The organism is Curtobacterium sp. PvP017 (assembly GCF_054060195.1).
Genome location: NZ_JBSSCY010000006.1, coordinates 115343 through 173013 on the forward strand (window position 1 = coordinate 115343; position 57671 = coordinate 173013).

Below are 57671 nucleotides of genomic sequence, written 5' to 3' on the forward strand. Positions count from 1 at the left end.
CTCCGAAGTTGTCGACCCGGCCGCCGCCATCGGCACCGGGGTTCCATCGGACGACCCGGACGCCGTGGACGTCCTCCGCGTAGTCGTTCTCCACGACAGACAAGCCTATTGGTTCACCGACGCGGCGAGAGCCAGCGCCGGCGGCGGCCGTCCGGAACGCCCTGATCGGCTTCCGGAGGGTTCGGGATCGATTCGGCGCCGATCGTCCGAACGAGCCGCGCGGGCACACCGGCGACCACCGTGTTCGGCTGCACGTCCCGGTTGACCAGGGAACCGGACGCCACCACCGAACCGGCGCCGATCGTCACACCACCGAGCACCGTGACGTCCCCGCCGATCCACGCGCCGTCGTCCACCCTGATCGGCTTCGAGCTCTTCTTGCCAGCTCGCGACGCCCGGACCCCGATCTCGTGGCCCTCGGTGAGGAACCGAGTGAAGGGGCCGACCGCGACCCGCACGCCGAAGGTGACACCCGGTTTCACGTACACGTCGCGGTTGAGGAAGGTGCCGCGACCGATCGTGAGCGGCCCGAAGAGTTCCGCCCCACGGTAGATGTTCACGTCGTCCGCGAGCTCGATGGGAGCCTCGTCCGAACTGTGCATCCGGACGCGCTCGTCCACGCGGACACGTTCGCCGCGCCGGACGGACGAAGCGAACGTCGACGAAGGGAACAACTCGTTCCGGAGGCTCGCGACCTCGCGCTCGAGCCGGGCCACCGTGTCTCGGAGCTCAGCGGAGGTCGGCGGGGCATCACTGCACTCAGGGACAGCGGAACCCTCGTCTCCTGCCCTGCTGGATGTCGATCCCTCGGCGGCACTCATCCTGCGTACTGCCCGTAGTTCGCGAGCACAGCCGCCGACGACGCGCGCGCGGTGCAGTTGGCGATGGATCCGGTGTACGAGAACGGCGTCTTCGTGTTGTTCCTGGCGGTGAACAGGTGCGCGCTCACTCCGTAGTCCTCCGACACCGGCCTCGCGTAGCCCGACAAGAGCGAGTCCGTCGCCGCGTTCTTCCCCGGGGCCGCGAGCTGGTAGGTCTTCACCGCACCGTCGTACGGACCGGACCCGGATGGCAGCGCGATCACGTTGCGCTGGGCGACGACGGCCTGGGCCTTGAGTCCGATCGTGACGCCGGAGGCTGCCGCCAGCATCGTGTTGTAGCGGATCGACACGTTGCGCGGGCTTCCGTTGGCGGTGCTCGGTGTGCTCCCGGCCGCCTTGATGTTCGACCCACGCGGCGCTCCCGCGATGAGGTTCCTCTCGATGACGCCGCCGGTCGAGTAGATGCTCGACATGAGGTAGATGTTGTGATCGGTGCCCTGGGTGCCGGTCGCTCGATTGTCGTGGATGCAGTTCCCAGCGATCCGGAAGTCACGTGGCGCCGCCGCGCGGAGCGCACTGGCCGTCCCGGACGCAGTGGTCGCGTTGACGAGGAGGTTCGCGACTCCGGTCGATCCGGTCACTTCGTTGTTCCGGAAGGTCCAACCGACTCCGCCGGACATGAGCACGACTGCCTGCCCGCTCTTCTGGACAGCGGAGTTGTACAGGAACCGGATTCCCTGCACCGTCCAGTAGTCGGGCGAGGTCATGATGAGTGTGCCGCTGATCTGGACCCGCTCGCCCGGAGCCGCCTGCAGCACGATCGGTCGAGTACTGGTACCTCGCTCGATCCCCCAGCCGATCGCCTCCGCGTACGTTCCGGATCGAACCACGATCACGTCACCGGCGTGAGCCGAGCGCACGGCCGCCTGCACCGTCCGCAGCGGAGCGGTCGCACTCGGCTCAGGGCACGCGTCCTGGTACGGGGGCCGCGAAGCCGGGTCCTTCAGGCAAGGAACACGGGAGTACTGCTTGTACGAGTCGGTGCCGGTGGTCGACACGTAGAGGTACCGTCCGCCCGCCGACGGGCTGGCCAGCGACGTCGATCCCACGCCGTACTGAACAGTGCTGGCCGCGCGCGCCGGCGCGATGTCGATCGCAGTCACCGCGCTCACCACGAGTGCCGTGACGAGCGCGAGGATCATCGAGGGCCTTTTCACAACGAGCCTGCCATCTCCTGGACGAGGTACGGGACGAGCGTTCGGACGAAGGTTGCCGACATGTGGTGCCGGTCACGGTAGGCCATCACGTGACCGATGACCACGGGGCATCGAGCCGCGTCGCACATGCGGCCGGTCTGGTCGATGAGCACTGCACCCGGCGTCGATGCCGCAGCCGCGCGCAAGGGGTCCTGCACCGCGAAGGCCGAAGACTTCGTGGTCGCACACTTCGTTGCGGTCGAAGCGGTCTTCGAACCCACTGCGCAGGAGATGGCGGCCTCGGACTGCATCGGGTCGTCAGCCACGGCGATGACCTTCGTCCCCTTCGCGATGAGCGGCTTCCACGCGGCGGAGAATGACGCCGGGTCCACCGAGTCACTTCGCAGGGCAGTGACGACCACGACGTCGTACCCGCCTGCCGCAAGCCGCTTCGCGAGGTCGGTCCGCCGCTTCTGGCACGGATCCCCTGCACTCGTCGAAGCGAGCACGCAGCCCCGGCCGACGAAGGAGTCCACCCGCCAGTTCAGCGTCGATGCAGTCGCTTTCAGACCCGACAAGAGCATCGCGCCGTGCGAGTCCCCGGTGACCGCTACCCGGAGTGCGTCCGCACGGGACGAACCGTACCGGCACGACGGCACGGGCACCGAGACGTCCGAGGTGTAGCAGGAGAAAGCTCCCTGCGTGTCCTTCTCGGATTCGGCGGGCTTGGGCGAAATGGTGTCGCCCCATCGGGAACCGTCGCACGTCGGAGTCGCCCCTGCGTCGGCACCCCAGCACTGCTTGCCGTCGTCGAGCTTCGCGGTCGCGGCCCCGTAGGCACCAGCTCGCAGCACGCCGCTCGCCTTGACGATGAGTCCGTCACCGGACGGGACGACCATGCGGTAGGCGCCGGCACCCCAACGAGTGACCTTGACCGGGATGGAGACACCTCCGCCCGTCTTCGCGTAGGACTGCCCGGCGAACGTCCAACCCGTCGGGGTCCACTGCTCGACCTTCACCCGTTTGCCTGCCAGACCGCCGTGGAGCCGACCGGTGAACTCGCGCACAGCACCGACTGCGACGTCCGCCGTTCCCGCCGCCGCCGCATCGTAGAGCTGTGGCTGGACCTGGACCCGCACCACCGCACTCGCGACCGTCGACGAGCCGACGGCGGCCCGTGCCCGGAACTGGCCGCCCTTGAGTGCCTGCAGCGAAGTCGACCAGGTGCCGGTCGCCGTGGACTTGACCGCAGCGACTGCTCGCCACGAGCCCGTGCTGGCGAGGTCACGCGACTCGACCGTGACCGCTGCAGCGACGGGTGCGCTGGCGCTGCGCACCGTGCCGGACAAGGTGATGCCCTGTCCGTAAGCGGCACCTGTCGTCGACGACCGGAGCGACACCGCCGAAGTGCTCGCTGCGGTCGCGGGCGAAGCGAGCCCGAGGCCCGCCAACGCCACGGCCGCAGCCGTCAACAGGACCGTGGAACGTCCTCGAGCACGGTTCATCATGGTCAGGCCCCTCGTCTGATCTGGTCGAGTGCGTTCAGCACGTACGGTCCGAGTGTGGCACTCCACGTTCCCGAGATGTGATGGCGATCTCGGAAGACGATGACGCCGCCGATGACGAGCGGGCAGGCGTCAGCCGTGCAGTAGTGCGATGTCAGGTCGACCAGCGACGCGCCGGGCGAGGCCCGCACGGCGGCCGCGAGCGGATCGATCCCCCCGAGCGCGAACGTGCGCGACGTCGAGCACTGCTGCGCTGCGAACGCTCCCCCGGTCGTGGTGCAGGCGACCAACTCGTCGGTGAGGTACGGCTGGTCTGCGATGGCCACGACCTTTGCCCCTGATGCCAGCACGGGCGCCCAGGCCCTCCGGTAGCCCTCCGACGTGGCTGCGGCCCCCGCGCTCCCCGCGGAACTGCGGGGCTGACGGAGCCCTGCGACGACCACCATGTCGTAGTCGCCGGCCAGGAGTCGTCGCTCGATGTCGGCCGACCGTGGCGCGCAGGGGTCACCGGCGGATTGCCCCAACCACCGACAGGTGACGCCGAGGAACGTGTCGAGGTGCCAGTTGCGCGCACTGAGGCGATTTCGGATGCCGGCGACGTAGCCAGCCGCATGCGAGTCACCGACCAGCGCGACCCGGTACGCGGTCTTCTGCGTCGAGCCGTAGCTGCAGCTCGGGACCAGAGCGGTACCGTCCGCCGTCCAGCACCCCTTCGCGAATGCTCCGCCGGTGTCGGCCGAGAGCCCCGCCGCGTCCGTCGTCGGCAGCGCGAGTCCATCGAGTGCGCGGTTGGTGCACGTCGCTGTCGCAGGCGCGCCTGCGGCACCGACGCACGTCGTCTTCGCGGACAGGGCGTCCACGGAAGCGACGGTGGTGAGCTGTTGGACCGGACCGAGCTTCGAGATGAGACCGCCGGAAGCAGGAAGGTAGACGCGCATGGCGGTGTCGCCGGCGGCGACGCGGAACGGCAGGACGAACGTCCCGCCCTTGGCGACGCGTGTGACGGTCGAGTCGACCCATTTCCCGCCTCGCAGGACGACGAGTTTGACGCGTTGACCCGCGAGCTGTGCGTAGACGGCGGCGCTCGCGGACTTCTCTGCTCCGGCAACCGCGTACGAGCGTGCGGCCGGGACCGACGAGTAGATCTGTGCTTGCACGGCCACCGGCAGGTACGCGCTTGCGGCTGCACCGTGGCCGGCGGTCTTGACGACCTCTGCCTTCAGCTTGTAGCTCGTGGTCGGGGTGAAGCCGAACGTCCACTTCCCGGTGCTCGATGAACGCGTCGTCCCGATCAGCACCCAGGTCGTCTTCCCAGACGGCATGCCGACGATGCGCACGTCCTCCGTGACCGGGCGATTGGACACCGACACGGACCCGGTGATGGTGACGTTCTTGCCGAGAGCGACGCCGCTGGCGTTCGCGCTGGCGGTCACCTTGGTGGCTGGGGCTGCGGCGTAGGCGGTGGCACCGCTTCCCCCGACGATCATCGCGACGATCGAGAGCAGAGCGAGCGTCCCGAGGGACCGGAGCATTCGAGGACGAACGGTGGCCGGTTCCCCGGAGAGACGGGTGTTCAGGACAGACTCGTTTCAGAAGGGAACGAACAGTTTCGGCAGAATCATAGGTGATTCTGAGTCAACTAAAGGTCACGATCGCCGACGGGCGCAACCTCGATCAGACCGTGGCGTTGTACGCGTCGATGACCGGCGTCGCGTCGCCCGCGCCACGCAGCTGCCCCGCGTCGAGCCAGGCGACCTGATCGCACATGTCGCGGACCGTGCTCATCGAGTGGGACACGAGGATCACCGTCCGGCCCTCTTCACGCATCTCGCGGAACTTCGTGCGGCAGCGCTTCTGGAAGGTCGCGTCACCGACAGCGAGCACCTCGTCGACCACGAGCACGTCGGGAGTCCCAGCCACGGCCACCGAGAAGCCGAGTCGGACGTACATGCCGGACGAGTAGTTCTTCACGGGTTGGTCGATGAAGTCGCCGACGCCCGCGAACGAGACGATCTCGTCGAACTTGCGAGTCACTTCCTTCTTCGTCATGCCGAGGATGGAGCCGTTGAGGAACACGTTCTCACGACCGGACAGCTCGGGGTGGAAGCCTGATCCGACCTCGAGGAGCGACGCCTGGCGACCATGGACCTGGATGCGCCCCTGGTCCGGGTACAGGATCTTCGCGAGGCACTTGAGCAGCGTCGACTTCCCGCTCCCGTTCCGGCCGATCAAGCCGAACGTACTTCCGCGAGGAACTTCGAACGACACGTCCTTGAGCGCCCAGAAGTCCTCGTGGACCGACTTCCGTCCGCGCATCACCGCACTCTTCAGGGTGTTGTTCTGCTCGTGGAACATGCGGAACCTCTTGGCGAGGTGCTCCACGGAGACAGCGACGTCGTTCACAGCAGTTCCGCCAACTTCTTCTCGTTCCGGGAGAACACCACGTAGCCGATCGCCAGGCTCGCGCATGCCCACACCAGGCAGGCGAGCAGATCGCCCCACTCGGGCAATCGGTTGTCGTACATGAGGTTCCGGAAGACGGTGGAGAACCGCTCGATCGGGTTGAGCCGGTACAGCGTGAGGATCCACGGGTGCCCCGCCTTGTCGGCGGCGTCCTCGACGAGCGAGATCGGGTAGATGATCGGCGACAGGTACATCCACATCTGGAGCGCGATGCCGACGAGGTGCTGCATGTCACGGAAGTGCACGTTGACGATGGCGAGGACGAGTCCGACACCGCAGGAGAACATGGCCAGGAGCAGCATCGTGATGACGATGACCGGCAGGTAGACCCAGAAGTTCGAACCGGCGATCGCGAGGGCGATGAGGAGCACACCCATCTCGACCAGCCAGGTGAACCCGAAGGAACCGACCGCGGCGATCGGGAGGGCCATCCGCGGGAAGTAGACCTTCTTGATCAGCGACCCGTTGGCCACGATCGAGGTCATCCCGGAGTTGATGACGTTGCGCGCGAAGATCCACGGCAGCAAGCCGCACATGAGCCACAGCGGGTAGATGCTCAGTCCGCTGGGGTCGCCGACCTCGAGCCGCGCCCGGAAGATGAACGAGTACACGATCGTGTAGATCAGCATCGTCGCGAGCGGGTTGATCAGGGACCACAGCTGCCCGAAGACCGTGCGGCGGTACTTGCCCTTGACCTCACGGGCGGTGAGGTTCGCCAGCAACTCGCGCGACGACATGAGCTCGTTCAGGTACGTCATGCTTCGGGTGCTGGCTCCTCCGGGGCGCAACGGAGCGCTCCTCACAGGGATTCGGGGACGAGACATTCTCGCACAGTCGTTGTCTTCTGCATGTTCGAACGGACCCGCGCGGCATCGACATGACGAAGACTCGCCCAAACGTTTGTAGGCTGACACGGTGATCGTCAGCTTCGCCAACCACTCGACGGCGCCCGTCAACCTCGGCGGCGCGGAGCGGTCCCTCCTCCGGTTCGTCGAGGACTGGCTGGCGATCGACCCGACGATGACCCCGACCTTCGTCACGAAAGCCCCGAAGGGCAAGTTCATCGAGGCGCTCGACGACCGCGGCTGGTCCTACGACGCCCTGCGGTTCCGCGGGTGGGCGCTGCCGAGCCCGCAGCCGGCTCCGGCCGCGGAACGCGCGGCGTTCGCCACCGTCGACTACGCCGCGGTGAACGCGATCATCCGCCTGTACGAGCGGCAGCGCCCGGACCTCGTGGTCACGAACACCCTCGTCGCACCGTGGGCGTCCTTCGCCGCCGCGGTCCTCGGGATCCCGCAGGCGTGGTTCGTCCGCGAGTACGGCGACCTCGACCACGGGCTGCAGTTCCAGACCGGGCGTGCGGGTGTCCTCGGTGACATCGGCCTGCTGTCCGGTGCCGTCGTGACCAACTCCGAGGCGATGCGCGAGCACCTGGCGCAGTACATCCCCACCGACAAGCTCTCCGTCGCGTACCCGACGGTCGACACCGAGCGCCTCCTGGCCTCGAAGGACGAGACGCCGGCGGTCGCGCCGTTCCCACAGGCCGAGCCCGGCCTCCGGATCACGGTCCTCGGCCGTGTCGAGGAGTCGAAGGGCCAACACCGTGTCGTGGACGCCCTGGGTGCGCTGCACGAGCGCGGGGTCGCCGCGAGCGTCTGCTTCGTCGGCAGTTGGAAACACCCCGGCGAGGACCAGCGCCTGACCGAGCGCGCCCGCGCGCTCGGCGTCGCCGACCGTGTCGTGTTCGCGGGCGAGCAGCACACGCCCGCCCCGTTCATCGAGGCTGCGGACGTCTGCATCACCCCGTCGACGATCGAGGCCTTCGGTCGCACGACGGCCGAGTACATGACCCTGGGCAAGGCGGTCGTCGCGACCCGCCAGGGCGGGAGCGCCGAGCTCGTCGACGACGGCGTCACCGGCGTGCTCGTGGACGCCGACGACGTCACGGCGCTCACGGACGCGCTCGCGACGTACGCGGCGGAGCCGGAGACGGCCAGGAGGCACGGCGCGGCTGCTCCGGACCGGCTCGCGTCGGTCACCGGCGCGGGTCACGACAACGCGGCGGCGATCGCACGTCTGGTCGCGCTGGTCGGCACCGAGGGCTACCGACTCCCCCAGGCTGCGCGGTACTGGTTCGAGCTCCCCGGTGCCTACGCCTCGCTCGGCGCCACGAGTGCGCGCGCCGCGCTCGGCCTGCTCGCGAACCGTGTTCGCGCCCGCTCCGGGACGGTCGGCCGACTCCTCGCCCGACCGGGTGTGGTCGCACGGAAGCTGGTGCGCCGATGAGCCGCGACCGGCGTCCGGTGACGATCGTCGTCCCGATCTACGACGACCTCCCCGGCCTCGAGCGCTGCATCCAGGCGCTCCTCGAGACCGTCGACTTCTCGGTCGACCGGGTCCTGCTGGCCAACGACGTCGGACCCCACGTCGACGCCATCGAGGCCCGCGTCCTCGAACTCGTCGGTGAGCACCCCGGCTTCGAGTACACCCGCAACCCGCGCAACCTCGGGTTCGTCGGCAACTGCAACCGCGCCGTCCTCGAGCTCGACCGGACCGGCAACGACGTCCTGCTGCTGAACAGCGACACGGTGCCGATGCCGGGCTTCCTCGACGAGATGACCGCCGTGCTGGCGTCCGACGACGCGATCGGGGTGGTGTGTGCCCGGAGCGACAACGCGACCATCGCGTCGTTCCCCTACGCCCGGCGCAACCCCCGGGCGACGCTGCCCCCGCGCCGCACGCGCGAGCTGCACGGCCGGACGAAGTACCTGCTCCCCCGGCACACGGTCTCGCCCGTGGCGATGGGCTTCTGCTTCCTCATCCGGCGCGAGGTGATCGACCGGTTCGGCCTGTTCGACGAGGTGTTCTCCCCCGGCTACGGCGAGGAGAACGACTTCTGCCTGCGCATCAACGAGCACGGCTACACGTCGGTGCTGGCGAACCGCGCGCTCGTCCTGCACACCGGCTCGACGAGCTTCAGCGGCGACCGCGGCCCCTCACTCCGCCTGGAGCACGAGCGCATCCTGCTCGAGCGGTACCCGTTCTACGCCGGGGCCGTCGCGCTGTTCCTCGCCCGCTACCGTGACGCCGTCGACGTGTTCGCCGACGCGTTACTGCCCGACGACGACGTCGTGCGCGTGGCCCTGCACCTGCCGACGGAGATCACCCCGGAGGTCGTGGCACGTGTCCGTGACACCCTCGCGGCTGCGGCGGACGACGTGGTCGTCACGGTCATCGTCTCGAAGGCGCAGATCCGGTCGGCACGGCAGGCGTTCCCCGGAGCCCTCATCGCCGTCGGCGGCCGTCCTCGCCAGATCTTCGACGTGGCCGTCGCGCTCGGGGCGTTGACGACCTTCGCGCAGCTGTCCGCGCTCAACGCCAACGCGCCGCGCTGGATCCTCGTCGACCCGGTCTCCCACGACATCCGATGGTCGCACGCGGTCGCGAACCACCGTGCGTCGGCGATCGACCGCATCCTCCGTCGCTTCGAGAACCAGAGCACGTCCTGGCGCGGCGGCGACGGACTCGTCGAGTTGATCCGGATGGCGGCCGACACCGAGATCGACCCCGCATCGCTCCGCGCGCGCTGGCACGCCGTCTCGGACATCGCCGAGGCGACGGGTCTGCTCGTCCACCGGGCGACCGTGTCGCTCCGCCGGCTCACGGCCCTGAGCTTCGGGGCCCGGAACCCACGCATCGTCGCGCGGATCCGCGCGATCACCGGGCGCGGCGCCTGAGACGACGCCCCTGCTGACGGGAGGCCCGTGGCGGCCCCGCCACGGGCCTCCCGTCAGACGACCGCGTCGATGACCGGACGGTGGCGTCCGACGCTCGTCGCGTCCCACGCACCCAACAGGTGCAGCGTCGCGATGCGGAACGCGAGGGCCCGGACCAGCAGCTGCCGCCACTCGGGCTCACCGGCTCCGAGCGTGTCGAGTCGCTCGACCGCGACGCCGTGCCAGCACACCGCGTCGACGGCCGCGATCGCGGTGCCGAACGCCGCCGGACGCCAGTACGGCGGCCAGTCGATGATCGTCGGTGCGGACCCCTCGGCGAACAGCACGTTGCCGAGCAGGTCACCGTGGACCAGCTGCGACGGCGAGTGGACCGGACGGAACGACGCCGCGAGCCGGTCGAGGGTGGGGTCCGTCGGCAGCGGTTCCTCGCCCCACGCCATCCGGTCGGCACGGGCCCACGGGGCCGTGGCGGCTCCGGTGGTGGACGCCGTGCCGAGGAACGCTGGTCGATCGACGCCGGCGACCGCGCGGTGGAAGGCACGGCCTGCCTGGACCACGTCCTCGACGCGGGACTCGTCGGCTCGACCGGCGACGAACTCCCAGGCCTCCCAGTCCCCCGACCGCCAGCTCCCGTCGTGGGTGGCCACGGGTCGGGGTGTGCGGAACCCCGCCGAGTGCTCGAGCTCGGCCAGGAGGTCGGCACGCCAGTCGGTCACCGCCGGGCCGTCGTGCGGACGGAGCACGACGCCGCCCGCGCGCCAGGTCAGTCCGCGCCCGCCCGTGAGCGGCACCGGCGTGGACGCTCCCACACCGAACGCGTGCAGCGCTCCGGCGTCGGGAGCGACCAGCTCGGTGCCGTTCACGCGCTCCGCAGCACCTTCGTCATCGGGCGGCCCCTCGCGACCTCGTCGACGAGCTTGTCGAGGTACCGGATCTGCCGCATGAGCGGGTCGTCGAGTTCCTCGATGCGCACACCGCAGATCACGCCGGTGATCAGCGGCGCGTTCGGGTGCAAGTGCGCGGCGGCGAAGAAGTCCTCGAACGTGGTCTCATCGGCAAGGTGTCGCGCGAGCGCCGCCTCGTCGAAGCCGGTCAGCCACCGGATGACGGTGTCGAGCTCGGCCTTCGTCTGGCCCTTCCGCTCCACCTTCGCGAGGTAGTGCGGGTAGACCGCCGCGAAGGGCGTCCCGAAGATCCGGTGTCCGGCCACGCTCACACCCCTGCTACACCAGGCACCGCGGCCCGAGCAGGCTCTTCAGCTCGCCGAACAGGTCGGGTGTCAGGTTCACCGGGAACGGCAGCTCGAACGTGCGCGCGACGTCGTCCTTGAGCAGCTTCAGCCGGACCTCGGTCTCCCCCTGGTGCCGTCCGAGCACGGCTGCGAGCTCCGTCACGGTGGACGTGGTCGCCTGCCGCTCCGGCAGCGACAACGTGAGCGGGCCGGAGCCCATCGCGTCGCCGATCGCCGGCTGGAACATGCTCACCGCGTGCAGGGCCTTGCCGTCGTCGCGGACGTTCACACGACCGCGCAGGACCACGATCGAGTCGGCCACGAGCGACGGCCCGAACTCCTGGTAGGTCTTGCCGAGGAACATCACGCCGATCTGGCCGCCGAAGTCCTCGATGTCGACGATGCCGTACGGGTTGCCGCTCGTCTTCGCCACCCGGTGCTGCACGCTCGTCAGCAGCCCCGCGACCGTGACGGTCTCACCCTCGATCGAGTCGTCGGCCGCGATGAGGTCGGCGATGGTGATCGACTGGTGCTTCGCGAGCTCGATCTCGAGCCCCGCGAGCGGGTGGTCCGAGACGTAGAGCCCGAGCATGTCGCGCTCGAACGCGAGCTTGTCGCGCTTGGACCACTCCGGACGGTCGGGCACCTGCGACACCGGACCGGTGGCCGGCGACTCCTCGGCGACCTCGGCGAACAGGGAGTCGAAGTCGAAGCCGACGTTGCCGTGGGCCTCGTCGCGCTTGACCTTGACGGCGCCCTCGACCGCGCCCTCGTGGATCTCGACCAGGGCGCGGCGGGAGTCGCCGAACTCGTCGAACGCACCCGCCTTGATGAGCGACTCGACCGTGCGCTTGTTCGCCGACGAGATCGGGATCTTGCGCAGGAAGTCGTGGAACGACTCGAACGCACCCTTCTCGGTACGGGCCTTCACGATGTCGTCGACGACGTTGAACCCGACGTTGCGGATCGCGCCCATGCCGAAGCGGATGTCCTCACCGACGGCCGCGAAGAAACCGATCGACTCGTTGACGTCCGGCGGCATGACCTTGATGCCCATGCGGCGGCACTCGTTCAGGTACAGCGCGAGCTTGTCGCGGGCGTCGCCCACCGAGGTGAGCAGCGCCGCCATGTACTCGGCCGGGTAGTGCGCCTTGAGGTACGCGGTCCAGAACGACACGACGCCGTACGCGGCGGAGTGCGCCTTGTTGAACGCGTAGTCGGAGAACGGCAGCAGGATGTCCCACAGCATCTTGATCGCCGCGGCCGAGTAGCCGTTGTCCTGCATGCCCTTCTCGAAGCCCGCGTACTGCTTGTCGAGCTCGGACTTCTTCTTCTTGCCCATCGCGCGGCGGAGGATGTCCGCCTGGCCGAGGGAGAACCCCGCGACCTTCTGCGCGATGGCCATGACCTGCTCCTGGTAGATGATCAGGCCGTAGGTGCCGCCGAGGATCTCCGACAGCGGCTCTTCGAGCTCCGGGTGGATCGGCGTGATCGCCTGCTCGCCGTTCTTGCGGAGGGCGTAGTTCGTGTGCGAGTTCGCACCCATGGGGCCCGGGCGGTACAGGGCGATGAGCGCGGAGATGTCCTCGAAGTTGTCGGGCTTCATCAGGCGCAGCAGCCCACGCATGGGTCCACCGTCGAGCTGGAAGACACCGAGCGTGTCACCGCGCTGCAGGAGCGCGTACGCCTCGGGGTCCTCGAGTCCCATGGTCTCGAGGTCGAGCTCGATGCCACGGTTGCTCTTGATGTTGTCGAGGGCGTCACTGATGATCGTGAGGTTGCGGAGCCCCAGGAAGTCCATCTTGATCAGGCCGAGCGACTCCGCTGCCGGGTAGTCGAACTGCGTGACGACCTGGCCGTCCTGCTCCCGCTTCATGATCGGGATGATGTCGATGAGCGGGTCGCTCGACATGATGACGCCGGCCGCGTGCACGCCCCACTGGCGCTTCAGCCCCTCGAGTCCGAGAGCGGTGTCGAAGACGGTCTTCGCCTCGGGGTCGGTCTCGACCACGGTGCGGACGTCGACGGCTTCCTTGTAGCGCGGGTGGTCCTTGTCGAAGATCCCGGTGAGCGGGATGTCCTTGCCCATCACGGGCGGCGGCATGGCCTTCGTGAGCTTCTCGCCCATGCCGAACGGGAACCCGAGCACGCGCGAGGAGTCCTTCAGCGCCTGCTTCGCCTTGATCGTGCCGTACGTGACGATCTGCGCGACGCGTTCGGACCCGTACTTCTCGGTGACGTACTTGATCGCCTCACCGCGGCGCCGGTCGTCGAAGTCGACGTCGAAGTCGGGCATCGAGACGCGGTCCGGGTTCAGGAAGCGCTCGAAGATGAGCCCGTGGCGGATCGGGTCGAGGTCGGTGATGCGCATCGCGTAGGCGACCATCGACCCGGCACCGGAACCACGGCCCGGGCCGACGCGGATGCCGTTGTTCTTCGACCAGAGGATGAAGTCGGAGACCACCAGGAAGTACCCGGGGAACCCCATCTGGTTGATGATGCCGACCTCGTAGTCGGCACGCTCCTGGACCTCGGCCGGGATGCCGCCCGGGTACCGGTACTCCAGCCCCTTCGCGACCTCCTTCTCGAACCAGGAGTGCTCGGTCTCCCCCTCGGGCACCGGGAACTTCGGCATGTAGTTGGCCGAGGTGTCGAACTCGACGTTGCACCGCTCGGCGATCAGCAGGGTGTTGTCGCACGCCTCGGGGTTGTCGCGGAAGACGTGCCGCATCTGCTGCGGGGACTTCAGGTAGAACTCGTCGGCGTCGAACTTGAAGCGGTTCGGGTCGTTCAGTGTCGAGCCCGACTGCACGCAGAGCAGGGCGGCGTGCGACTTGGCGTCGTGCGAGTGCGTGTAGTGCAGGTCGTTCGTGCCGACCAGCGGGATGTCGAGGTCCTTCGCCAGCCGGATGAGATCGCTCATGATCCGGCGCTCGATCTCGAGCCCGTGGTCCATGACCTCGGCGAAGTAGTTCTCCTTGCCGAAGATGTCGCGGTAGTCGGCGGCGGCCTTGACGGCTTCGTCGTACTGGCCGAGGCGCAGGCGCGTCTGGACCTCGCCCGAGGGGCAGCCCGTCGTGGCGATGATGCCCTCGTGGTACTCCTGCAGCAGCTCGATGTCCATGCGCGGCTTGAAGTAGTAGCCCTCGAGCGAGGCCTTCGACGACAGCCGGAACAGGTTGTGCATGCCCGTGGTGTTCTCGGCGAACATCGTCATGTGCGTGTACGAGCCGGCGCCGGAGACGTCGTCGCCACCGCCGTCGCCCCAGCGCACACGGGTCTTGTCGGTGCGGTGCGTCCGGGGCGTGATGTACGCCTCTGTCCCGATGATCGGCTTCACGCCGCCGGCCTTGGCGGCCTTCCAGAACTCGAAGGCGCCGAACATGTTGCCGTGGTCGGTCACCGCCACGGCCGGCATGCCCTGCGCAGCGGTCTCCTGCACGAGGTCGCCGAGCCTGGCCGCGCCGTCGAGCATCGAGTACTCGCTGTGCACGTGCAGGTGGACGAAGGAGTCGGAATCCGCCACGGAACCTCCGGTCGAACGAGCTGCTTGCGGGACGCGAACAGCCTAACCGCGACCGAGGACAAACCCGCGCGCGTCGGAGCGGTCTCCCGCCGAGGTCGCACGACACGCCGCACGCAGTCCGGCGAGGGTGCAGGAACCGACGTGTGGCGGGCGCGAGGTGTGCAGATCGTGGCCCCTCGGCGGTGGAGTCCGCGCGTGGCGGGCGGGAGGCACGGGGCGGGGCCGAGACGGGCCTCCCGGCCGGAGCCCGCGCGCGACACGCCCGTGGCGCCCCCGTTGAGGTTCCACGACATGCCGCCCGCGCATCGCCGAGGTTCCACGAACCGGTGCCGAGCGCGCCGACATGCCGAGATTTCGGAACCTCGACGGACCACGCGGCGACACGACACGGACGGACGAAGCGACCGAGCGGGGCCGGCGCGCGCCCGCGTCAGGACGAGGCGGCGCGGATCCGGTCGAGCGCGAGGCGCAGGTCGTCCGGGTACTCCGCCCGGAACGACACCCACTCACCGGTGCGCGGGTGGTCGAACCCGAGGCGCACGGCGTCGAGCCACTGGCGCGTCAGCCCGAGCTCCTGCGCGAGCGCCGGGTCCGCGCCGTACATCGTGTCGCCGACCAGTGGGTGGCGCGTCGCCGCCATGTGCACGCGGATCTGGTGGGTGCGCCCGGTCTCCAGGTGCACCTCGAGCAGGGTTGCCGAGCGGAACGCCTCGAGCGTCTCGTAGTGGGTGACGCTCGGCTTGCCGTCGGCGGTGACCGCGAACTTCCAGTCGCTCGACGGGTGCCGGCCGATGGGGGCGTCGACGGTGCCGGAGGTCGGGTCGGGGTGCCCCTGCGCGAGCGCGTGGTAGACCTTCTCGACCGTGCGCTCCTTGAAGGCACGCTTGAGGTGCGTGTAGGCGAGCTCGGTCTTCGCGACGACCATCAGCCCGGACGTGCCGACGTCGAGGCGGTGCACGATGCCCGCGCGCTCCGCGGCACCCGAGGTCGCGATCGTGAAGCCGGCGGCCGCCAGACCCCCGGGCACGGTCGGACCGTCCCAACCGGGCGAGGGGTGTGCGGCGACGCCGACGGGCTTGTCGACGACGACGATGTCCTCGTCGTCGTGCACGATCGTCATCCCCGGCACGACCGCCGGCACGATGCGTGGCGGCTCCTTCGGGGACCACTCGACCTCGAGCCACGAGTCGGCGTGCAGGCGGTCCGACTTGTCGACGGGGACACCGTCGACCCGGACCCCGCCGGCTGCGACGACGTCGGCCGCGAACGACCGGCTGAACCCGAGGAGCTTCGCGATGGCGGCGTCGACACGCTCGCCGGCGAGCCCGTCGGGGACGGGGAGTGAACGCGACTCGGTCACGTGGCGTCGTGCCCCAGCGTGTCGCGACGGTCCGGACGGGAGGCCCGCTCCGGCTCCGCCACGTCGGCGACGGGCGATCCCACGCCGGCTTCGGGCGATGTCGCGTCCGCTGCGGACGATCCCGCGTCCGCTGCGGGGACCGAGAAAGCGGCCCCGCCGTCGAGCGGCTCCGTCGTGTCCGCCTGCGCCGCGCGCTTCGCCGAGACCGTGCGGGACCCGTCGAGGTTCACCCCGAGGATCACCAGCAGCACGAAGACCACCATGCTGATGCAGATGAACGAGTCGGCGACGTTGTAGATCGCCGGCATCATCCACGGGGTGGAGATGAAGTCCACCACGTGGCCTCGGCCGAAACCGGGTTCACGGAAGAGTCGGTCGATCAGGTTGCCGAGCGCACCGCCCAGCAGCATGCCGAGCACGACGGCCCACCACATCGAGCGGATCCGGCGGGAGTAGATGATGATCGCGACGACGACCGCGGCCGAGATGACCGAGAACACCCACGTCATGTTCACCGCGAAGGAGAACGCCGCTCCGGGGTTCCGCACGTACAGGAACTGGAGCGCCCCGCCCAGGACCGGGACGGGGGTGCCGTAGGGCAGGTTCGCGACGACCAGCGCCTTGGCGACCTGGTCGAACGCCACCACCACGACAGCGGCGAAGGCCAGTGCCGCGATAGCGCGGACACTGACCTTCGCTCGTGTTGCTGGTCGCGACAACGTCAGTTGCCGAAGCCCTGCGCCGATGCCGGCGCCGGGGTGAGACCGGACTGCTCGTTCGAGGAGTCGAGCTCGGAGAGCTGCCCCTGGATGTAGCTCTTGAGCTGGGCGCGGTAGTCGCGCTCGAACGTCCGGAGCTCGTCGATCTTGCCCTCGAGCTGGCGCTGCTCCTGCTCGAGCACCTGGACACGCTGACGGTTCGTGTTCTCGGTGTCGGCGATGATCTGGCGCTGCTTCGCCTCGGCCTCGGAGACCAGACGCGCTGCCTGGGCGGTGCCCTCGGCGATGAGCGCGTCGCGCTTCTCGATGCCTTCGCGGACGTGCTCCTCGTGGAGACGGCGCGCGAGCGTCAGGAGGTTCGTGGTGCCCTCGGTGTCCTCGTCCGCCGGGACCGTGGTCGCCGGGGCGGCCGCTGCGACCGGAGCGGGCTCGGGAGCCGCCTCGACCGGGGCCGGCACGGGCTCCGGCTCGGGCTCGGCCGCCGGAGCGGGCTGCTCGGTCTGCGCCGACTGCGGAGCGGACTCGGCCGCCTGCAGGCGCTGGCGGAGCTCGTCGTTCTCCGCGGTCAGGCGGCGCAGCTCGACCACGACCTCGTCGAGGAAGTCGTCGACCTCGTCCTGGTCGTAGCCCTCGCGGAACTTCGTCGGCTGGAACCGCTTGTTGACTACGTCTTCCGGCGTCAAAGCCATTGCCGTCACCTCAATAGAACTGCTGAACGTGTGGAACCACTTGCGTCGCGACCGAATCTACCAGTCGCGCCCTGTGGTGCGGATGCCGCGCCGGAGGCGAGCATCGATCCCGACCACCGTACACCGACGACGGACCGGAACGATGACCGCGCTGTCGGCGCGGCGCGTGTCGCGGGTCGGGATCGGCCCGGGAAGGACCTGGATCGGGTCAGACCGCGACGGCGATGCCGTTGACGACGACCCGTGCGATGATCACGACGAGCATGACGATCGTCCAGCCGAAGTCGAGTGCGACCGGCCCCATGCGGAGCGGCGGCAGGACCCGCCGGACCGCGCGGATCGGCGGGTCGGTGATCGTGTAGACGAACTCGGAGACCACGAGCAGTCCACCGCGCGGTCGCCAGGACCGGTTGAAGTTCTGCACGAGGTCGAGCGCGAACCGCCCCCACATCACGAAGAAGTACAGCAGGAGGGCGAGGGAGATGATCCCTAGGATCACGGACACGATGGGGCTCGCTCGTCTCGGGCGAGCGGCGTCATGCGACGACGCTCACGGGCGGGTGGCCGCGGGCGGCTCAGGACTGGGCGAAGAAGTTCGCCTCGATGTCGGACTCTACCTCAGCCGGCTCACCGCTCACTGCGACGTGTGCGGGCGACAGGAGGAAGACCTTGTTCGTGACGCGCTCGATCTTGCCGTACAGGCCGAGCGACAGGCCGGACGCGAAGTCGATCATGCGACGGGCGTCGCTCTCGGTCATCTGCGAGAGGTTGATGATGACGGGGATGCCGTCGCGGAAGCTCTCGGCGATGGACTGGGCGTCCTTGTACTCGCGCGGGTGGACGGTGAGGATCTCGTTCATTTCCTGGACCGGGGTCGCCTTCTGTGCGGTCGTGTGCGAGCGGCGGAGCGGAGTGACCTGGGCGCCGCGCTGGTGGGTGTGCGTCTTGGGCGCCGGAGCGGCGGCCGGGGCCGCGGCCGGAGCCGCGGCGGTGGGAGCGTCCGCCGGGGCGGCCGACTCCTGTGGCGCGGCTGCCTTCGCCTCCGGGGCCTGCTGCCGCGCGGGGGCAGCCTGCTGCGGCTGCTCGTCCTCGTAGTCGAGTTCCTCGTCGGCGAGGCCGAGGTAGACCATCGTCTTCTTCAGCGGGTTGGCCATGGTTCCTCCGGAGGTTGGTGCACGTGGATGCCCTGCAACGAGGCTAGGGTGCCGCCGGTCGATTTCCCGTGATTGCGGTGCCGATCCGCAGGTGTGTCGCGCCCTCGAGCACGGCGTCGGCGTAGTCGCCGCTCATGCCGGCCGAGATGTCGGTGGCGCCCGGTGCGAGTGACACGACCCGCTCGGAGATCGTCCGGAGTCGTGCGAAGGCCGCGCGGGGCTCCTCGTCGAGGGGCGCGACCGCCATCACGCCCCGCAGCCGGATCGTGCCGGTCTCGAGCACGCGTGTGGCCATCGCCTCGACGTCGTCCGGTTGCACGCCGCCGCGGCCGGGGTCGTCGGTCAGGTTGACCTGCACGAAGCCGTCGATGACCGGCGGCTCTGGTTCGGCCTCGGTCGGCGCGAAGGCGTCCACCACCGAGGTCCGGTCGAGCGACTGCACGACGTGCGCGTAGCGACGGACCTGCCGCGCCTTCTTCGACTGCAGCTGCCCGACGAAGTGCCAGGTCAGGGCGAGGTCGTCGAGCTCGGCGGCCTTGGCCTGCGCCTCCTGGTGGCGGTTTTCCCCCACGTCGGTGACCCCGAGCGACGCCAGGGCCCGGACGAGGGATGCCGGGTGGTACTTCGTGACGACGATGAGGGTGAGGTCGTCCGCCGAGCGCCCTGCGGCGCGCGCCGCGTCGGCGATGCCGGTCCGGACGGACGCGAGACGCGCCTCCAGTCCGTCGTCTGGTGACGAGGACGGGAGGCGCGGATCACCTGCCATGGAACGGTTACTTCAGGAAGTCGGGGACGTCGAGCTCGTCGTCGTCGTCGAACGCCGGGTCGGCGGCGCGCTGCACCGGCGGCTGGTGCTCCTGCGAGGCCCAGGACGGGCTCGACGTGCTGGAGTCCTCGATCGCACCGGTCGACGCGGCGACGGGGGCCGTCGCGCTCGACTCGGGGTCGACGTAGCTCGAGCGACGCTCCTTCTGCTGCTGCGCCGGCTCGCCGCCGTCGAAGCCCGCGGCGATGACGGTCACGCGGACCTCGTCGCCGAGGGTGTCGTCGATGACCGCACCGAAGATGATGTTCGCCTCGGGGTGCACGGCTTCCTGCACCAGACGGGCGGCGTCGTTGATCTCGAAGATGCCGAGGTTCGAGCCACCCTGGATCGAGAGCAGCACGCCGTGCGCGCCGTCGATCGAGGCCTCGAGCAGCGGCGACGCCACGGCGAGCTCCGCGGCCTTGATGGCGCGGTCGGCGCCCCGCGACGAACCGATGCCCATGAGCGCGGAACCCGCACCCTGCATGACGGACTTGACGTCGGCGAAGTCGAGGTTGATGAGGCCCGGGGTGGTGATGAGGTCGGTGATGCCCTGCACGCCGGCGAGGAGCACCTGGTCGGCGGTGGCGAAGGCCTCGACCATCGAGATGCCGCGGTCGCTGATCTCGAGCAGGCGGTCGTTCGGCACGACGATGAGCGTGTCGACCTCGTCCTTGAGCCCGGCGACGCCGTTCTCGGCCTGCGACTGACGACGCTTGCCCTCGAAGCTGAACGGCTTCGTGACGACACCGATGGTGAGCGCGCCGATGGACTTGGCGATGCGGGCGACGACGGGCGCACCACCCGTGCCGGTCCCACCGCCCTCACCGGCGGTGACGAAGACCATGTCGGCACCCGCGAGGGCCTCTTCGATCTCTTCGGCGTGGTCCTCGGCGGCACGACGGCCGACCTCGGGGTCCGCGCCGGCGCCGAGACCGCGGGTGATCTCGCGGCCGACGTCGAGCTTGACGTCGGCGTCGCTGAGCAGCAGCGCCTGGGCGTCGGTGTTGATCGCGATGAACTCGACGCCACGGAGGCCGAGTTCGATCATCCGGTTGACGGCGTTGACGCCGCCGCCGCCGACACCGACGACCTTGATGACGGCGAGGTAGTTGTGGTTCGTGGTCACGTCAGTCAGGCCTCCGGTTGAACCCTCAACCTCTACTTGAAGTTCAGGGGCAATGCTGGTAGATGTGGTGCTGGCTTCGACGCTACGGGTGGGTTCCGCGCACTGTCGCCCCGCCACGCCGCGTGTCGCCGATCAGGTCGGCAATTCAGTCCTTCGCGCGGATCACGCCGTTGTCCGGTGCCGACACGTCGTACTCGACGACGACGCCCGGGTTCCGCGCCGCGTGGTCCTTCACCAGGGCGGCGAGCAACGCGGCCTTCGTGTCGGAGTCGTCGGGGCTCCCCCACACGACGGTCGAGCCGTCCTTGAGGGTCAGGGTCACGTCGTCGGCGGTTGACCCGGCGACCCGCGTGACCTGCGACCGCACCGTCGAGGGCAGCGCCAGCACGACCTCGGTCATGGTGCGGAAGCTCGAGGATCCGAGGCGCGCGCGGGCGATGTCGGCGAGCGGCATCGTGGCCGGACGCTTCGGCGACGACTGCACGACGATGCCGGCCGGGTCGACGAGGTCGAACGAGCTGCCGGACTTCACGGCCACGACGGGCGTGCGCTCGGTGACCGTCACGACGAGGGTGTGCGGCGGCGCCTCTTCCGTCACGTAGCTCTCGATGAGCGGGAAGCCGGCGATGTCCTGCTTGATCGCGTCGAAGTCGAGTCGTGCGAGCGGCGTGCCGACCTGATCGGACAGCGCCTGTCGCAACGCGGTCTCGTCGACGCGGTTCGTGCCCTTCACCTCGATCGTCTGCAGCGCCATCAGCGGCGAGAAGACCGCCACCAGGATCGAGACGCCGAGCACGAGCACGATGCCGGCCGCGGTGATCCAGGCAGCGCGCCGGTGACGGCTGCGGCGGGTGAAGCGACGGACCTCGGCCCGCTCGAGCAGGCGGCGGCGGCGCTTCGCGACGCGCGCCTCGCGTGCGGTCTCGGCCGCACGGACGCCGGCACCGATCGGTGCGTCGTCGTGGTGGACCGGCCGGGAGGCACTGCCCGCGTCGAGCACGTCCGTCACGGTCGCGTCCTGGTCGCGTGCACTGCCCGCCGCGCCCCCGGACGGTCGTCGCGCCCCGTCTCCTCGGGGCGCGTTGCCCGCGTCGGGGCGCGAATCGCGGTGGTCCTCGTCCGGTGTGTACTCGCGCAGGCGGTCGGCGACGGCCCCGAAGCCGGCGCCGACGCGGCGGCCGGCCGCGCCCGCGAGGGTGCCGACGCGGTCACGCGTCGAGTCGGCGGCATCGGCGGTCGAGGTGGTGGGGGCCGGGGCCTCGTCGACCGCAGCCGACTCGTCGGACGCGGGACGGGCCTCCCGGTCGTCCGCGGGGCGCCCACGGAACGGGAGCCGCGGCATCGAGGGACCACGACGCTGCCGGGGCGCGTCGGCACCCTCGGCGGGGACGTCCCTGCGGACGTCCCCCTCGTCGAACCCCTCTGGTCGCTTCACCGCGTCAGCGCGCCGTCGTCGTGGAGGGCACCGAGCACCTGCGGGATGATCCGGTACACGTCACCGCAGCTGAGCGTCATGATGATGTCGCCGTCACGGGCGACCGCGGCGGCACGGGCGGCGGCCTCGTCCCAGTCGGGCAGGAACTCCACGCGGGACTGGTCGGCGAAGCGCTCCTGCACCAGGGCACCGGTCACGCCGGGCTCCGGGTCCTCGCGCGCACCGTAGACGTCGAGGACGACGGTGTGGTCGGCGAGTTCCTCGTATACCCGGGCGAAGTCGCCGGCCATCAGGCGGGTGCGGGAGTACAGGTGCGGCTGGTGGATGGCGATGATGCGGCCGTCGCCGACGACGTTGCGGGCGGCCTTCAGCGCCGCCGCGACCTCGGTCGGGTGGTGCGCGTAGTCGTCGTAGACGGACACCCCGCGCTCGACGCCGTGCAGTTCGAAGCGCCGCTGGGTGCCGCCGAAGGCCTCGAGCCCGCGGATCGCGTCCGCGGCGCTGACGCCCAGGCCGGTCAGGACCGCGAAGGCGCCGACGGCGTTGATCGCGTTGTGTCGGCCCGGCACGCGCAGTGTCAGGTGGTGCGCTTCGCCGCCGGAACGGAACTCGACCTCGACGCCCGCGGACTCGATGATCCGCTCGATGCGCACGTCGGCGTCGACGGCCTCGCCGAAGGTGACGACCTCGGGGGCGTCGGCGCGCTGTCGGATGCCGGCCGTGACGGTCTTGGCACCGGCGTCGTCGCTCGAGATGACGATGCGCTCGCTCGCCTTCGCGGCGAACTCGACGAACGCCTCGGTGAACGCCTCCTCGCTGCCGTAGTGGTCGAGGTGGTCGGCGTCGACGTTCGTGATGAGGGCCACGGCGACGTCGTAGAGCAGGAACGAGCCGTCGGACTCGTCGGCCTCGACCACGAACAGGTCGCTCGTGCCCGGCGCCGAGCTCGTCCCGAGCGACTGGATGACGCCGCCGTTGACGAAGCTCGGGTCGAGGCCGAGCTCGACCATCGCGGTGACGATCATGCCGGTCGAGGTGGTCTTGCCGTGGGCACCGGCGACCGCCACGAGGCGGTGCTCGGCGATCAGGGCGGCCAGGGCCTGCGACCGGTGCAGCACCGGCAGACCGCGGCGCTGCGCCTCGAGCAGTTCGGGGTTGTCCGGCCACAGCGCGCTCGTGACGACGATGGTGTCCGCGTCGCCGACGTTCGCGGCGTCGTGGCCGATGTGCACCGCGGCACCGAGGTCGCGCATGATGCCCGTCGTCTCGGTCTCACGGGAGTCGCTGCCGGTGACGCGGTGGCCGGCGGCCAGGAACATCCGGGCGATGCCGCTCATGCCGGCGCCGCCGATGCCGACGAAGTGCACGGTGCCGAGGTCGTCCGGGATCGGCTGCGTCAGGTCGGGCTTGATGGTCATGGTTCCTCCGTGGTGCTGGCTGCGCCGGTGCCGTGCTGCGCGTGCCTCGCGGCGTCGAGGACGAGGTCGGTCATCCGGTCGGCGCCGTCGCGGTGCCCGACGCTGCCCGCCCGGACCGTCATGTCCGCGATGCGGGACCGGTCCTGCAGGATCGTCAGGAGTTGGAACGTCACCCAGTCCTGGTCGAATTCCCCGTCCGCCACGAGCACCGCTCCCCCGGCGTCGACGACGTCCTTCGCGTTGTGGCGCTGCTCGCCGTTGCCGACAGGGTACGGCACGAGCACGCTCGGCAGCCCGACCGCGGTGAGCTCGCAGACCATGCCGGCGCCGGAGCGCGACACGACGAAGTCGCTCGCCGCGTACGCCAGGTCCATCCGGTCGCAGTACGCCAGGACGTGGTAGCCGTCGAGGTCGCTCGGACCGATGTCGGACGCCGCACCGACGACGTGCAGGATCTGCCAACCGGCACCCACGATCGTCGCCGCGGACGCGTTGATCGTGCGGTTGATGCTGCGGGCGCCCGACGAGCCTCCCGTGACGAGCAGCACGGGGCGGGACGGGTCGAGCCCGAACTCCGCGAGGGCCGCAGGCCGGCTCGCACGACGGTCGAGCGACTCGATCTCGCGCCGGAGCGGCATGCCCACGACCCGGCCGTGCCGCAGTCGGGTGTTCGAGAAGGTCAGGCCGACGTGGTCGGTGAGGAACGCGGCCAGGCGGTTGGCCAGCCCGGGCTTCGCGTTCTGCTCGTGCACGACGATCGGGGTGCCGGTGCGCCGGGCCGCGATGTACGCCGGTGCCGCCGCGTAGCCGCCGACGCCGAGGACGACCTCGACCTCGCGCTCGCGGATGATCTGCTCGGTCCGCTTGACGGCCGCTGCGAACCGCTGCGGGAAGCGCAGGGCCGCGCCGCCCAGCTTCCGGGGGAACGGGAGACGCGGGATCGTGAGGAGCTCGTAGCCGCGCATCGGCACCAGGCGGGACTCCAGACCCTCGGCGGTGCCCAGGACGAGCACCTCGGCGTCCGGCTCGCGCTCGGTCAGCCGGTCGGCGACCGCGAGCAGCGGGTTGACGTGTCCGGCGGTGCCACCGCCGGCGAAGAGGTACTTGCTCACCGGAGTCGTCCGTTCGTGGTGGTGCTGTCGAGGGGCGGGTTCGTGGTGCGCGGGTCGTTCTTGCCGGGCAGGTCACGGGCGAACGACAGCACGACGCCGATCGCCACCAGGGTCATGATGAGCGCGGACCCGCCGGCCGAGATGAGCGGCAGTGGGACGCCGAGGACCGGGAGCAGGCCGAGGACCACGGCGATGTTCACCAGCGCCTGGCCGATGATCCACGCGAGGATGCCGCCCGTGACGGTCTTCACGAACGGGTCGCGGGACTGCCGGATGATCTTGATCATGCCGACGGCGAGCACGACGAACAGTGCGAGCACGACGACGGCGCCGATCAGCCCGAGCTCCTCGCCGATGATCGCGAAGATGTAGTCGTTGTCCGCCTCCGGCAGCCACGACCACTTCGCCTTGGAGTTGCCGAGCCCGACGCCGAACACGCCACCGGACGCGAGCGCCCACATGCCGTGCACGGGCTGCCAGCACAGGTCGGCGTACTGGTTGGAGTCGGTGCAGCCGGACAGCCACGCGCTGATGCGCACCTGACGGGACGACGAGGCCATCGTCACGAACGGCAGCATGACCGCCATCGCCGCCAGGCCGACCAGCAGGTGCCGGGCCCGGGCGCCGCCGACGTAGAGCGCACCGAGGACCAGGATGAGCATGATCATCGCGGTGCCCTGGTCGCCACCGAGGATCACGAGGCCGAGCGACAGGAGCGAGGCGATCCCGATCGGGATGAACACCTCTTTCCAGTCGTCGAGCTTGTCGCGCTTGACGTACATGATCGCGCCGATGCCGAGCACCAGACCGAGCTTGACGACCTCGGACGGCTGCGCGGTGAACGAGCCGATGCCGATCCAGTTCCGGTTGCCCTGGACGTCGATGCCGAGCGGTGTGTAGACGAGGAGCTGCAGGGCGAGCGCGGCACCGAGCAGGCGCATCGCCCACTTCCGCCACAGCCGCGTCGGGACACGACTCGCGACGAGCATGAGCGGGACGCCGAGGACCGCGTAGAGCCCCTGGCGGGACGCCGCACCGAAGAAGTCGTGCGTCGCGGCGTACTGCTCGACGCTCGACGACGACAGGACCATCACGACGCCGAAGACGACCAGGAACAGCGTGACGCCGAGGATCGTGTAGAAGGTGCTCGACTCGGCGACGAAGACGTTCTTGACGGCGACGAGTGCGCCGTTCGTGCGACGCGGGGTGCCCGTCGCCGGCGTGCTACGACTGTTCGGAAGATCCGTCGTCGCCATCGGCGTTGCCTCCCAGGTGCTCGTGGACCGCCGCCGCGAAACGACGCCCCCGGTCGGCGTAGGAGCCGAACTGGTCGAACGACGCAGCCGCCGGGGCGAGGAGGACCGTGTCGCCCGGTCTCGCGACCGATGCGGCATGCCGGACCGCCTCGGGCATGACCTGATCAGTGTCCGTCGTCTCCACCTGGAGCACCGGCACCCCGGACGCGTGTCGCGCGAATGCCTCCAGGACGGGGGTCCGGTCGGTGCCGATCACCACGACGGCGCGCACCTCGGGGCCGAACCGCTCGACGAGGGCGTCCACGTCGACGCCCTTGAACAGGCCCCCGACGATCCAGACGACGGTGTCGAACGACGCGAGCGACGCGGTGGCGGCGTGCGGGTTCGTGGCCTTGGAGTCGTCGACCCAGGTGATGCCGTCCGCCTGGGCCACGAGCTCGGTGCGGTGGTGGTCGGCGCGGAACGCCCGGACGGCCGACTGGATGGCGCTCGGCTGGACCGTGCCGGCACGGGCCAGGGCAGCGGCGGCGAGGACGTTCATCGTCATGTGCGGGCTGGCGAGCCCGGCAGCCTCGAGGTCGGCGACGGTCGAGAGTTCGAGCGCGCTGTTCCGACGGTCCTCGGTGAAGGCACGGTCGCAGAGGACGTCCTCGACGATGCCGACGTCACCGGGCGCGGGCACCCCGGGCGTGAAACCGACGGCGCGGCAGCCCTCGACCACGTCGGCCTCCTGGACCATGTCGCGCGTGACGTCGTCGGCGGTGTTGTAGACGCACGCCATCACGGTGCGCTCGTAGACCTTGGCCTTCGCGGCACGGTAGGCCGCGGCGGAGCCGTGCCACTCGAGGTGGTCGTCGGCGATGTTCAGGCAGGCGCTCGCGAGCGGCACGACCGCACCGTCCCCCGAGGTCGCCATGTAGTGCAGCTGGTGGCTCGAGAGCTCGACCACGAGCACGTCGTAGCCGTCCGGGTCGCGCACGACGTCGAGCACCGGCACACCGATGTTGCCGCAGGCCACGGCACGCAGGCCGCCGGCCTCGTACATCGCGGTCGTGAGCTGCGTGGTGGTGGTCTTGCCGTTGGTGCCCGTGATCGTGATCCACGGCGCGGCGACCGGGCCGCGCACGACCTTGTCGCGCACGCGCCAGGCGAGCTCGATGTCACCCCAGACGGTGCTGTTCCGGACGGACCACTGCACGGTCGCGTTGTGCGGCGGCAGGCCGGGCGACACGATGACGACGTCGGGCGCCTGCTCCTGCAGCGCGGCCGGGACGGCGTCGAGCGGGGTCTGCACGAAGCGGGCCCCGATGACGTCGAGCAGCTCGACGCTGTCCGACGGCGCGTCGGTCGAGTACACCGTGACCGCGCTGCCGAGCTCGACCAGGGTGTCGGCGACCGAGAAGCCGGTCGCGCCGAGGCCGAGGACGGCGACGTTCAGGCCCTTCCACCCCTCGGCGTACCAGCTGTCGAGGGACTGGAGGCGGGAGGACGAGGACACCGGGTCAACCAACGCGTGCGATCCATTCGAGGTAGAAGAGGCCGACCCCCGCGGCGACGAAGAGCCCCGCGATGATCCAGAACCGGACGACGACCGTCACCTCGGCCCACCCCTTCAGTTCGAAGTGGTGGTGCAGCGGACTCATCCGGAAGATCCGCTTGCCGTGGGTGATCTTGAAGTACGCCCGCTGCAGGATGACCGAGCCGGTGACGATGAAGAACAGGCCACCGATCAGGATGAGCAGCAGCTCGGTGCGGCTGAGGATCGCGAGACCCGCCAGCGCGCCACCGAGGCCGAGCGAACCGGTGTCGCCGAGGAAGATCTGCGCCGGCGACGTGTTGTACCAGAGGAAGCCGATGAGCCCACCGCAGACCGCGGCCGCGACGACCGCCAGGTCGAGCGGGTTGCTCACGGTGTAGCAGGCGTGCTCGGTGCTCGCGTCGAGCCGGGCACCGCCGCAGATCTGGTTCGACTGCCAGAAGCCGATGATCACGTACGAGCCGATCGCCAGGATGCTCGAACCGGTCGCGAGACCGTCGAGACCGTCGGCCACGTTCACGCCGTTCGACGTGGACACCGTCAGCAGGACGATCCAGGCGAGGAACAGCACGGTGCCGATGACGGTGCCGAGCGCCATGAAGTCGAGCCACGGGATGTCCCGGACCGCTGAGATCATGGTCGACGCCGGGGGCTTGCCGTTCGACGTCGGCACCACCAGGGCGACCGTCGCGAAGATGACCCCGACGATGACCTGACCGAGGACCTTCGCCCAGCCACCGAGCCCGAGGCTCCGCTGGCGCCGGACCTTCAAGAAGTCGTCGATGAACCCGACGAAGCCCAGGCCGACCATGAGGAAGAGCACGAGCAGGCCGGACAGCGTGATCGAGTCGCCCCCGACCAGGTGCCCGACGAAGTACCCGATCACCGCACCGATAATGAGGACGATGCCGCCCATCGTCGCGGTGCCGCGCTTCGTGTGGTGCGACTGCGGGCCGTCGTCACGGATGAACTGCCCCCACCCGAGACGGTGGAACAACTTGATGAAGAACGGGGTGAGCAGCAACGTGAACACCAGCGACACAGCGCCGGCGATGAGGAGCGCGATCATTCGGTGACACCTCCGAGGCGGTCGCCGAGGAATCGCAGTTCCGCCGACTTCGAGGACTTGACCAGGACCACGTCGCCGGGGCGGAGCATGTCCTGGAGTGATCGGACGGCGTCGTCGACGTCCTCGATGAATACCGACTCGCCGTCCCACGATCCCTCGAGGGTGGCGGCCTGGTGGATGGGCATGGCGCCGCGGCCGACGACCACGAGCTGTCCGATGCCGAGACGGACGACGAGCCGACCGATGCGGTCGTGCTCCTCGGTCGAGAACTCGCCGAGCTCGGCCATCTCGCCGAGCACGGCGACGGTCCGCTCCCCCGGACGCACGATCTGCGCCAGGGTCCGCAGCGCCGCTGCGGTCGAGTCCGGTGACGCGTTGTAGGCGTCGTTGATCACGGTGACGCCCTCGGGGCCGCCCTGCAGCAGCTCCATGCGCCAGCGCTCGGCGCGCGTCATCGACGCGAGCGCCGCGGCGCCGTCGGCGAGCGGGACACCCCAGCGGTGGGCGACCGTCAGGGCGGCGGCCGCGTTCATCGCGTGGTGCTCACCCAGGATCGCGAGGCGCACGTCGACGTGATCCGGGCCTCCCGTTCGGCCTCCGTCTGCAGACGGGTCGCCTGCGGGGACGGGAGGCGCGGTGAGGGTGAAGCGGGTGCCGCTGCGGTCCGTCTCGATGCCGGTGATGCGGTAGTCGGCATCCGCCGACGTGCCGAAGCCGACCACCTGCGCGGCCGTCAGCTCGCGCATCGACGCGACCCGGTCGTCGTCGACGTTGAGCAGCGCGGTCGCGGACGCGGGCAGGTCGGTGACCATCTCGGACTTCGCCCGCTGCGTGGCCTCGATGCCGCCGAACTCGCCGGCGTGCGCGAGGCCGACCTTGAGCACGACCCCGACGTCCGGCTCGGCGATGCGCACGAGCGCGGCGATGTGGCCGACGCCGCTCGCCCCCATCTCGACCACCAGGAACCGCGTGTCGTACGTGACCCGGAGCATCGAGATCGGTGCCCCGACGTGGTTGTTGAAGGACCCCTGGGGCGCGACGGTCTCGCCGTGCTGCTCGAGGATCGTCCGGAGCATGTTCTTCGTGCTCGTCTTGCCGTTCGAGCCGGTGATGCCGACGACCCGCAAGGGTGCCGGCCGTCCCTCGGCGTCGACACGGTCGGCGGAGGCCATCCGGACACGGGTGACGACCTCGTGCGCGAGCGCGGCGAGGGCGGCGTAGCCGTCCGCGACGACGATCTGCGGCGCGGTGGTGTCCACCCGTTCGGGCGTGATGACGAGCGCTGCGCCGGCCTCGGTCGCGGCGGGCACGAAGCGGCGCCCGTCCGTGACCTCGCCGGGCAGGGCGAAGAAGACGCTGCCGGGGCGGACCAGGCGCGAGTCGGTCTCGACCGAGCCCTCGACCACCAGGTCGCCGGGCTCGGCGACGTCGGTCGCCTGGGCGCCACCGATCAGCTCGCCGCCGACCGCGGTGGCGATCTCGGCGAGGGTGAGCGCGATCATCGGAGGTCCTCGGCCGGACCGGAGTTCGGTTCCCAACCCGCTTCGCGCAGGGCCTGACGGGCCTCGTCGCGTGCCGAGTAGGGAGTGCGGACGCCGGCGATGTCGCGGTAGTCCTGGTGGCCAGGGCCGGCCCAGAGGATCGAGTCGCCCTCGCCGAGCAGACCGACGGCCAGGCGGATGGCGGCTTCTGGTGGGCTCACCTCGTGCAGCTCGTGGTCCGGGAACGCCTCGCGCGCGGCGTCGACCAGGGTCTTCCGGATCGATGCGGCGTCCTCGAAGCGGGGGTGGTGGTCGGTGACGACGAGGATGTCGCTGCCGGCCGCTGCGACGCGGGCCATGTCGCCGCGCTTCGTGGTGTCACGGTCACCGTCCGCGCCGAACAGCATGAGGACCTTGCCCGGCGTGAACTGGCGCACGGCGGCGAGGGTGTTCTCGAAGGCGTCGGCGCTGTGCCCGAAGTCGACGTAGACGCTCGGGCCGTGCTCGCCCGAGACGCGCTCGGTCCGGCCGGGCAGGTAGCACTCGATGGCGCTCGTCCGTTCGCCGCGCTGCTCGCGCTCGTCCTCGTCGGGGTAGCGGCGGTGGTTCGTCTCGAGCGCGTGCGCGATCGCACCGAGCTCGAAGCCGCCCTCGACCAGCATGACGATCGCCAGTGCGGCGTTCGCGGCCATGTGCCAGCCGATCAGGGGCACACGGGTGGTGAGCTCGCGACCCTCGGGACCGGTGAGGCGGAACTCGGTGTAGGCGGCGTGTGCCTCGACGATGTCGACGTGCCACTCGGCCTCGACGTCCGGGTGCACCGTGATCGTCGTGACCGGGATGCGGGAGTCCTGCACCACGCGGTGGCCCCAGTCGGTGTCCAGCGAGACGACGCCGCGACGGGCGTGCTCGGGCTGGAACAGCGGGAGCTTCGCCTGGTAGTACTCCTCCATGTCGGCGTAGTCGTCGAGGTGGTCGTGCGACAGGTTCGTGAAGGCCGCGACGTCGAAGACGATGCCGTCGACCCGGTGGCGGCTGAGTGCCTGTGCGCTCACCTCGACGGCGACCGCGCGCACCTCGCTCTCGCGCATCCGGGCGAGGAGCGCGTGCATCTCGCTGGCCTCGGGCGTGGTGAGGCGGCTCGTCACGCTGAGCGCGCCGATGTGGCGCTCGGCGGTCGAGCTCAGGCCGGTGACCAGGCCGAGCTGCTTGAGGATCCCCTCGAGGATGTAGGACGTGCTCGTCTTGCCGTTCGTGCCGGTGACGGCGAACAGCTGCGGCAGGTCGGTGGCCTCGTCCGGGTGGGTGCGGTAGACCCAGGCCGACACGTCGCCCAGGGCAGCACGGGGGTCGTCCACGACGAGCACCGGCAGACCGGCGGCCTGCGCGCTCGCCACACCGGCGTCGTCGGTCAGGACGGCGACGGCACCGCGCTCGGCGGCCTCGGCGGAGAACTCCGCGCCGTGACGGTTCGCACCGTGCACGCCGACGAAGAGGTCACCCGGCTGCACCTCGGCGGCGCTCAGCGTGACACCGGTCGTCTCGACGGCGTCGACCGAGCCGACGACGCGGAGGCCGAACGCGTTCGCGAGTTCGGCGACCGCCCTCGGGGTGGGGTGTTCGGGCCGGAGGACCGGGGGGATCCGTGCGGACAAGTATTCCTTCTTCCTCACCACGTGGACGGGTAGAGCTTCGCCTCGGACGCGGAGGGGGCTACTCGGTACTTCTCGAGCACCTGGGACATGAGTGTGCGGAACGCCGGAGCCGCTCCGCTCGACCACTTGTTGGTCTGCGGCTTCGTGAACGTCACCGTGACAACATACTGGGGGTCTTCGGCGGGTGCCATTCCGGCCACCGAGGTGATGCGCTGACCGCCGTAGCCCTTCGAGCCCTCGGCCACCTCGGCCGTACCGGTCTTCGCGGCGATGTTGTAGCCCGAGATCGGCTTCATGCCCACGAGCGTGCCTCCCGTGACCACGCTCTGGAGCATGTCGGTGACCTGCGTCGCGGCGTCGGCGGACACGACGCGCTGCTTCTGCACGTCGGGCGCGTCGATCGTCGTGCCGTCCGAGGTGGTGCACCCCTTGACGAAGTGCAGCGGGATCCGGACACCGTCGTTCGCGATGGTCTGGAACACGCTGGCGACCTGGACCGCGGTCGTCGAGATGCCCTGGCCGAACATCGAGTTGATGTTCGTCTGCTGGTCCCAGTTCGGGCTCGAGCCGTAGTCCATCGACGGCTGGCCCGGGTAGTCGATCGCCGACTCCGGCTCGAACAGTCCGAACTTCTGCATGTAGTCGTAGCGCTGCTGAGCCGTCAGCCGCGAGCCGAGCTCGGTGATGCCGACGTTCGACGAGTTCTGCAGGATGCCCGTCAGCGTCAGGTTCTCGGTCTCGTGGAACTCCGAGTCGTGGATCGTCCCACCCCAGGGGAACGTACGCGAGTAGGGCACGACTGCCTGGTCGGTGGGACTCGACTTGCCCTGGTCGATCAGGGCGGCAGCGATGGCGGCCTTGATCGTCGATCCGGGCTCGTAGCTCGCCGTGAGGGCCCGAGAACCGAACGCTCCCTTGTCGGTGGTGGCGTCCACGTCGTTCGGGTCCACCGTCGGGTAGTCGGCGACCGCGAGCAGCTCACCCGTCTTCACGCTCGTGACCGTGGCCGTCGCGGACTCCGCCTGCAGGGTCTTCGCGGCGGACGCGATGGTCTGCAACGCCATGTACTGCAGGTCGCTGTCGATCGTCGTGACGAGCGTGCCGCCGTCCTTGGCCTGTTTCTTCGTCACGGTGCTGCCCGGGAGCTGGACGCCGTCCTCACCGCGCTCGTAGGTCTCCGAGCCGTTCGTGCCGGCCAGGCACTTGTTGTACGCGTACTCCAGGCCGGCCTGCGCGCCGTCGGTACCCATGAAGCCGGTCACGTTGCCCGTGGTCGCACCCGTCGGGTAGACCCGCGACGCCTGCTGCTCCTTGTAGATCCACGGGATGCCGAGGTCGGTCACGGCCTCGTAGTGCTTCACGTCGAGGCCCTTGACCAGGTAGGCGAAGTCCGACTTCGGGTTCGCGGCGATGTTCTTGCGCATGGTCGCGACGTCGCCGCCGGAGGCCTTCGCCAGGGCGGTGAGCGCCGTCGACACGCTGATGTCCTTGACCCGTGTCCCACCGAGCTTGCCCGTGAACTTCTTGACGAGTCGCGGGGCGGTGGTGATGTTGTACCGGGTGACGCTGTCGGCGAGTTCGGTCCCGTTGCGGTCCACGATCGAGCCGCGGGTGCCGTAGATGGTCACCGGGATGCTGCGCTTCTGGGTGGACTGCTCGTTGAGGGCCGAGGCCTGCACGACCTGGATGTCGACGAGACGGACCACGAAGACGCCCACCAGGGCGATCACGGCGATCATCACGATGCTGTATCGCAGTCGGCGGTTGCGGATCGTCTTCGTCACGCGGTGCGGTCCTTCCCGGATGGTGCTGAGGGTGGTGCAGACCCGCAGGTCACCGGGTGGAGGGCGCCTGGAGCTGGTTCGCGTCGGACTCTACGGAGGACTTCGAGGAACCCCCGTCCGACGCGCTGGCGCCGCTCGTCTTCTCAGACGCGGCGCTGCCGGCCGTGCTGCTCGTCGCGCTGTCGGCGGCGTCATCGGCCTTCGCGTCGGCGCTGCCGGCGGTGCTGGCGCTGCCGGTCGTCGAGCCCGTCTCCTTGCTCGTCGACGTGTCGCCCTGCTTCGCGGCGAGGGGGACGTCGTCCAGCAGCGAGTTCGGCACCTGGTTCTCCGTGCTCGCCGTGGCCGGGTCGGCGACCGCGGGCGTCGGCGTGCCGTACACCCGGCCCGTCTTGGGGTCGAGGTACACCGGCGTGGAGTTCGCGATCATCCCGAGCGACTGCGCGTTGCGGGCCAGGTTCTGCGGCGAGTCGAGTACGCGGAGTTCCTCGGAGAGCGACTGCTGCGTGCGGGAGAGGTTCGTCTGCTCGGTGCCGAGGGCGCTCAGCGTGTAGGCCCCCTGACTGAGCACCATGCTGATGCCGAGCTGGGCGAGCAGCAGGATGCCGAGCGCGACGACCGCAGTGACGGCGTAGCCGATGCGGGGCCGTGCACGACGCTGCGCCGCGGTCGGGGTGACCTCGACGAGCTCCGGTCGGCTCTGCCGGTCCGGGCGCGGGGTGCGGGACGGGACGACGGCGGGGTCGACGAGTGCGAGGTTCGTGCTCATGTCACTTCCGGATCCGCTCGGCCGCGCGCAGGCGCACGGGTGTTGCTCGGGGGTTGGCGGCGCGCTCGGCCTCGTCGGCCAGCTCGGCGCCCTTGACGATCAGGGAGAAGGTGGGGGCGTGCTCGGGGAGCTCGACGGGCAGCCCGGCGGGAGCGCTCGACTTCGTGCGCTCCACGAGTGCCCGCTTGACGATGCGGTCCTCGAGCGACTGGTACGACTCGACGACGATCCGGCCACCGACCGCGATGGCGTCGAGTGCCGCCGGGATCGCGCGCTCGAGGACGCTGAGCTCGGCGTTGACCTCGATGCGCAGCGCCTGGAACACGCGCTTCGCCGGGTGGCCCTGGCGCTGGATCGCGACCGGGGTCGCGTCGTGGAGCACCTGGACGAGATCGCCGGACATCGTGAACGGTGCGGTCGCTCGGCGCTCGACGATGGCGCGGGCGTACCGGCCGGCGAGCTTCTCCTCGCCGTAGCGCTGGAAGATGCGGCGCAGTTCACCCTCGTCGTAGGTGGCCAGGACGTCGGCGGCGGTCTGCCCCTCGGTCCGGTCCATCCGCATGTCGAGCGGCGCGTCCTGGCTGTAGGCGAAGCCGCGCTCGGCCCGGTCGAGCTGCAGCGAGCTGACACCGAGGTCGAACAGCACACCGTCGACCTGACGGAAGCCCTCGCCCTCGATGGCGTCGACGATGCCGTCGTACACGGTGTGCACCAGACGGACGCGGTCGCCGAAGCGGGCGAGTCGCTCCCCCGCGATGCCGAGGGCGTCGGTGTCGCGGTCGAGACCGATGAGTGTGAGCTCCGGGAACCGTTCGAGCAGCCCCTCGGAATGCCCGCCCATGCCGAGCGTGGCGTCCACGACGACCTTGCCCGGTCCGTCGAGCGTCGGCGTGAACAGGTCGACGATGCGCTCGAGCATCACCGGCGTGTGCGGGAAGCGTGGTGTCCCGTTGTCGTTGTCGGCCATGTGCAGCCCCTCGTCTCCTGGGCCGCGGGTCCGGATCCCCATCCATGCGACCTGACATCGGGGAAGTGATGTCAGGGCTTCACGGCTGGGAGTCCCGATCCACGGATCAGAAGATCCCCGGGATCACCTCCTCGTCGTTGTCGGCGAACGCCTCTTCGGCTTCGGCGTAGTAGGCCTCCCACGCGGTGGTCGACCAGATCTCGGCACGGTCACCGCTGCCGATGACCGTCAGGTCCCGCTCGAGCCCCGCGTACTCACGGAGGTTCTGCGGGATCGTCACGCGGTTCTGCTTGTCGGGCTGTTCGGCGCTGGCCCCCGAGAGGAACAGGCGCATGTAGTCCCTGGTGCGCTTCGACGTCATCGGTGCGGTCCGGATGCGCTCGTGGAGTTCCTCGAACGTCCGGGCACTGAAGACCACGACGCAGCGTTCCTGGCCGCGGGTCATCACGAGTCCCCCGGACAGTTCGTCCCGGAACTTGGCGGGGAGGATCACGCGACCCTTCTCGTCGAGCTTCGGGGCATGAGTACCGAGCAGCACGTCGGGCCTCCCCTCCGCTCCACCGGACCGTTGCAAGCCCCACTTTACTCCACTCCCCTCCCCGTGCGCAGGATTCCGCTCCCTTTTCGCCCCGTGACACCCCTTCTGGGGCCGTTCGAGCGCCGGTTGCCGCTGAGCCATCGCCGCGGATGCCTGTCATGGCGGGGATCTGGGCCGGAGTGGAGGGCGTGGAGGAAAGTGGAGGACTTTCGCAGCCGGTGGAGCGTCACGGCGGCGCGGCGGAGCACGGCCCGATGTGGTGCGGGAGGCCCGGCTGCTCACACCACGGCGCCGGCACCGCGCCGAGGTTCCACGACATGCCGCGCGCGAGTCGCCGAGGTTCCACGAACGGACGCCAGGGCGCGCGAGATGCCGAGATTTCGGAACCTCGACGACGCTCGCCCGCGCTCGCCCGCGCGAACACCCCCGGGAACGCGAAAACGGGGCCGACCCGAAGGTCGACCCCGTCACGAGGGAGGAGCGTGGAGGGCGGTTACTGCCCCTGGTCGTTCCGCTTGTCCCAGCGGTCGTTCATGCGGTCCATGAAGGACCCGCCGCCACCACCGCTGGCCGGACGAGCCGAACCACCGGACGCCGGAGCACCCGGCCGAGCGGGCTTCGCCTTCGGGGCTCGCATGCCCGGGCGCAACGCGAAGAGGACACCGGCGAGCATCACGACGAAGCCGAGGATGCCGAGCAGCGGGGCCTTGATCACGAGACCGACGATGACGATCGCGACGCCGGCGAGTGCACCGAGCACGCCGAGCGTGATGGCCGTGTACGTCGGACGACCCTGTCGACGTGTGACACGCGCCACGAAATCGGAATCGTTCTGGTAGAGGCTGCGCTCCATCTCTTCGAGAAGGCGCTGCTCCTGTTCCGAGAGCGGCATCTGGGTTCCCTCTGTTCCTGGGATCGACGCGGGGTTGAACAACCGGGCTGGAAAACACTCGGTTGAGTGGACCGATTCTATGTCCCAACCGCTCCACTAGGGTAGGGACTGTGGCTGAGAGTACGCGATTAGTGGACCTCGTATCGGCGCGTATCGACCGGGCACTCGACGAGCAGCGTGAGCGGCTCCTCGCGATCAGCCCCGATCTCGCCCCGTTCGACCTGTACGCACGTGATCTGCTGTCCGGCGGCAAGCGCTTCCGGGCGCTGTTCTGCTACTGGGGATGGCAGTCGGTGGCGGGCCGTTCGGGCTCGTTCGACCCGCTCGCCGAGGGCTCCCGCCAGACCACGGCCGAGGCGATCGTCACGGTCGCCGCGGCGCTCGAGGTCTTCCACGCAGCGGCGCTCGTGCACGACGACATCATGGACCGCTCGGACACCCGTCGCGGGCGTCCCGCGGCGCACCGCCGCTTCGAGTCGCTCCACCAGGAGTCCGGTTTCGTCGGCGACCGCGGACAGTACGGCACGAACTCGGCGCTGCTGCTCGGCGACCTGCTGCTCTCCCTCAGCGACTCGGTGTTCGACGAGGGCCTCGCGCTCCTCGACCCGGTGCGCGGCCGCATCGTGCGCCAGGAGTTCCACGCCATGCGCCTCGACGTCACCGCGGGCCAGTACCTCGACGTGCACGAAGAAACAGCCTGGCCCGTCATCGACGAGTCCGAGCACCTGCTCCGCGCCCAGCGCGTCATCGTCTTCAAGTCGGCGAAGTACTCGATCGAGGCACCGCTCGTCATCGGCGCCCTGGTGGCCGGCGCGAGCGAGTCGCAGCTCGAGGGCCTCCGCGCCTTCGGACTCCCCCTCGGCGTCGCCTACCAGCTGCGCGACGACATGCTCGGCGTGTTCGGCGACCCCGAGGTCACCGGCAAGCCCGCGGGCGACGACCTGCGCGAGGGCAAGCGCACAGTGCTCATCGCCTCGGCGCGCAAGGCCCTGGCGAGCGGCCCGCGGCAGCTGCTGGACGAGCTCCTCGGCGACCCGGACCTCGACGAGGAGCAGGTGCAGATGCTCCGCGCCACCCTCACCGAGTCCGGTGCGGTCGCCGCGGTCGAACGCTCCATCGACCGGCACGTGCAGCGCGCGAAGGCGGCGCTCGACGCGTCGCCGCTGACGCCGTCGGCACGCGAGCAGCTCGCGTCGCTGGCCGACACGGTCAGCCGCCGGTCGTCCTAGACACGACACCAGGACAGACGGGAGGCCCGTGGCGACACCGCCACGGGCCTCCCGTCCATCCGGAACGCGTCTAGAGCAGCGACTGCGCCACGCGACGCACCTCGGCCTTGCGACCGGCGCGCAGCGCCGCGATGGGCGAGACGCCCATCGAGTCGTCGACGGTGAGCATCCAGCGGACCGCCTCGTCGTCGGTGAAGCCGTTGTCACCGAGCACGGTGAGGGTGCCACGCAGCTCGGGCAGGGGCTCGCGGTCCTCGATGAACTCGCTCGGTACGCGCAGGACGCCACCGACGCGGGCCGCCAGCAGGGTCCGCTCCTCGAACAGGCGGTGGATCCGACCGGGGCTGGTGCTGAACAGGTCCACCAGCTCGGGGACGGTCAGCCAGCGCTCGGAGAGGGTCAGGTCGTCGACGGGTGCAGCACTCACACGCCCATGGTGCCAGAGCGGGGCACCGAGTGAGTACGCCTCGTTCGTCACATTCGTCACACGCACCACATCCGGCTCTCTGGTTGACTTGGGAATCACACCATGCCAGCGTTGTGCCACCTGTGAGTGCGCGCATGCACGCGCACGGGACAGTCGAGATCAGGAGAAACCGTGGACAACGCTGCAGACGAAGCCGCCCGACGCGCACGATCCGCCCGGTTCGCGACCATGCCCATCGTCCTCGCGGGCACGATCGCGGTGACCGCCGGCCTGACCGGCCCGGTCGCCCACGCCGAACCGCGACACGACGACGCGGACGCGAACCACAAGCGCCACGTCGACCAGGACCGCAACGTCGGCAACCGTCCGGTCTTCGGTACCGCGGTCGCTCGTCCGTCGCAGACCACCGTCACGACGGTCGCCGCGACGACGAAGGCCCCCACCACGGCTGTGCCCACGAACTACACCGTCCGTCAGGGCGACACGGTCTCGGGCATCGCCGCCCGCTTCGGCCTGTCGGCGCAGGAGGTCCTGGTGCGCAACGGCCTCGGCTGGAACACGATCATCCACCCCGGGCAGACGCTGCACCTGGCGTCGACGCCCGCGGTGACGACGGCGCGCACGACGACGAGCGCCGGATCGACGTCCGGCTCGGGGTCGAGCACCTCGAGCTACCACGTCAAGTCGGGCGACACCGTGTCCGGCATCGCGTCGCGGGTCGGCGTGTCGACGACGGCGCTCCTCAGTGCGAACAAGCTCTCGCAGCGCAGCGTGATCTACCCCGGCCAGACCCTTCGGGTGCCGCACGGCTCGTCCGGTGGCGGCTCGGTGTCGACGGCCGCCGCGTCGTCGGGTTCGTCGGGTTCGTCGAAGTCGAGTGTGAAGATCTCCTCGGGCGACACGATCGGCTCGATCGCCGCGTCCCACCACGTCTCCGTCGCCGCGCTGTTGTCGGCGAACGGCCTGACCTACACGAGCACGATCTACGCGGGGAAGACCCTCGTCATCCCGTCGTCGAGCTCCGCCGCGGCGACGGCCGCCGCGCCGTCGCGTGCCGCGGTGAGCGCCGCCGTCGGACTGAGTGCCGAGCAGCGCCAGAACGCGGCCACCATCGTCGCCGTCGGCCGCTCCCTCGGAGTGTCCGACCGCGGCATCGTGGTGGCGTTGGCCGCCGCGATGCAGGAGTCGAGCCTGCGCAACCTGCCCCACGGTGACCGCGACTCCGTCGGCCTGTTCCAGCAGCGGCCGAGCCAGGGCTGGGGCAGTGCGGCGAAGCTCCAGGACCCGGCGTACGCGACGAAGCTGTTCTTCGGCGGGCGGAACAACCCGAACACGGGCAAGACCCGCGGGCTGCTCGACGTGCCCGGGTGGTCGTCGATGAGCATCACCGACGCCGCCCAGGCCGTGCAGCTCTCCGCCTACCCGAAGGCCTACGCCAACTGGGCGAGCGCCGCCGAGGGCTGGCTGGCGACCCTCTGAGTCTCATCCGGAAGATCGAGATTGGGTCACGACCGGTGCGCCGGTGCGGTCCCGTGCAGTCTCGATTCGTAGAATGCCGCCGATGACCACCAACGCCGCCACGGATCCGATGATCGGTCGCATGATCGATCAGCGGTACCGCGTCCGCTCCCGCATCGCGCGCGGGGGCATGGCGACCGTGTACCTCGCGACCGACGTCCGCCTCGAACGACGCGTCGCGATCAAGATCATGCACGGGCACCTGGCCGACGACCAGGCCTTCCGCGAACGCTTCATCCAAGAGGCGAGGTCGGCCGCACGGCTGTCCCACCCGAACCTGGTCGGTGTCTACGACCAGGGCGCAGAGGACGACACCGCGTACATCGTCATGGAGTACATCCCGGGCATCACGCTGCGGGACCTGCTGCAGGAGCACCACGCCCTGACGCCGGAGCAGGCGACCGACATCCTGCGGGCGGTGCTGGCCGGCCTCGCCTCGGCCCACCGCGCCGGCATCGTGCACCGCGACCTGAAGCCCGAGAACGTCCTGCTCGCCGACGACGGCCGCATCAAACTCGGCGACTTCGGTCTGGCCCGGGCGACGACCGCGAACACCGCGACCGGGGCCGCCCTGCTCGGCACGATCGCGTACCTGTCCCCCGAGCTCGTGACCCGTGGCGCCGCCGACTCGCGCAGCGACATCTACGCGCTCGGCATCATGCTCTACGAGATGCTCACCGGCGAACAGCCCTACAAGGGCGAGCAGCCGATGCAGATCGCCTACCAGCACGCGAACGACACGGTGCCCGTGCCGAGCGCAGCGGTGTCCGGCGTGCCGCCCGAGCTCGACGAACTCGTCGCCTGGTCGACCGCCCGCGACCCCGAGGACCGCCCGCGCGACGCCCGCGAGATGCTCGACCACATGGCCGGCAACGAGCAGCGTGCGACGGGCCAGTACCGGACCGCCGTGCTGCGGCCCGAGAACGCGACGGCGATCCTGCCGTCCGGCGGCGGCGCCACGGCCGGTACCGGTGCAGCCGGCGCCGGTTCCCGCGCTGCTGCCGCGGACGCACCGGCGGCGGCGACCGACGCCACGGCCATCATCGACTCCCCCGAGCGGAGCCGCCCGGCGACCCGCAACCGCAACACCGGTCCGGGCCCGCGCCGCACCGGCGCGCAGCCCGGCGTGCTGTCCCCCGCGGGGCAGCGCCTGGCCGACCTGTCCGCCAAGCGTCGCAAGCGCGGCTGGATCGCACTGTCGGTCTTCGTCGTGCTCCTGCTCATCGGCGCGGGCTTCGGCTGGTACTTCGGGCCGGGGCCGGGTGGCAACGTGCGCATCCCCGAAGTGACGGGCAAGTCGGTCTCGCAGGCCCGGCAGCTGCTCGAAGCCCAGGGCCTGCACGCGGCGTCGAAGACCGGAACCCGGTTCGACGCCGTCGTCGCGAAGGGACAGGTGTCCGTCACGAAGCCGGCCGCGGAGCGCGAGGTGCAGAAGGGCACGTCCGTGCAGCTCGTCGTGTCGAACGGCCCGAGGATGATCGCGCTGCCGGCGATCGTCGGGCAGCCGATCTCCACCGTCACCGCCGCGCTCGACGACGACTTCGAACTGCAGGACAACCGGTACGAGTTCTCCGCGGACGCCGCGAAGGACACCGTCATCGCGGCGACCGGCCGTGCGTCGGGCGGCAAGGCGCTCGACCTGACCGCGGTCAAGGCCTACGGCGAGACCGGTCCGGTCACCCTCACGGTGTCCCTCGGGGCCGTGCCCGACGTCGTCGGCAAGACCGTCGACGAAGCGTCGGCAGCACTCGACGACGTCGGTCTGATCCTCGGCGCACGCACCGAGGAGTACAGCGAGACCGTCCCCTCCGGCCAGATCGTCTCCGCCGAGGTGCAGGACTCCCCCGCCGTGCGCGGCACCGCGATCGACGTCGTCGTGTCGAAGGGTCCGGCACCGATCACCGTCCCCGAGGACGGCGTCGTCGGCGCGACGATCAACGAGGCCACCGCGACGCTCGAGGGCCTCGGGCTCAACGTCGCCGTACCGGACTGCACGAACATCCTGTGCGGGTTCTACGACTGGAAGTCGAAGCTCCCGGTGACCGGCACCGACCCGGGCGCCGGTGCCACGGTGTACCGCGGCGACACGGTGACGCTCGCCTACGACCAGTAGCGGTCGGGCAGTCCGGTCCGCCGAAGCGACACCGTTCCGGCGTGCCTCGCCGAAGCCACCGCGAAAGCGACAGTGTGCCGCCGGACATCGGCGGCACACTGTCGCTTTCGCGGACCGGCACCGGTGCCTCCTCGCGGGGCGGGCAGTGGACGCGACCGGCACGGCGGACGGGAGGCGCGGTGCGGAGCCGCCACGGGCCTCCCGTCCGGCACGCGGAAGCGACAGAACCCCGCGAACGGTTCGCGGGGTTCTGTCGCTCTGGCGGGACTGACCCGCGCCGCTCCGCGCTACGCGCGCACGTGCGGGTGCGCGCCGAGCTCCTCGGCCACGAGGAACGCGAGCTCGAGCGACTGCATGTGGTTCAGCCGCGGGTCGCAGAGCGACTCGTACCGGGTGGCGAGGGTGGCCTCGTCGATGTGCTCCGAGCCGCCGAGGCACTCGGTGACGTCGTCACCGGTGAGCTCGACGTGCATGCCGCCCGGGTACGTGCCGACCTGCCGGTGCGCCTCGAAGAAGCCGAGGACCTCGTCCACGACGTCGTCGAACCGACGGGTCTTGTAGCCGGTGGGCGTGGTGAGGCCGTTGCCGTGCATCGGGTCGGTGACCCACAGCGGGTTGGCGTCCATGCCCTTGATCGCCTCGAGCAGCTTGGGCAGCTCGTCGCGGATCTTGCCGGCCCCCATGCGCGTGATGAACGTCAGGCGGCCGGGCTCGCGGTTCGGGTCGAGCTTGTCGACCAGGGCCTTCATGTCGTCGACGCTCGTGGTCGGGCCGAGCTTCACGCCGATCGGGTTCCGCACCCGCGACAGGAAGTCCACGTGGGCACCGTCGAGGTCACGCGTGCGCTCCCCGATCCAGATGAAGTGGCCCGACGTGTCGTAGGCCAGACCCGAGCGCGAGTCGATGCGGGTCATCGGACGCTCGTAGTCCATGAGGAGACCCTCGTGCGACGCGTAGAACTCGACGTGCTTGAGCGCCTCGAAGTCGGCACCGCAGGCGTCCATGAAGCGGATCGCGCGGTCGATCTCCTTGGCGAGGTGCTCGTACCGGGCGTTCGCCGGGTTCGACGCGAAGCCCTTGTTCCACGAGTGCACCTGGCGCAGGTCGGCGAAGCCACCCTGCGTGAAGGCGCGGACGAGGTTCAGGGTCGACGCGGCCGTGTGGTACCCCTGCACCAGGCGGCGCGGGTCGGCCGTCCGGCTCTCGGGCGTGAAGTCGTAGCCGTTCACGATGTCGCCGCGGTAGGCGGGCAGCGTGACGTCGCCGCGGGTCTCGAAGTCGCTCGAGCGCGGCTTGGCGAACTGCCCGGCCATGCGGCCCATCTTGATGACGGGCATCGAGGCGCCGTAGGTCAGCACGACGGCCATCTGCAGGATCGTCTTGACCCGGTCACGGATGGAGTCGGCGGTCGCACCGGCGAACGTCTCGGCGCAGTCACCGCCCTGCAGCAGGAACGCCTTGCCCTGGGCGGCGGCGGCGAGCCGCTCGCGGAGCTTGTCGACCTCGCCCGCGAAGACGAGGGGCGGCAGCGTCGCGATCTCGGCCGAGGCGGCTTCGGCCGCGCTCGCGTCGGGCCACGTCGGCTGCTGCTTGATGGGGAGCGTGCGCCAATAGTCGAGCCCCTCGATGACGTCCGGATCCTGCAGGGCGACGAAGTCGGTCGACTCGGGCAAGGGCGTTACCTCGGTGTTCTGTGCGGGCGGCCCGCCTGGCCGCCGGAAGGCGGCAGAACGGGCGTCCCGGCGGGGTGCCGGGACCATCAGAGCCTAACGTGCGGGCGACGACTTCCGTTCCCGCATGACGGCCTCGCGTGCGGAGCTCGCGCGCTCCTTGACGCTGGTGGCGTAGACGTCGACGTACTCCTGCCGGCTCAGCCCGGCGAGCTCGTGCATGACCTCGTCGGTGACGCTCCGCAGGATGAACCGGTCGGTCTCGAAGCCCTGGAACCGCGAGAAGTCGAGCGGCTTGCCGAACACGACGCCGACGCGCTTGATCTTCGGGAAGCGCTGCCCGATCTGCTGCACCTCGCGCGTGCCGACCATGGCGACGGGGACGACGAGGACACGGCCCTCGAGGATCATCCGCGCGATGCCGGTCCGGCCCCGGTAGAGCTTGCCGTCGGGGCTGCGGGTGCCCTCCGGGTAGATGCCGAGCTGTTCACCGCGAGCCAGCACCTGCAGGCCGGTGCGGAGCGACGCCTCGGACGCCTTGCCGCCGGAGCGGTCGATGGGCAGCTGGCCGATGGCGTTGAAGAACGTCTTCGTCGCCCACCCCTTGAGGCCCCGCCCGGTGAAGTAGTCGCTCTTCGCCAGGAAGGACAGCCGCCGGTCGAGCACGGCCGGCAGGATCACCGAGTCGATGAACGAGATGTGGTTCGACGCGAAGATGACCGGCCCGTTGGCGGGGACGTGCTCGCGGCCGACCACCCAGGGGCGGAACAGGGTGAGGATGAGCGGGCCGAGCAGGAAGTTCTTCAGCAGCCAGTAGGTCATCGACGACTCCAGGTGGTGGGGCGGGCCAGAGCGACCTTACGCGGTGCGGACGCGGATGCGCCTACGCCGTGCGGGCGTGGATGCGGGCCAGGTCGGCGGCACCGACGACCCCGGCGTCGTTGACCAGCTCGGCGATCACGAAGTCCGGCTCGGGGTGGTAGCCACGCGCCGGCAGGTTGTTGAGGTACGCCTGCTTGATCGGGTCGAGCAGCCGGTCCCCCGCGCTGGCGACACCGCCGCCGAACACGAAGAGCTGCGGGTCGAGCACCGCCGACAGTGAGGCGCAGGCTTCACCGAGGTGCCGGCCGAGACGGCGGAGGGCCGCGAGGGCACCCGGGTCGTCGGCCAGGATCAGGTCGCCCACGATGTGACCGTCGAGCTCGCCGCCGTTGGCTTCGCGCGCGTCGGCCAGGGCCGAGCCGATGCCGCCGGCGTCGGCGACGTCGTTCGCCATCCGCTGCAGGGCACGGCCGGAACCGTACTGCTCGATGCAGCCACGGGCACCGCAGCCGCAGGGCAGACCGTTCGGCACGATGCGCAGGTGCCCGATCTCGCCACCGGTGCCGAAACCGCCGCGGAACAGGCGGTCCTCGGTCACGATGGCGCCGCCGACGCCGGTGCCGATGGTGAGCATGGTCATGTCGGAGACGAGGCGGCCGGCGCCGAAGCGGAACTCGGCCCAGCCGGCGGCGTTGGCGTCGTTGTCGACCGTGATGTGCAGGTCGCCGAGGCGCTGCTGCAGCTTCTGGCGCAGCGGCTCGTTCCGCCACCGGATGTTCGGCGTGTAGTAGACGATCGACTGCGAGGCGTCGATGAACCCGGGAGCTGCGACGCCCACGGCGCCGACCTCGTGTCCCGAACTGAGTCGCTCGACCATCGAGACGACGTCGTCGAGCATGGCGTTCGGGTCCGCAGCGTTGGTGGCCACGCGGTCCTCGGCGATGATCTCGCCGAGTTCCGTCACGACCGCTCCCGCGATCTTGGTGCCCCCGATGTCGATTCCGATGGCGTGCACGAGCAACGAGCCTACCGGTTCACCGCGAACTCACGGAACGCCCGGTCACGCGCCCTATGCTGGCTGTGACGCCTCGCAGGATGAGGCGCCCTCGAATCGAACCGGCAGACAAGGGAGTCACCGTGAACGATCAGCGACCCGTACCCGGCACCGAGGCGTCGACCGGGAGGCACGCATCGCGTCCGACCAGCGGCCCCGTCGCTCCTGACCACGGCTCCGCAGCGCGGCTGCTCGGCGACCGCGCCCGACTGACGCCGTCGCGTCCGATCCTGGCCCAGCGCCACGGTGACACGTGGACGACGATCACCGCCGGCGAGGTCCTGGAGCGGGTCCGCGGCATCGCGAAGGGCTTCGTCGCCGCCGGCCTCGAGCCCGGGGCCCACGTCGCCATCCTGTCCCGCACCCGCCTCGAGTGGACCCTCGTCGACTTCGCGGTGTGGACCGCGGGCCTGGTCTCCGTCCCCGTCTACGAGACGAGTTCTCCCGACCAGGTCCGGTGGATCCTCTCCGACTCCGAGGCCGTCGCGATCGTCGTCGAGCAGGAGGAGCACGCGCGTCGGGTCGCCTCGATCGCGCCGGACCTGCCGCACCTCGGGCAGCACTGGACGATCGACGGCGGTGGGCTCGACGACCTGACCCGGCTCGGCGAGGACGTCACCGACGACGAACTCGACGCCCGGACGGCGACCGTGCACGGCCACGACGACGCGACGATCATCTACACCTCCGGGTCGACCGGACGCCCGAAGGGGTGCGTCCTGCGGCACGACAACTTCACCGCGACGGTCGAGAACGCCAGCGTCGCGATGCCCGAGGTCGTCGCGGACGGCGCCTCGACCCTGCTCTTCATCCCGATGGCCCACGTGTTCGCCCGGTTCATCGCGGCGATGTCGGTGTCGGCCGGTGTCCTGGTCGGCCACGAGCCGGACACGAAGGACCTCATGCAGGCGGTGTCGTCCTTCAAGCCGTCGTTCCTGCTGGCCGTCCCCCGGGTCTTCGAGAAGATCTACAACGCGTCCGAGCAGAAGGCCGACCTCGGCGGCAAGGGGAAGATCTTCCGGGCCGCGGCGGACACGGCGGTCGCGCACTCCGAAGCGCTGGCCGCCGGGCGGGTGCCGCTCCTGCTCGGCCTGAAGTTCAAGCTCTTCGACAAGCTGGTCTACGCGAAGCTCCGGAACGCCCTCGGCGGTCGGACCGAGTACGCGGTCAGTGGTTCGGCGCCGCTCTCACCGCGGCTGTCGCACTTCTTCCGGTCGATCGGCGTGCTCATCCTCGAGGGCTACGGGCTCACCGAGACGACGGCCCCCGCGACCGTGAACCGCGCTGGAGAGCTCCGCATCGGCACGGTCGGCCGCGCGCTGCCCGGTGTCGAGATCCGGATCGCCGACGACCAGGAGATCCTGATCCGCGGGGTCGACGTGTTCGACCGCTACTGGCGGAACGACGAGGCCACGGAGCACGCCTTCACCGACGACGGCTGGTTCCGCACGGGCGACCTCGGGCGGCTCGACGCCGACGGGATCCTGACGGTCACCGGCCGCGCCAAGGAGCTCATCGTCACCGCCAGCGGCAAGAACGTCGCCCCCGCGCCGCTCGAGGACGGCATCCGCGAACACCCGCTCATCGGACAGGTCGTGGTCGTCGGCGAGGGCAAGCCCTTCGTCGCCGCCCTCGTCACGCTCGACCGCGAGATGCTCCCGGGGTGGTGCGAGAGCCGCGGGATCACCCCGGCGCTCTCCGCGCACGAGGCCGCGTACGACGAACGCGTGCTCAGCGCCGTGCAGGAGGCCATCGACACCGCGAACGGCCGGGTCTCACGCGCCGAGTCGGTCCGGTCGTTCACGATCCTGGACACCGAGCTGTCCGAGGGCTCCGGACACCTGACGCCCAAGCTCACGATCAAGCGGTCGGTCATCCTCCGCGACTTCGCGGCGGACATCGACCACATCTACTCGGGGTCGAAGGTGCAGACGACCGCGACGCCCGTCATCGAGGAGCGTCGCGGGCGCCGCGCGTAGCGCCCCATCGTCTCGGCGTATCGGGGCGTTTCGGGCGTACCAGGTCGTTTCTTCTGACCAGGTACGCCCGATTCCGCCAGGTGCGCGCGGGGTGCAGGGGGCTCAGGCCTCCGGCGACTGCTCCGTCGCAGGGGCGTCGAGGACGGCGGTCGCACCGGTGGCGACGGTGGTGTCGGCCGGACGACGGTTGGTGCGGGTGCGGTGGGAGCTGAGCTCGTCAGTCTGACTGGTCATGCGGGAGTCCTGGGGGGATGGGATGGTCGTCGGTGGGAGGCCGACGCCGATACGGTACCGCTTCGTCAGGACAAAGCGACAATCCCCCGTGGGGGTGTCATGAGCAGGTGCTCAGCGCCACCCGATCAGTGGAACCACTCCTGCGCCCGGATGTCCCGCAGCGCCTGCCGCCGCACCTCGGGATCGAGCGTCATGACGTAGACGGTGCCGTCGAGGTGGTCGACCTCGTGCTGCAGCGCCTCGGCCATCAGCCCGGTGCCCTCGAGCACCACCTCGGCGCCGTCGACGTCGACGCCGCGGACCTTGGCGTAGGGGTGTCGTCTCGTCGGGTAGCCGAGGCCGGGGACGGACAGACACCCCTCCTCCATGAGTTCCGGCTCCCCCGAGACCTCGACGATCTCGGGGTTCAGGACGTAGCCGACCTCGCCGTCGACGTTGTAAGAGAAGGCGCGCAAGGCCACGCCGATCTGCGGCGCGGCAACGCCGGCGCGGCCGGGCTCCTTGACGGTGTCGATCAGGTCCTGCACGAGGTCGCGGACCCCGCTCGACCCGAGTACGGCCGGAGCGATCGGGTCGGCGGGCGAACGGAGGACGGGGTCGCCGAACAGGCGGATGGGACGGACGGTCAATTTACTGCAGCACCACCAGGAGGTCGCCGGCGTCCACCTGCTGGGTCACCGGGATCGCGAGACGGCCGACGGTACCCGCCACGGGCGCCGTGATGGCCGCTTCCATCTTCATCGCCTCGATGCTCGCCACGGCCGCTCCGGCCTCGACGACGTCACCGACGGCGACCTTGAGCGTCACGACACCGGAGAACGGTGCAGCGACGTGCTTCGGGTCGGACTTGTCGGCCTGCTCGGCGACCTTCGTCTCGACCTCGACCGACCGATCACGGACCGAGACCGGGCGGAGCTGCCCGTTCATCGTCGCCATGACCGTGCGGATGCCCTTGTCGTCGACCTCGCCGATCGCCTCGAGCCCCACGAACAGGTTGACGCCCTTGCCGAGCGGCACGACGTGCTCCTGCCCGGGGCGGAGCCCGTACAGGTAGTCGACGGTCGGCACCACGGACAGGTCGCCGTACTGGTCGCGGACGCGCTCGAACTGCGCCGTGGGCTGCGGGAACAGCAGTCGGTTCAGCGCCTGCTGACGCTCGGGCCCCGGGGTGTCGAGGTGCGCGCGCTCGGCGTCCGGCACCGGCGTGATCTCGAGGCGGACGTCGCGGCCCGCCAGGACCTTCGTCCGGAACGGCTCCGGCCACCCACCGGGCAGATCGCCGAGCTCGCCGGCCATGAACCCGACCACGGAGTCCGGGATGTCGTACTTGTCCGGGTTCTGCTCGAAGTCGGCGGGGTCGGCGTCCACCGCGGCGAGCTGCAGCGCGAGGTCACCGACCACCTTCGACGACGGTGTCACCTTGGTCGGGCGCCCGAGGATCCGGTTCGCCTCGGCGTACCAGTCCTCGACCTGCTCGAACCGGTCGCCCAGGCCGAGCGCGATCGCCTGCTGGCGGAGGTTCGACAACTGACCGCCGGGGATCTCGTGCTTGTAGACACGACCCGTCGGCCCGGGCAGCCCGGACTCGAACGGGGCGTAGGCCCGACGGACCGCCTCCCAGTACGGCTCGAGGTCGCCGACCGCGTCGAGGGACAGGCCGGTGTCGCGCTCGGTGTGCGCCAGGGCGGCGACCAGGGCGGACATGCTCGGCTGACTGGTCGTACCGGCCATCGGCGCCGAGGCGACGTCCACCGCGTCCGCGCCGGCCCGAGCGGCGGCGAGGAGTGTCGCGAGCTGGCCGCCGGCGGTGTCGTGCGTGTGCACGTGCACCGGCTGGTCGAAGCGCTCGCGCAGCGCGCCGACGAGCTTCTCGGCGGCGCCGGCGCGGAGCAGGCCGGCCATGTCCTTGATCCCGATGACGTGTGCGCCGGCCTCGACCATCTGCTCCGCGAGGCGCAGGTAGTAGTCCAACGTGTACAGATCCTCGGCAGGATCGAGGAGGTCGGCGGTGTAGCAGAGCGCCGCTTCGGCGACGGCCGTGCCGGTCGCGAGCACCGCCTCCAGGGCCGGTCGCAACTGGCTGACGTCGTTGAGCGCGTCGAACACGCGGAAGACGTCGACGCCCGTGGCGGCGGCCTCGGCGACGAAGGCGTCCGTCACCTCGGTCGGGTACGGGGTGTAGCCGACCGTGTTGCGGCCGCGCAATAGCATCTGGATCGGGATGTTCGGCATCGCCTCGCGCAGCGAGGCCAGCCGCTCCCACGGGTCCTCACCGAGGAACCGGAGGGCGACGTCGTACGTCGCCCCGCCCCAGGCCTCGACGCTGAGCAGCTGCGGCGTGAGCCGCGCGACGTACGGCGCGACCGCGACGAGGTCCTTCGTGCGGACGCGCGTCGCGAGCAGCGACTGGTGTGCGTCGCGCATCGTCGTCTCCGTCACCGCGAGCCGGGTCTGGGCGCGGAGTGCCCTCGCCCACTCGGCAGGGCCGCTCGCCAGCAGCAGGTCGCGCTGGCCCTCGGGCACCGGGGCGCTGAGGTCGAGGGCGGGGAGCTTCGCGCTCGGTTCGGTGACCAGCGGCGACCGCTCGCCGTTCGGCTTGTTCACCGTGACGTCGGCCAGCCAGTTCAGGACCTTGGTGCCGCGGTCCTTCGACACGTGGCCGCTGAACAGCTGCGGGCGCTCCTCGATGAACTTCGTCGAGACGTCGCCCCGGGCGAAGTCCGGGTCCTCGAGCACGGCCTGCAGGAAGGGGATGTTCGTGCTGACGCCGCGGATCCGGAACTCGGCAAGGGCGCGCTTCGCACGGGCGACCGCGGTCGGGAAGTCGCGTCCGCGGCACGTCATCTTGGCGAGCATCGAGTCGAAGTGCGGGCTGATCTGCGCACCGGTGGCGACCGTGCCGCCGTCCAGGCGCACGCCGGCGCCGCCGGGGCTGCGGTAGGTGGTGATGCGGCCGGTGTCCGGGCGGAAGCCCTGCGTCGGGTCCTCCGTGGTGATGCGGGTCTGCAGCGCGGCCCCGTGCACGGCGACCGTGTCCTGCGACAGGCCGAGGTCGGCGAGCGACTCGCCCGAGGCGATCCGCATCTGCGACTGCACGAGGTCGACGTCGGTCACCTCTTCGGTGACGGTGTGCTCGACCTGGATGCGCGGGTTCATCTCGATGAAGACGTGCTGTCCCTCGCGCTCGCCTTCGGTGTCCAGCAGGAACTCGACGGTGCCGGCGTTGACGTACCCGATCGACCGGGCGAAGGCCACGGCGTCACGGTGCAGCGCCCGCGCGACCGCGGGGTCGAGGTTCGGCGCCGGAGCGATCTCGACGACCTTCTGGTTGCGACGCTGCACGGAGCAGTCCCGCTCGAACAGGTGGATCGTGCCCGCCTCGGTGCCCGTCGCGTCGGCGAGGATCTGCACCTCGATGTGCCGGGGCCGGATCACCGCCTGCTCGAGGAACATCGTCGGGTCGCCGAACGCACTGTCGGCCTCGCGCATCGCCGCTTCGAGCGCAGCACGGAGCTCGGGCTTCGTCTCGACCCGGCGCATGCCGCGACCACCACCACCGGCGACGGCCTTGGCGAACACCGGGAACCCGATGGCGTCGGCACCGGCGAGGAGCTCCTCGATGTCACGACTCGCCGGGGTGCTCGCGAGCACCGGGACACCGGCCGCGATCGCGTGCTCCTTCGCGGTCACCTTGTTGCCGGCCATCTCGAGCACGTGCTCGCCCGGGCCGATGAACGTGATCCCCGCTGCGGCGGCCGCGGCGGCGAGCTCCGGGTTCTCGGACAGGAATCCGTACCCCGGGTAGATCGCGTCGGCACCCGACTCGCGCGCCACGCGGATGATCTCGGAGACGTCCAGGTACGCCCGGACCGGGTGGCCCCGCTCACCGATCAGGTAGGCCTCGTCGGCCTTCAGACGGTGCAGGGAGTTCCGGTCTTCGTACGGGTAGACGGCGACGGTGCGCGCCCCCAGTTCGTACGCGGCACGGAACGCACGGATGGCGATCTCACCACGGTTCGCCACGAGGATCTTGCTGAACACGACGTCCCTTTCAGCCCGGGTTGAGGTGAGACAACCCTAGTGGCGGTAACGTTGCTGATCGTGCATGTACTCAGCGTGAGCTCCCTCAAGGGTGGTGTCGGCAAGACGACGGTGACGCTCGGCCTGACTTCGGCCGCCTTCGCCAAGGGACTGCGCACGCTGGTGGTGGATCTCGACCCGCAGTCCGACGTCTCCACGGGCCTCGACATCAACCTCGCCGGACACCTCAACGTGGCCGACGTCCTCGAGAACCCGAAGGAGAAGATCGTCCGCCAGGCGATCGCCCCCTCGGGCTGGACGAAGGGATCGCAGGGCAAGATCGACGTGATGGTCGGGTCACCCTCCGCGATCAACTTCGACGGGCCGCACCCGTCGATCCGCGACATCTGGAAGCTCGAAGAGGCGCTGGCCAACGTCGAGCAGGACTACGAGCTCGTCCTCATCGACTGCGCGCCGTCGCTGAACGCCCTCACCCGCACCGCGTGGGCAGCGTCCGACCGCGTCACCGTCGTCACCGAGCCCGGCCTGTTCTCCGTCGCCGCCGCCGACCGTGCGCTCCGGGCCATCGAGGAGATCCGCCGCGGTCTCTCCCCCCGCCTGCAGCCGCTCGGCATCATCGTGAACCGCGCCCGCGTGCAGTCGCTCGAGCACCAGTTCCGCATCAAGGAGCTCCGCGACATGTTCGGCCCGCTCGTGCTCTCCCCGCAGCTCCCCGAGCGCACCTCGCTGCAGCAGGCGCAGGGTGCCGCGAAGCCCCTGCACGTCTGGCCTGGCGAGTCCGCGCAGGAGATGGCGCGCAACTTCGACCAGCTGCTCGAGCGCATCATGCGCACCGGCAAGATCGGGCCGTACGCCGACGGTGCGGGTGCGGCCGGCGCGTAGGCGGTAGGTCGTTCGCGTCGGGGCCGTCCCGTGCCGGGTTGCGACGCGCCGCTCGCGTTCGCCGAGGTCCCAGGACTCGCCGCTCAGGTCCGCCGAGGTTCCAGGACTCGCCGCTCAGGTTCGCCGAGGTTCCAGGACTCGCCGCTCAGGTCCGCCGAGGTTCCACTCCCGAGCCCCGAGCGCGCCGAGGTTCCGAGATCTCGGAACCTCGAGGGCGCACGGTCGGGGCTCCCGTCCGAGTGGCGCGCCCGAGTGGTGCGTCTGCTGACGTCACGCGGTCGGTCGCTCGCAGGCGCGAGGTTCCAGGACACGCCGCTCAGGTTCGCCGAGGTTCCACTCCCGAGCCCCGAGCGCGCCGAGGATCCGAGATTTCGGAACCTCGGGGGCAGGCGTCAGGGCGGGCGCGGACCCAGGGTCAGGACGCGCGGGAAGCGCGACGAGCGGCGAGCTCGTCGGAGGGGTCGGCCGCCGCGGTGGCGTCGAGCTCGACCAGGGAGGTCTCGACCTCGCGCAGGACCTTGCCGACCGCGATGCCGAAGACACCCTGGCCGCGGGACACCAGGTCGATGACCTCGTCGTCCGAGGTGCACAGGTACACCGAGGCGCCGTCGGACATCAGGGTCGTCTGGGCGAGGTCGGACACGCCCGACTCGCGGAGCTGGTTCACGGCGGTCCGGATCTGCTGCAACGAGATGCCGGTGTCGAGCAAGCGCTTCACGAGCTTGAGCACGAGGATGTCGCGGAACCCGTAGAGACGCTGCGACCCGGAGCCGGCAGCACCGCGGATGGTGGGCTGCACGAGTTCGGTGCGGGCCCAGTAGTCGAGCTGACGGTACGAGATGCCGGCTGCACGAGCGGCGACGGTGCCGCGGTACCCGTTCTGCTCGTCGTGTTCGGGGAGGCCGTCGGTGAAGAGCAGCCCGAGGTCGTACCGCGTCGTGTCCGACTCGGTGCCTGGGGTGTCGTTCCCACTCATGCGCTTGCCTTCCACGACGATCGAGCTCCCACCCGAAGGTTCAACGACGGGTTGAGAGTTGTTCCGAGGTCAACGGTAGCGACTCCGACCGCTCCCGCGCGGGACATCCGACTCGGCGCGTCCGGCGTGTCGAGGATACGCCCCACCCACTGACGCACAAGCCCCCGCGGAGCACCGGAACGCATCATGCGTCGAGACGACCGATCGCCGCGCGGATGAGGCTCGAGCGGATGACCTCGAGCTGGACGGCGATCTCGCGTGCCAGTTCGGTGGCCTTCGCCCGCGACGTGGCGTCGCCCCGGCGGGACACGGGCATGAGCGCGGATTCGATGAGCCCGACCTCGCGCTCGGCGGTGCTGCGGAGCGTGCGCAGGTGGCGCGGCTCGATGCCCGTCCGCTGCAGCTCGACGAGTGCCTTGAGGACGGACACGCTGTCCTCGCCGTAGGTCTCGGTGGCGGGGAGCAACGAGGCGGAGACCGCGTCCGCCAGGAGCATCGGGGACGCTCCGGCCGCGCGCGCGGTCTCGTCGCGGGTGTACCGACGTTCGCGCCCGAGGATCGAGGGGCGAGGGGCGTCCCCACCACCGGGCAGGACCGGTTCGCGCCCCGCGTCGAGGTCGGCGAGGTAGTCCTTGATGACCTTGAGCGGCAGGTAGTGGTCGCGCTGCAGGCCGAGGATCACCCGGAGGCGGTCGACGTCGGCCGCCGAGAACTTGCGGTACCCGCTGGCCGTGCGGATCGGCGTGACGAGCTCACGCTCTTCGAGGAAGCGCAGCTTGGAACTCGACAGGTCCGCGAACTCGGGCTTGAGGCGAGCGAGGACCTGCCCGATCGTGAGCAGGTCCGGTGCCGCTGACCCCGCCCGGGCCGCAGCGGACCGTGCGGCCACTACGCGTTCGCCAGGCGCGCCAGGTCGACCCGGGACGCGTAGAACGTCAGACGGAACTTGCCGACCTGGACCTCGGCCCCGTCGGTGAGCGGCGCTTCGTCGATGCGTGCACCGTCGAAGTACGTGCCGTTCAGCGAGCCGTTGTCCTTGACCGTGAAGGCCGTGCCCTGCCGCAGGAACTGCGCGTGCTTGCGGGACACCGTGACGTCGTCGAGGAAGATGTCGGCGTCGGGGTGTCGACCGGCCGTCGTGACGTCGGAGTCGAGGAGGAACCGCGCACCCACGTTCGGACCGCGGCGCACGACGAGCAGCGCCGATCCGGACGGTAGGGCGTTGACCGCCTCGCGCTCTTCGGCTGAGACACCGGACTCGGCGGTGAGCGCCGCGCCCATGTCCATGCTGAAGGTCAGCGTGGTGTCGACCAGCCGCTGCTCCGGGGTCTTCTGACCGTCGGGCTGCGGGACCACTGGATCTGGCATCGGTGGACCTCCTCCTCTTGGCCCACCAGCGTATCGGAAAGGAGGGCTCCAGCGGCAGCCCCGAACTGGGCCTGTGGACGATCGTCCGCGGTGCGCGAACGCGCGGTCCGGGTTCAGCGACCGCGCGCGAGCAACCAGAGCAGGTACGGGGCGCCGACGACGCCCGTGACGACACCGACGGGCAGGGCGTTGCCGGGGATCGCGAACTGGGCGATGAGGTCGCTGCCGAGCGTGATCGCCGCCCCCACCGCGGCGGCCGGCCCGAGGGCGACGCGGCCGCCCCCGACGAGGCGACGGGCGATCGGCGCCGCCATCAGCGCGACGAACGACACCGGCCCCGCCGTGGCCACCGCGGCGGCGGTCAGGCACACCGCGGTGAGGAGCAGCAGCACCTTCGCGCGGTCCGGCCGGAGCCCGAGGGCCGCCGCGACCTCGTCGCCGAGCGTCAGGACGGTCAGGCGCGACGACTGCAGCAGGGCGAGCAGGAACAACACGACGAACGCGACAGCGAGCACCCCGACCAGGTTCCGGTCGACGGCGTTCAGGCTCCCGGACAGCCAGAGCAGCGCGGTGCCGGCCTGGGTGACGGTACCGCTGGTGAGCATCCACCCCGTGATGCTCAAGCAGATCGCCGCGACGCCGATCCCGACGAGCACGACCCGGTTGCCGGTGATCCCCCGGCGCCAGGCCAGACCGGCGATCACGACCGAGACGACGACCGCGCCGACCAGCACGACCGAGAACAGGGTGCCGCCGGAGGCCCCGAACAGCACGATCGCGGTGAGACCCGCCGCACTGGCACCCGAGGTGATGCCGATGACGTCCGGGCTCGCGATCGGGTTGCGGACCACGCTCTGCACGATGGCGCCGGCGACTCCCAGGCTCGCGCCGACCAGCACCGCACCGAGCACCCGCGGACCGCGCAGCTGCCCGATGACGAAGTCCGAGATGCGGTCGCCCTGACCGAACAGCGCGCCGGCCACCTGCGCCGGGGTGAGCGGGATCGAACCGACACCGAGTCCGACGAGCACCAGCGCGACGAGCACGACGACGACGGCCGCCAGGACCACGAGCTCGCGCCGGACACCGACGAGCGCGCCCCGAATGGACGTCGACACCGTCACAGGCCCCGCACCGCCCTCGACCGCACGAGCGCGATGAACACCGGCGCACCGATGAGCGCCGTGACGATGCCCACCTGCAGCTCGCCCGGGTACGCCACGACGCGCCCGATGACGTCGGCCACCAGCAACAGCGCCGGGGCGACGATCGCGGAGAGCAGGATCGTCCACCGGTGGTCGGGGCCGCTCAGGCGACGGACGGCGTGCGGCACGGCGAGCCCGACGAACGCGACCGGCCCGGCTGCGGCCACCGCGGACCCGGCGAGCAGCACCGTCACGAGTCCGCCGACGGCCCGCACGAGCACCACGCGCTGTCCGAGCGACGCCGCGAGCTCGTCGCCGAGGGCGAGGGTGTTGAGCGACCGTCCGAGGCCGAACGCGATCACGAGACCGATCAGCACGGGGGCCGTGATGATGCCCGCAGTGCCGAGGTCCTTGCCGGCGAGTGCGCCGACCTGCCAGAACCGCAGCTGGTCGAGCAGACTCGCGTTCGTCACGAGCACCGCGGTCGTGATCGACGACAGCGCGGCGGCGACCACGGCGCCGGACAGCGCGAGGCCGACCGGTGACAGCCCGCGGCGGGCGACGGCGGCGATCCCGTAGACGAGCAGTGCCGCGAGGGCAGCACCGACGAACGCGAACGGCAGGTAGGCGGCTGTGCCGCTCACCCCGAAGAGCGCGATGCCGGCGACCACGGCGAGGGCCGCACCGGAGTTGATGCCGAGGACGCTCGGGTCGGCGAGCGGGTTGCGGGTCACCCCCTGCATCACCGCGCCGGCGACACCGAGGGCCGCACCGGCGAGGAGCCCGACGACGGTGCGCGGGACGCGGTTGCCGAGCACGATCAGCCCGACCTCGTCGTTCCGCCCCGGGTGCAGGACGGTGTCGAGCACGGTGCCGAGCGGGATCGGCCGGGATCCGTAGGCGATCGACAGCGCGCACGCCACGGCGAGGACGACGACGGCCAGCACGGTCGCCCCGACCAGGCGGGAGACGGAGGCGGGCGCCGGAGGCGCGGACGTGGAGGAGCGCATGGGGAGTAAGGCAACCCTAACGGACGCCCACGCGACCGACCGGGCAGCGCACTCGGCGTCCCCCGAGCAAGCCCGGAGCATCCGCTGGGTCCGTTCATAGGCTCGTCATCGGATCGCCGCCTGTACTGGTCTCCATCGACACCCGCCCGGGTCGTCGAGGGACGACCGGAGAGCACCGATGAACGAGACCCCGAACCCCGCCGCCGACGCCGACCGCGAGCACGACGAGCAGGGCAGCGCCCGGACCGACGGCGCGGAGCAGCAGCGGCAGCAGCAGGCGTACGGGATGCGCTGGGAGGCACCGCACGCCGACCCCGCCACCCTCCGTCCGGCCTACGCCTTCGACGGCTCCGGCCCGTACCTGTACGGCCCGGACGGCTCCGGCCCGTACGCCTACTCCCCCGACGGCCGCGGCCCGTACCTGATCGGCAGCCCGGCACTCACCGGCACCCACCACGCCTGGGCGCACACCGCGGCGACGGCGAACCACCCGGGTGCGGTCACGAAGCGCCCGCGGCGCCTCGGGCTGATGATCGGCTCCGGGATCGCGGCACTCGCCATCGTGGGCGCCGCCGGCGGCACCGCACTGGGTCTGTCCTCGCAGAGCACGACGACCACGTCGAGCCAGTCGCAGGGCACCACGACGCTGCCCGACAGCGGATCCGGTACCGACGGCACCGGCAGCAGCGACGGGACGAACGGCTTCACGGTGCCCGGCGACGGCACCGGGAGCGACAGCGGCACCGGGACCGGGACCGGGACCGGGACCGGGACGACCCAGTCCCCCGCCACCGCAGCGACCGCCGCCCAGAAGAAGGGCGTCGTGACGATCAACACCGTCCTGAACTACGACGAGTCCTCGCAGGCTGCCGGCACCGGCATGATCCTCAGCGCGGACGGCACGGTCCTGACGAACAACCACGTCATCCAGGGCGCCACGAGCATCACCGTCACCGAC

At 70.4% G+C, this 57671-nt stretch carries 49 protein-coding genes (1 of these 49 cut by a window edge); 8 read left to right on the forward strand and 41 right to left on the reverse strand.

The genetic code is table 11. The annotated features are described in order from the left end of the window. Positions 1 to 113: 113 nt before the first annotated feature. The 6 genes from ACVKXF_RS12990 to ACVKXF_RS13015 all read right to left on the reverse strand — a co-directional run bounded on the left by ACVKXF_RS12990 (position 114) and on the right by ACVKXF_RS13015 (position 6743). Positions 114 to 620 (reverse strand): acyltransferase, encoded by a 507-nt coding sequence (locus ACVKXF_RS12990; protein WP_456795946.1) that lies wholly within the window; start codon positions 618 to 620, stop codon positions 114 to 116. Positions 621 to 817: 197 nt separating this feature from the next. Further along, positions 818 to 2023, reverse strand: coding sequence for a chondroitinase-B domain-containing protein (locus ACVKXF_RS12995; protein WP_456795947.1), 1206 nt, complete (start codon positions 2021 to 2023; stop codon positions 818 to 820). 11 nt (positions 2024 to 2034) lie between these two features. After that, entirely contained in the window at positions 2035 to 3525 is a 1491-nt protein-coding gene (locus tag ACVKXF_RS13000; protein WP_456795948.1) for an SGNH hydrolase domain-containing protein, read from the reverse strand. Between the two features lie 2 nt (positions 3526 to 3527). Continuing rightward, positions 3528 to 5054, reverse strand: coding sequence for an SGNH hydrolase domain-containing protein (locus ACVKXF_RS13005; RefSeq protein ID WP_456795949.1), 1527 nt, complete (start codon positions 5052 to 5054; stop codon positions 3528 to 3530). A 142-nt stretch (positions 5055 to 5196) separates the two neighbouring features. Continuing rightward, complete coding sequence (locus ACVKXF_RS13010) at positions 5197 to 5877, reverse strand: ABC transporter ATP-binding protein (protein ID WP_396290961.1); 681 nt, start codon at positions 5875 to 5877, stop codon at positions 5197 to 5199. Positions 5878 to 5921: 44 nt separating this feature from the next. Then, positions 5922 to 6743: an ABC transporter permease gene (locus ACVKXF_RS13015; RefSeq protein ID WP_396290960.1), complete on the reverse strand. Its 822-nt coding sequence runs from the start codon at positions 6741 to 6743 to the stop codon at positions 5922 to 5924. 157 nt (positions 6744 to 6900) lie between these two features. Between ACVKXF_RS13015 and ACVKXF_RS13020 the strand changes: the two genes are divergently transcribed. Next, positions 6901 to 8271: a glycosyltransferase family 4 protein gene (locus tag ACVKXF_RS13020; RefSeq protein ID WP_456795950.1), complete on the forward strand. Its 1371-nt coding sequence runs from the start codon at positions 6901 to 6903 to the stop codon at positions 8269 to 8271. Continuing rightward, entirely contained in the window at positions 8268 to 9722 is a 1455-nt protein-coding gene (locus ACVKXF_RS13025) for a glycosyltransferase family 2 protein (protein ID WP_456795951.1), read from the forward strand. The genes ACVKXF_RS13020 and ACVKXF_RS13025 overlap by 4 nt, the downstream gene beginning before the upstream one ends. Positions 9723 to 9775: 53 nt before the next feature. Here ACVKXF_RS13025 and ACVKXF_RS13030 read toward each other — a convergent pair whose 3' ends face one another. The 23 genes from ACVKXF_RS13030 to ACVKXF_RS13140 form a co-directional block, all read right to left on the reverse strand. Beyond that, positions 9776 to 10585 carry a hypothetical protein gene (locus ACVKXF_RS13030; protein ID WP_456795952.1) on the reverse strand — a complete coding sequence of 270 codons (810 nt, stop codon included), beginning with the start codon at positions 10583 to 10585 and terminating at the stop codon, positions 9776 to 9778. Next, the gene (locus tag ACVKXF_RS13035) at positions 10582 to 10932 is read right to left on the reverse strand and encodes a DUF2200 domain-containing protein (RefSeq protein WP_456795953.1); all 351 of its coding nucleotides are present in this window, start codon (positions 10930 to 10932) and stop codon (positions 10582 to 10584) included. The genes ACVKXF_RS13030 and ACVKXF_RS13035 overlap by 4 nt, the downstream gene beginning before the upstream one ends. Positions 10933 to 10945: 13 nt before the next feature. Beyond that, positions 10946 to 14428 carry a DNA polymerase III subunit alpha gene (dnaE, locus tag ACVKXF_RS13040; protein WP_456796046.1) on the reverse strand — a complete coding sequence of 1161 codons (3483 nt, stop codon included), beginning with the start codon at positions 14426 to 14428 and terminating at the stop codon, positions 10946 to 10948. Positions 14429 to 14909: 481 nt separating this feature from the next. Then, the gene (locus ACVKXF_RS13045; RefSeq protein WP_123312945.1) at positions 14910 to 15839 is read right to left on the reverse strand and encodes an RluA family pseudouridine synthase; all 930 of its coding nucleotides are present in this window, start codon (positions 15837 to 15839) and stop codon (positions 14910 to 14912) included. After that, a complete protein-coding gene (gene lspA / locus ACVKXF_RS13050; RefSeq protein WP_456795954.1) occupies positions 15836 to 16558 on the reverse strand; it encodes a signal peptidase II in 723 nt (240 codons plus the stop codon). Before lspA ends, ACVKXF_RS13045 begins: the two co-directional genes overlap by 4 nt. A 2-nt stretch (positions 16559 to 16560) precedes the next feature. Then, positions 16561 to 17247: a DivIVA domain-containing protein gene (locus ACVKXF_RS13055; protein ID WP_340197015.1), complete on the reverse strand. Its 687-nt coding sequence runs from the start codon at positions 17245 to 17247 to the stop codon at positions 16561 to 16563. 208 nt (positions 17248 to 17455) lie between these two features. Next, positions 17456 to 17752: a YggT family protein gene (locus ACVKXF_RS13060; protein ID WP_111085780.1), complete on the reverse strand. Its 297-nt coding sequence runs from the start codon at positions 17750 to 17752 to the stop codon at positions 17456 to 17458. Positions 17753 to 17822: 70 nt separating this feature from the next. Next, the gene (locus ACVKXF_RS13065; protein ID WP_456795955.1) at positions 17823 to 18401 is read right to left on the reverse strand and encodes a cell division protein SepF; all 579 of its coding nucleotides are present in this window, start codon (positions 18399 to 18401) and stop codon (positions 17823 to 17825) included. Between the two features lie 43 nt (positions 18402 to 18444). After that, complete coding sequence (locus ACVKXF_RS13070; RefSeq protein WP_456795956.1) at positions 18445 to 19167, reverse strand: YggS family pyridoxal phosphate-dependent enzyme; 723 nt, start codon at positions 19165 to 19167, stop codon at positions 18445 to 18447. A gap of 7 nt (positions 19168 to 19174) precedes the next feature. After that, entirely contained in the window at positions 19175 to 20335 is a 1161-nt protein-coding gene (gene ftsZ / locus ACVKXF_RS13075; RefSeq protein ID WP_111085783.1) for a cell division protein FtsZ, read from the reverse strand. 145 nt (positions 20336 to 20480) lie between these two features. Then, a complete protein-coding gene (locus tag ACVKXF_RS13080) occupies positions 20481 to 21770 on the reverse strand; it encodes an FtsQ-type POTRA domain-containing protein (protein ID WP_456795957.1) in 1290 nt (429 codons plus the stop codon). Continuing rightward, positions 21767 to 23188, reverse strand: coding sequence for a UDP-N-acetylmuramate--L-alanine ligase (gene murC / locus ACVKXF_RS13085; RefSeq protein ID WP_340197020.1), 1422 nt, complete (start codon positions 23186 to 23188; stop codon positions 21767 to 21769). The genes ACVKXF_RS13080 and murC overlap by 4 nt, the downstream gene beginning before the upstream one ends. After that, entirely contained in the window at positions 23185 to 24300 is a 1116-nt protein-coding gene (locus ACVKXF_RS13090; protein ID WP_340197021.1) for a UDP-N-acetylglucosamine--N-acetylmuramyl-(pentapeptide) pyrophosphoryl-undecaprenol N-acetylglucosamine transferase, read from the reverse strand. The genes murC and ACVKXF_RS13090 overlap by 4 nt, the downstream gene beginning before the upstream one ends. Then, the gene (gene ftsW, locus ACVKXF_RS13095; RefSeq protein WP_456795958.1) at positions 24297 to 25556 is read right to left on the reverse strand and encodes a putative lipid II flippase FtsW; all 1260 of its coding nucleotides are present in this window, start codon (positions 25554 to 25556) and stop codon (positions 24297 to 24299) included. The genes ACVKXF_RS13090 and ftsW overlap by 4 nt, the downstream gene beginning before the upstream one ends. Further along, positions 25525 to 27054, reverse strand: a complete 1530-nt coding sequence (gene murD / locus ACVKXF_RS13100; protein ID WP_396290952.1) for a UDP-N-acetylmuramoyl-L-alanine--D-glutamate ligase — start codon at positions 27052 to 27054, stop codon at positions 25525 to 25527. The genes ftsW and murD overlap by 32 nt, the downstream gene beginning before the upstream one ends. A 4-nt stretch (positions 27055 to 27058) precedes the next feature. Further along, complete coding sequence (gene mraY, locus ACVKXF_RS13105) at positions 27059 to 28162, reverse strand: phospho-N-acetylmuramoyl-pentapeptide-transferase (protein ID WP_123312954.1); 1104 nt, start codon at positions 28160 to 28162, stop codon at positions 27059 to 27061. Then, complete coding sequence (locus ACVKXF_RS13110; RefSeq protein WP_123312955.1) at positions 28159 to 29664, reverse strand: UDP-N-acetylmuramoyl-tripeptide--D-alanyl-D-alanine ligase; 1506 nt, start codon at positions 29662 to 29664, stop codon at positions 28159 to 28161. The genes mraY and ACVKXF_RS13110 overlap by 4 nt, the downstream gene beginning before the upstream one ends. Next, positions 29661 to 31298, reverse strand: a complete 1638-nt coding sequence (locus ACVKXF_RS13115; protein ID WP_456795959.1) for a Mur ligase family protein — start codon at positions 31296 to 31298, stop codon at positions 29661 to 29663. The genes ACVKXF_RS13110 and ACVKXF_RS13115 overlap by 4 nt, the downstream gene beginning before the upstream one ends. 14 nt (positions 31299 to 31312) lie before the next feature. Continuing rightward, the gene (locus ACVKXF_RS13120; protein WP_456795960.1) at positions 31313 to 33082 is read right to left on the reverse strand and encodes a peptidoglycan D,D-transpeptidase FtsI family protein; all 1770 of its coding nucleotides are present in this window, start codon (positions 33080 to 33082) and stop codon (positions 31313 to 31315) included. 49 nt (positions 33083 to 33131) lie between these two features. Next, the gene (locus ACVKXF_RS13125) at positions 33132 to 33848 is read right to left on the reverse strand and encodes a hypothetical protein (protein ID WP_456795961.1); all 717 of its coding nucleotides are present in this window, start codon (positions 33846 to 33848) and stop codon (positions 33132 to 33134) included. Between the two features lies 1 nt (position 33849). Then, the gene (gene rsmH, locus ACVKXF_RS13130) at positions 33850 to 34815 is read right to left on the reverse strand and encodes a 16S rRNA (cytosine(1402)-N(4))-methyltransferase RsmH (protein WP_456795962.1); all 966 of its coding nucleotides are present in this window, start codon (positions 34813 to 34815) and stop codon (positions 33850 to 33852) included. A gap of 106 nt (positions 34816 to 34921) precedes the next feature. Continuing rightward, a complete protein-coding gene (gene mraZ, locus ACVKXF_RS13135) occupies positions 34922 to 35353 on the reverse strand; it encodes a division/cell wall cluster transcriptional repressor MraZ (protein ID WP_071254530.1) in 432 nt (143 codons plus the stop codon). 493 nt (positions 35354 to 35846) lie between these two features. Continuing rightward, positions 35847 to 36245, reverse strand: a complete 399-nt coding sequence (locus ACVKXF_RS13140; RefSeq protein ID WP_131920617.1) for a DUF3040 domain-containing protein — start codon at positions 36243 to 36245, stop codon at positions 35847 to 35849. 110 nt (positions 36246 to 36355) lie between these two features. On the opposite strand from ACVKXF_RS13140, the gene ACVKXF_RS13145 reads away from it, so the two are divergent. Then, entirely contained in the window at positions 36356 to 37474 is a 1119-nt protein-coding gene (locus ACVKXF_RS13145; RefSeq protein ID WP_123312961.1) for a polyprenyl synthetase family protein, read from the forward strand. Positions 37475 to 37544: 70 nt separating this feature from the next. On the opposite strand, the gene ACVKXF_RS13150 is transcribed toward ACVKXF_RS13145, so the two are convergent. Next, a complete protein-coding gene (locus tag ACVKXF_RS13150; protein ID WP_222660695.1) occupies positions 37545 to 37901 on the reverse strand; it encodes an Rv2175c family DNA-binding protein in 357 nt (118 codons plus the stop codon). 171 nt (positions 37902 to 38072) lie between these two features. Between ACVKXF_RS13150 and ACVKXF_RS13155 the strand changes: the two genes are divergently transcribed. Both ACVKXF_RS13155 and pknB read left to right on the forward strand, forming a co-directional pair. Continuing rightward, positions 38073 to 39380 carry a LysM peptidoglycan-binding domain-containing protein gene (locus tag ACVKXF_RS13155; RefSeq protein WP_456795963.1) on the forward strand — a complete coding sequence of 436 codons (1308 nt, stop codon included), beginning with the start codon at positions 38073 to 38075 and terminating at the stop codon, positions 39378 to 39380. An 82-nt stretch (positions 39381 to 39462) separates the two neighbouring features. Continuing rightward, positions 39463 to 41532 (forward strand): Stk1 family PASTA domain-containing Ser/Thr kinase, encoded by a 2070-nt coding sequence (pknB, locus tag ACVKXF_RS13160; RefSeq protein ID WP_456795964.1) that lies wholly within the window; start codon positions 39463 to 39465, stop codon positions 41530 to 41532. A gap of 287 nt (positions 41533 to 41819) precedes the next feature. On the opposite strand, the gene ACVKXF_RS13165 is transcribed toward pknB, so the two are convergent. The 3 genes from ACVKXF_RS13165 to ACVKXF_RS13175 form a co-directional block, all read right to left on the reverse strand. Beyond that, positions 41820 to 43205, reverse strand: coding sequence for a class II 3-deoxy-7-phosphoheptulonate synthase (locus ACVKXF_RS13165; protein WP_123312963.1), 1386 nt, complete (start codon positions 43203 to 43205; stop codon positions 41820 to 41822). 93 nt (positions 43206 to 43298) lie between these two features. Continuing rightward, entirely contained in the window at positions 43299 to 44024 is a 726-nt protein-coding gene (locus ACVKXF_RS13170; RefSeq protein WP_456795965.1) for a lysophospholipid acyltransferase family protein, read from the reverse strand. Positions 44025 to 44085: 61 nt separating this feature from the next. Further along, the gene (locus ACVKXF_RS13175; protein ID WP_111085799.1) at positions 44086 to 45039 is read right to left on the reverse strand and encodes an ROK family glucokinase; all 954 of its coding nucleotides are present in this window, start codon (positions 45037 to 45039) and stop codon (positions 44086 to 44088) included. Positions 45040 to 45161: 122 nt separating this feature from the next. Between ACVKXF_RS13175 and ACVKXF_RS13180 the strand changes: the two genes are divergently transcribed. Further along, entirely contained in the window at positions 45162 to 47057 is a 1896-nt protein-coding gene (locus ACVKXF_RS13180) for an AMP-dependent synthetase/ligase (RefSeq protein ID WP_456795966.1), read from the forward strand. 102 nt (positions 47058 to 47159) lie between these two features. Here ACVKXF_RS13180 and ACVKXF_RS13185 read toward each other — a convergent pair whose 3' ends face one another. The 3 genes from ACVKXF_RS13185 to ACVKXF_RS13195 form a co-directional block, all read right to left on the reverse strand. Continuing rightward, positions 47160 to 47291 (reverse strand): hypothetical protein, encoded by a 132-nt coding sequence (locus ACVKXF_RS13185; RefSeq protein ID WP_260233057.1) that lies wholly within the window; start codon positions 47289 to 47291, stop codon positions 47160 to 47162. Between the two features lie 125 nt (positions 47292 to 47416). Continuing rightward, entirely contained in the window at positions 47417 to 47920 is a 504-nt protein-coding gene (locus ACVKXF_RS13190; protein ID WP_340197030.1) for a peptide deformylase, read from the reverse strand. Position 47921: 1 nt separating this feature from the next. Beyond that, complete coding sequence (locus tag ACVKXF_RS13195; protein WP_456795967.1) at positions 47922 to 51332, reverse strand: pyruvate carboxylase; 3411 nt, start codon at positions 51330 to 51332, stop codon at positions 47922 to 47924. Positions 51333 to 51392: 60 nt separating this feature from the next. Here ACVKXF_RS13195 and ACVKXF_RS13200 point away from each other — a divergent pair, with 60 nt between their 5' ends. Continuing rightward, positions 51393 to 52214 (forward strand): ParA family protein, encoded by an 822-nt coding sequence (locus tag ACVKXF_RS13200; RefSeq protein WP_111085803.1) that lies wholly within the window; start codon positions 51393 to 51395, stop codon positions 52212 to 52214. Between the two features lie 415 nt (positions 52215 to 52629). Here ACVKXF_RS13200 and ACVKXF_RS13205 read toward each other — a convergent pair whose 3' ends face one another. From ACVKXF_RS13205 to ACVKXF_RS13225, 5 genes are all read right to left on the reverse strand, one after another. After that, on the reverse strand, positions 52630 to 53190 hold the full coding sequence (locus ACVKXF_RS13205) for a MerR family transcriptional regulator (protein ID WP_123312967.1): 561 nt from the start codon (positions 53188 to 53190) through the stop codon (positions 52630 to 52632). Between the two features lie 184 nt (positions 53191 to 53374). Next, on the reverse strand, positions 53375 to 54079 hold the full coding sequence (gene ftsR / locus ACVKXF_RS13210) for a transcriptional regulator FtsR (RefSeq protein ID WP_123312968.1): 705 nt from the start codon (positions 54077 to 54079) through the stop codon (positions 53375 to 53377). Then, positions 54079 to 54558: an FHA domain-containing protein gene (locus ACVKXF_RS13215; RefSeq protein WP_111085805.1), complete on the reverse strand. Its 480-nt coding sequence runs from the start codon at positions 54556 to 54558 to the stop codon at positions 54079 to 54081. The genes ftsR and ACVKXF_RS13215 overlap by 1 nt, the downstream gene beginning before the upstream one ends. Before the next feature lie 113 nt (positions 54559 to 54671). Further along, positions 54672 to 55676, reverse strand: coding sequence for a FecCD family ABC transporter permease (locus ACVKXF_RS13220; protein WP_456795968.1), 1005 nt, complete (start codon positions 55674 to 55676; stop codon positions 54672 to 54674). 2 nt (positions 55677 to 55678) lie between these two features. Beyond that, the gene (locus tag ACVKXF_RS13225) at positions 55679 to 56713 is read right to left on the reverse strand and encodes a FecCD family ABC transporter permease (protein WP_123312969.1); all 1035 of its coding nucleotides are present in this window, start codon (positions 56711 to 56713) and stop codon (positions 55679 to 55681) included. A 178-nt stretch (positions 56714 to 56891) separates the two neighbouring features. On the opposite strand from ACVKXF_RS13225, the gene ACVKXF_RS13230 reads away from it, so the two are divergent. Beyond that, positions 56892 to 57671, forward strand: partial view of a S1C family serine protease gene (locus ACVKXF_RS13230; protein ID WP_456795969.1) — the 5' portion only. Its footprint extends 747 nt past the window's final position; 780 of the gene's 1527 nt are visible here — the first part of the coding sequence; the start codon lies at positions 56892 to 56894; its stop codon lies off the right edge, out of view.

Excerpts from the sequence above, each read along its gene's own strand:
- ACVKXF_RS12995 (WP_456795947.1), bottom strand. The coding sequence starts at position 2,023 with ATGATCCTCGCGCTCGTCACGGCACTCGTGGTGAGCGCGGTGACTGCG.
- ACVKXF_RS13000 (WP_456795948.1), bottom strand. The coding sequence starts at position 3,525 with ATGATGAACCGTGCTCGAGGACGTTCCACGGTCCTGTTGACGGCTGCG.
- ACVKXF_RS13005 (WP_456795949.1), bottom strand. The coding sequence starts at position 5,054 with ATGCTCCGGTCCCTCGGGACGCTCGCTCTGCTCTCGATCGTCGCGATG.
- ACVKXF_RS13010 (WP_396290961.1), bottom strand. The coding sequence starts at position 5,877 with ATGTTCCACGAGCAGAACAACACCCTGAAGAGTGCGGTGATGCGCGGA.
- ACVKXF_RS13015 (WP_396290960.1), bottom strand. The coding sequence starts at position 6,743 with ATGACGTACCTGAACGAGCTCATGTCGTCGCGCGAGTTGCTGGCGAAC.
- ACVKXF_RS13025 (WP_456795951.1), top strand. The coding sequence starts at position 8,268 with ATGAGCCGCGACCGGCGTCCGGTGACGATCGTCGTCCCGATCTACGAC.
- dnaE (WP_456796046.1), bottom strand. The coding sequence starts at position 14,428 with ATGCTCGACGGCGCGGCCAGGCTCGGCGACCTCGTGCAGGAGACCGCT.
- ACVKXF_RS13055 (WP_340197015.1), bottom strand. The coding sequence starts at position 17,247 with ATGGCTTTGACGCCGGAAGACGTAGTCAACAAGCGGTTCCAGCCGACG.
- ACVKXF_RS13065 (WP_456795955.1), bottom strand. The coding sequence starts at position 18,401 with ATGGCCAACCCGCTGAAGAAGACGATGGTCTACCTCGGCCTCGCCGAC.
- ACVKXF_RS13070 (WP_456795956.1), bottom strand. The coding sequence starts at position 19,167 with ATGGCAGGTGATCCGCGCCTCCCGTCCTCGTCACCAGACGACGGACTG.
- murC (WP_340197020.1), bottom strand. The coding sequence starts at position 23,188 with ATGACCATCAAGCCCGACCTGACGCAGCCGATCCCGGACGACCTCGGC.
- ftsW (WP_456795958.1), bottom strand. The coding sequence starts at position 25,556 with ATGGCGACGACGGATCTTCCGAACAGTCGTAGCACGCCGGCGACGGGC.
- mraY (WP_123312954.1), bottom strand. The coding sequence starts at position 28,162 with ATGATCGCGCTCCTCATCGCCGGCGCTGTGTCGCTGGTGTTCACGTTG.
- ACVKXF_RS13110 (WP_123312955.1), bottom strand. The coding sequence starts at position 29,664 with ATGATCGCGCTCACCCTCGCCGAGATCGCCACCGCGGTCGGCGGCGAG.
- ACVKXF_RS13125 (WP_456795961.1), bottom strand. The coding sequence starts at position 33,848 with ATGAGCACGAACCTCGCACTCGTCGACCCCGCCGTCGTCCCGTCCCGC.
- rsmH (WP_456795962.1), bottom strand. The coding sequence starts at position 34,815 with ATGGCCGACAACGACAACGGGACACCACGCTTCCCGCACACGCCGGTG.
- ACVKXF_RS13140 (WP_131920617.1), bottom strand. The coding sequence starts at position 36,245 with ATGCCGCTCTCGGAACAGGAGCAGCGCCTTCTCGAAGAGATGGAGCGC.
- pknB (WP_456795964.1), top strand. The coding sequence starts at position 39,463 with ATGACCACCAACGCCGCCACGGATCCGATGATCGGTCGCATGATCGAT.
- ACVKXF_RS13170 (WP_456795965.1), bottom strand. The coding sequence starts at position 44,024 with ATGACCTACTGGCTGCTGAAGAACTTCCTGCTCGGCCCGCTCATCCTC.
- ACVKXF_RS13185 (WP_260233057.1), bottom strand. The coding sequence starts at position 47,291 with ATGACCAGTCAGACTGACGAGCTCAGCTCCCACCGCACCCGCACCAAC.
- ACVKXF_RS13205 (WP_123312967.1), bottom strand. The coding sequence starts at position 53,190 with ATGAGTGGGAACGACACCCCAGGCACCGAGTCGGACACGACGCGGTAC.
- ACVKXF_RS13215 (WP_111085805.1), bottom strand. The coding sequence starts at position 54,558 with ATGCCAGATCCAGTGGTCCCGCAGCCCGACGGTCAGAAGACCCCGGAG.
- ACVKXF_RS13225 (WP_123312969.1), bottom strand. The coding sequence starts at position 56,713 with ATGCGCTCCTCCACGTCCGCGCCTCCGGCGCCCGCCTCCGTCTCCCGC.